The 57,573-nt window shown below is 43.9% G+C and carries 33 protein-coding genes (1 of these 33 running past the window's edge); 20 read left to right on the top strand and 13 right to left on the bottom strand.

Annotated elements, in window-relative coordinates:
* Positions 1-47 precede the first annotated feature (47 nt).
* Both CES82_RS05720 and CES82_RS05715 read right to left on the bottom strand, forming a co-directional pair.
* Positions 48-713, bottom strand: coding sequence for an SDR family NAD(P)-dependent oxidoreductase (locus CES82_RS05720; protein WP_180245672.1), 666 nt, complete (start codon positions 711-713; stop codon positions 48-50).
* A 228-nt stretch (positions 714-941) separates the two neighbouring features.
* Positions 942-2,363: an NAD-dependent succinate-semialdehyde dehydrogenase gene (locus tag CES82_RS05715; RefSeq protein ID WP_098824358.1), complete on the bottom strand. Its 1,422-nt coding sequence runs from the start codon at positions 2,361-2,363 to the stop codon at positions 942-944.
* Positions 2,364-2,715: 352 nt separating this feature from the next.
* Between CES82_RS05715 and CES82_RS05710 the strand changes: the two genes are divergently transcribed.
* From CES82_RS05710 to CES82_RS05690, 5 genes are all read left to right on the top strand, one after another.
* Positions 2,716-4,125 carry an MFS transporter gene (locus tag CES82_RS05710; protein WP_098824357.1) on the top strand — a complete coding sequence of 470 codons (1,410 nt, stop codon included), beginning with the start codon at positions 2,716-2,718 and terminating at the stop codon, positions 4,123-4,125.
* A 303-nt stretch (positions 4,126-4,428) separates the two neighbouring features.
* The gene (glyQ, locus tag CES82_RS05705; RefSeq protein WP_098824355.1) at positions 4,429-5,355 is read left to right on the top strand and encodes a glycine--tRNA ligase subunit alpha; all 927 of its coding nucleotides are present in this window, start codon (positions 4,429-4,431) and stop codon (positions 5,353-5,355) included.
* Positions 5,355-7,427 carry a glycine--tRNA ligase subunit beta gene (glyS, locus tag CES82_RS05700; RefSeq protein WP_098824354.1) on the top strand — a complete coding sequence of 691 codons (2,073 nt, stop codon included), beginning with the start codon at positions 5,355-5,357 and terminating at the stop codon, positions 7,425-7,427. Before glyQ ends, glyS begins: the two co-directional genes overlap by 1 nt.
* 226 nt (positions 7,428-7,653) lie before the next feature.
* Positions 7,654-8,682 carry a hypothetical protein gene (locus tag CES82_RS05695; RefSeq protein WP_098824352.1) on the top strand — a complete coding sequence of 343 codons (1,029 nt, stop codon included), beginning with the start codon at positions 7,654-7,656 and terminating at the stop codon, positions 8,680-8,682.
* 249 nt (positions 8,683-8,931) lie between these two features.
* Complete coding sequence (locus CES82_RS05690) at positions 8,932-9,807, top strand: DNA/RNA non-specific endonuclease (RefSeq protein ID WP_098824389.1); 876 nt, start codon at positions 8,932-8,934, stop codon at positions 9,805-9,807.
* A 106-nt stretch (positions 9,808-9,913) separates the two neighbouring features.
* Here CES82_RS05690 and CES82_RS05685 read toward each other — a convergent pair whose 3' ends face one another.
* Both CES82_RS05685 and CES82_RS05680 read right to left on the bottom strand, forming a co-directional pair.
* The gene (locus CES82_RS05685; RefSeq protein WP_180245671.1) at positions 9,914-10,546 is read right to left on the bottom strand and encodes an HAD family hydrolase; all 633 of its coding nucleotides are present in this window, start codon (positions 10,544-10,546) and stop codon (positions 9,914-9,916) included.
* Between the two features lie 169 nt (positions 10,547-10,715).
* Positions 10,716-11,699, bottom strand: coding sequence for an Abi family protein (locus CES82_RS05680; protein WP_098824349.1), 984 nt, complete (start codon positions 11,697-11,699; stop codon positions 10,716-10,718).
* Positions 11,700-12,484: 785 nt separating this feature from the next.
* Here CES82_RS05680 and CES82_RS05675 point away from each other — a divergent pair.
* From CES82_RS05675 to CES82_RS05665, 3 genes are all read left to right on the top strand, one after another.
* Positions 12,485-12,871 (top strand): transcriptional regulator, encoded by a 387-nt coding sequence (locus CES82_RS05675; protein WP_098824347.1) that lies wholly within the window; start codon positions 12,485-12,487, stop codon positions 12,869-12,871.
* Between the two features lie 281 nt (positions 12,872-13,152).
* Positions 13,153-13,602, top strand: a complete 450-nt coding sequence (locus CES82_RS05670) for a Panacea domain-containing protein (RefSeq protein WP_098824345.1) — start codon at positions 13,153-13,155, stop codon at positions 13,600-13,602.
* A gap of 8 nt (positions 13,603-13,610) precedes the next feature.
* Entirely contained in the window at positions 13,611-14,042 is a 432-nt protein-coding gene (locus CES82_RS05665) for an MAG6450 family protein (RefSeq protein WP_143466287.1), read from the top strand.
* Positions 14,043-14,158: 116 nt separating this feature from the next.
* On the opposite strand, the gene CES82_RS05660 is transcribed toward CES82_RS05665, so the two are convergent.
* Together CES82_RS05660 and CES82_RS05655 are read right to left on the bottom strand one after the other, a co-directional pair.
* Positions 14,159-14,407 carry a DUF1883 domain-containing protein gene (locus tag CES82_RS05660; protein WP_098824342.1) on the bottom strand — a complete coding sequence of 83 codons (249 nt, stop codon included), beginning with the start codon at positions 14,405-14,407 and terminating at the stop codon, positions 14,159-14,161.
* A 302-nt stretch (positions 14,408-14,709) separates the two neighbouring features.
* On the bottom strand, positions 14,710-15,186 hold the full coding sequence (locus tag CES82_RS05655; protein ID WP_098824340.1) for a hypothetical protein: 477 nt from the start codon (positions 15,184-15,186) through the stop codon (positions 14,710-14,712).
* Positions 15,187-15,299: 113 nt separating this feature from the next.
* Between CES82_RS05655 and CES82_RS05650 the strand changes: the two genes are divergently transcribed.
* Together CES82_RS05650 and CES82_RS05645 are read left to right on the top strand one after the other, a co-directional pair.
* Complete coding sequence (locus tag CES82_RS05650; protein WP_098824339.1) at positions 15,300-16,475, top strand: DUF2726 domain-containing protein; 1,176 nt, start codon at positions 15,300-15,302, stop codon at positions 16,473-16,475.
* A gap of 59 nt (positions 16,476-16,534) precedes the next feature.
* Complete coding sequence (locus CES82_RS05645) at positions 16,535-16,795, top strand: type II toxin-antitoxin system RelB/DinJ family antitoxin (protein WP_180245670.1); 261 nt, start codon at positions 16,535-16,537, stop codon at positions 16,793-16,795.
* Positions 16,796-17,342: 547 nt separating this feature from the next.
* Here CES82_RS05645 and CES82_RS05635 read toward each other — a convergent pair.
* Positions 17,343-17,732: a transcriptional regulator gene (locus CES82_RS05635; RefSeq protein ID WP_098824336.1), complete on the bottom strand. Its 390-nt coding sequence runs from the start codon at positions 17,730-17,732 to the stop codon at positions 17,343-17,345.
* A 47-nt stretch (positions 17,733-17,779) separates the two neighbouring features.
* The gene (locus CES82_RS05630; RefSeq protein WP_098824335.1) at positions 17,780-18,043 is read right to left on the bottom strand and encodes an AbrB/MazE/SpoVT family DNA-binding domain-containing protein; all 264 of its coding nucleotides are present in this window, start codon (positions 18,041-18,043) and stop codon (positions 17,780-17,782) included.
* A 236-nt stretch (positions 18,044-18,279) separates the two neighbouring features.
* On the opposite strand from CES82_RS05630, the gene CES82_RS05625 reads away from it, so the two are divergent.
* Positions 18,280-18,555 carry a type II toxin-antitoxin system RelB/DinJ family antitoxin gene (locus CES82_RS05625; protein ID WP_098824334.1) on the top strand — a complete coding sequence of 92 codons (276 nt, stop codon included), beginning with the start codon at positions 18,280-18,282 and terminating at the stop codon, positions 18,553-18,555.
* A 14-nt stretch (positions 18,556-18,569) separates the two neighbouring features.
* Here the strand turns inward: CES82_RS05625 and CES82_RS05620 are convergent, their stop codons facing one another.
* On the bottom strand, positions 18,570-18,935 hold the full coding sequence (locus CES82_RS05620; protein ID WP_098824333.1) for a DUF1828 domain-containing protein: 366 nt from the start codon (positions 18,933-18,935) through the stop codon (positions 18,570-18,572).
* 584 nt (positions 18,936-19,519) lie between these two features.
* On the opposite strand from CES82_RS05620, the gene CES82_RS12820 reads away from it, so the two are divergent.
* Complete coding sequence (locus CES82_RS12820; RefSeq protein WP_143466289.1) at positions 19,520-19,597, top strand: type I toxin-antitoxin system Fst family toxin; 78 nt, start codon at positions 19,520-19,522, stop codon at positions 19,595-19,597.
* Positions 19,598-20,422: 825 nt separating this feature from the next.
* Positions 20,423-21,184, top strand: a complete 762-nt coding sequence (locus CES82_RS05615) for a hypothetical protein (protein WP_098824332.1) — start codon at positions 20,423-20,425, stop codon at positions 21,182-21,184.
* Between the two features lie 504 nt (positions 21,185-21,688).
* On the opposite strand, the gene CES82_RS05610 is transcribed toward CES82_RS05615, so the two are convergent.
* On the bottom strand, positions 21,689-22,288 hold the full coding sequence (locus CES82_RS05610; protein WP_098824331.1) for a recombinase family protein: 600 nt from the start codon (positions 22,286-22,288) through the stop codon (positions 21,689-21,691).
* 114 nt (positions 22,289-22,402) lie between these two features.
* Here CES82_RS05610 and CES82_RS05605 point away from each other — a divergent pair, with 114 nt between their 5' ends.
* The 3 genes from CES82_RS05605 (at position 22,403) to CES82_RS05595 (ending at position 38,963) form a co-directional block, all read left to right on the top strand.
* Complete coding sequence (locus tag CES82_RS05605; protein ID WP_143466286.1) at positions 22,403-37,303, top strand: KxYKxGKxW signal peptide domain-containing protein; 14,901 nt, start codon at positions 22,403-22,405, stop codon at positions 37,301-37,303.
* 157 nt (positions 37,304-37,460) lie between these two features.
* Positions 37,461-38,426 (top strand): glycosyltransferase family A protein, encoded by a 966-nt coding sequence (locus CES82_RS05600; protein ID WP_098824329.1) that lies wholly within the window; start codon positions 37,461-37,463, stop codon positions 38,424-38,426.
* Between the two features lie 60 nt (positions 38,427-38,486).
* Positions 38,487-38,963, top strand: coding sequence for an AP2 domain-containing protein (locus CES82_RS05595; protein ID WP_098824328.1), 477 nt, complete (start codon positions 38,487-38,489; stop codon positions 38,961-38,963).
* 605 nt (positions 38,964-39,568) lie between these two features.
* Here CES82_RS05595 and CES82_RS05590 read toward each other — a convergent pair.
* The 3 genes from CES82_RS05590 to CES82_RS05580 all read right to left on the bottom strand — a co-directional run bounded on the left by CES82_RS05590 (position 39,569) and on the right by CES82_RS05580 (position 41,511).
* Entirely contained in the window at positions 39,569-39,760 is a 192-nt protein-coding gene (locus CES82_RS05590; protein WP_098824327.1) for a hypothetical protein, read from the bottom strand.
* Between the two features lie 221 nt (positions 39,761-39,981).
* Positions 39,982-41,082, bottom strand: a complete 1,101-nt coding sequence (locus CES82_RS05585; RefSeq protein ID WP_098824326.1) for an iron-containing alcohol dehydrogenase family protein — start codon at positions 41,080-41,082, stop codon at positions 39,982-39,984.
* 180 nt (positions 41,083-41,262) lie between these two features.
* Positions 41,263-41,511 (bottom strand): hypothetical protein, encoded by a 249-nt coding sequence (locus CES82_RS05580; RefSeq protein ID WP_098824325.1) that lies wholly within the window; start codon positions 41,509-41,511, stop codon positions 41,263-41,265.
* Positions 41,512-41,777: 266 nt separating this feature from the next.
* Between CES82_RS05580 and dnaG the strand changes: the two genes are divergently transcribed.
* The 4 genes from dnaG to CES82_RS05560 all read left to right on the top strand — a co-directional run.
* Positions 41,778-43,625, top strand: coding sequence for a DNA primase (gene dnaG, locus CES82_RS05575; RefSeq protein WP_225364847.1), 1,848 nt, complete (start codon positions 41,778-41,780; stop codon positions 43,623-43,625).
* A gap of 11 nt (positions 43,626-43,636) precedes the next feature.
* A complete protein-coding gene (gene rpoD / locus CES82_RS05570) occupies positions 43,637-44,776 on the top strand; it encodes an RNA polymerase sigma factor RpoD (protein ID WP_098824323.1) in 1,140 nt (379 codons plus the stop codon).
* 381 nt (positions 44,777-45,157) lie between these two features.
* Positions 45,158-53,206: a mucin-binding protein gene (locus CES82_RS05565; protein ID WP_098824322.1), complete on the top strand. Its 8,049-nt coding sequence runs from the start codon at positions 45,158-45,160 to the stop codon at positions 53,204-53,206.
* A 447-nt stretch (positions 53,207-53,653) separates the two neighbouring features.
* On the top strand, positions 53,654-57,573 hold the 5' portion of the coding sequence (locus CES82_RS05560; protein ID WP_098824321.1) for a mucin-binding protein. Its footprint extends 2,581 nt past the window's final position; the window shows 3,920 of its 6,501 coding nt (coding positions 1-3,920); its start codon is at positions 53,654-53,656; the stop codon falls past the right edge of the window.

Genomic DNA, 57,573 nt, shown 5'->3' with positions numbered 1-57,573 from the left:
GGCGGGAATGCCCGTTTTTTATTTAATAGTGTACAAAAAATCTGTTGTCAGTAATAGATATAATCTATTACCAACAACAGATATTGTAGAACCTTAATCGGCGTCTTCTCTAGAGCAAGCTGTTTCATCATTTCAGGAACAATTCCTGTATCTACCCAACCGGGATGTACTGAATTAACGCGAATCGGTAATTTTAGTTCAGCCGCTTCAATAGCGGCGGTTTTGGTTAATTCCCGAACACCAGCTTTGGCAGCAGAATACGCTGCTGCTCGAGCTAAACCAACGTTTCCAATAACAGAAGAGATATTAATAATTGAGCCGCCTTCTTCAGTCATATGTTGAAAACCATATTTAACGCCAATCATGACGCCAGTTAAGTTGACAGCCATTACTTTATTCCAATCGGCCACTGACAAATCTTTAATGTAGGATGGGGTGTCGCCAATGCCGGCATTATTGACAAGGACGTTTACCTTACCAAACTGCTTTTCAACTGTTTGGAAAGCAGTTTCCCAACTCGCTTCATCAGTGACATTTAACTTAACAAAGATAGCATCATCGCCTAATTCATTAGCCCTTTGTTCACCAGCTTCTTCTGCCATATCAGCCAAAGCAACTTTGGCACCTTCGTGAACAAAGAATTTTGCATCCTCAAACCCAAGTGTTCCAGCACCACCAGTAATAATTGCAACTTTACCTTCTAAACGTGCCATTATTATTCCTCCTCCAAATGCCATACTTCAAATTCCTTGGACAGGATACAACACAGGATTGCAGATTACCACGATTTAGACTTGATAATATCAAGCTTCTTATTGGTATTATTTATGATTTAAAGGCGTGGGTAAATTATTCTGTCAACCAAAAACAAAACGTCTGTAACTGGTCAAAGACCGAGTTGCAGACGTTTTGTTTGCCAGAAAATATTCAATTAGGAATCATTATTCAGGATCAGTTGCGACTAAACCACCCGCAACGTTATCCAAGTTTGGTTTGTCAGTCTTAACGATCAGTTGTTCGTTGACAAAGGCCATTTCACCAATGTGGCTCATTTCACGGCCGTAACCGGAAAGTTTAACACCACCGAATGGTAATTCTGGTAAGGTCACCATGAAGTTATTCACGAAGACCATCCCAGTTTCGATTTGAGCGGCAACTTCAGCACCGTGGTCAGCGTCGCCAGCAAAGACGATACCACCCAAGCCATAAGGGTTGTCGTTAGCTAGTTCAATGGCTTCTTCTTCAGAATGAACTTTATAAACAGCGGCAACTGGGCCGAACATTTCTTCTGAGTAAGCAGGGTTGTCCTTGTCGATATCGGTTAAAATGGTTGGCATGAAGAATTGACCTGGCAGATCGATTGGTTCGTTACCATAAACGACCTTAGCACCTGCAGCAATCGCATCATCAACTTGTTTTTGCAGTTTATCCTTAGCTTTTTCGCGGTTCATCGGTGCCAGAGAGGTTTTAGGATCCAGTGGGTCGCCGGGAACGACTTTGCTGAATTTCTCTTTCAAACCTTCAACAAATTGATCATAAACCTTATCCATCACGATGAAGCGTTTAGATGAGGTACATACTTGACCCGTGTTATAGAGGCGAGCACGCCATGCAATATCAATCACATCGTCCATGTTAGCGTCATCTAACACAATAAATGGATCCATGCCACCCAGTTCCATGGTGTTCTTCTTCAGGTTCTTACCAGCAGCTTCCGCAACAGCGGTACCGCCACGTTCTGAACCGGTCAGTGCAACGCCTTGAACCCGAGGATCTTCAATGGCTTCAGTGACTTTATCATATGATAGGAACAGGTTGGTTAATGAGCCTTCTGGCGCGCCAGCCTCTGCCACAACGTCCGCAAACATTTGGGCGCTGGTTGGGGTGTTGGCAGCGTGCTTTAAAATCATTGGGTTACCAACGATAAAGTTAGGTGCGAAGACCCGCATGATTTGGTAGTATGGGAAGTTCCAAGGTTCTACCATCATGACGATGCCGGTAGCTGAGTGGTGAATCTCGGCCGTTCCAGTAGCGATGGTATCAATCGTTTCGGGCTTCAAAATTTCCTCGCCATGATCAGCGAACCAGTCGGCAATAATGGCAACCAGTTCAACTTCGCCTTCTGATTCACGAAGCAACTTCCCCATATCGATGGTGCAGGCGCGTGCCAGTTCAGCGGAGTGTTCACGTAACTTGGCAGCCACGTTGTGTAAGATTTTAGCCCGTTCGGCTACCGGTTGTTTACGGTTTTTCTTATAAAGCGCATGGCCAGTTGCTAAGGCCGCCTGTAATTCTGCTTCAGTGGTATAAGCGTATTCCTTAACAGCTTCATTGTTGTACGGATTGATCGTTGCATAAGCCATTAGATGATTCCTCCTTCTAACTTATAAAAAACGAGGTTAAAAATAAATTGGTTAACCTTCTATAACCTTTCTGATACAGTATGAGGATACCCTTTTTTGTATTCGCTTACAACCCCTTTGCTTGTGATATTTAATTCAAAATCCTTTTAAGACAATTAAAAAACGAATCGTTTAGTTCACAATATTAAGTGTAAAAATCAAGGGGATAATGAAAACAATTAAATTGCTGACGATTAAATTGCAAATTGGTATAGTTTAATATAAACGATCAATTAACCTGAGCTTTAGCGCACCCTAAATCCCTAATTCCAGTTATAATCAGGCCATTAAGAGTAGATTGGGGGTTGTTAAGATGAACGAAACTCAGCCGCGGCGCTGGTGGATTTTGCTTTCCATCGGAATTTTTGCTTTCATGAGTAACTTGGATTCCAGTATCGTCAACGTTGCCATGCCCGTCATGGCCAAACAGTTAGTTATTCCCATGAATAAGATTGAATGGGTGGTGTCCATTTATTTAATCGTGGTTAGTGCGTTATTGCTATTTTTTGGTAAATTAGGTGATATGTATGGCAAAATTAAAATTTTTCGTATCGGAACGGCTATTTTCATCATCGGTTCCTTCATCTCCGGTCTGCAATGGACCTTTGAATGGTTATTGCTGGGTCGGGTGATTCAGGGGATTGGTTCGGCAATGACGCTGTCCAACACTTATGGTATTACCACCGCTACGTTTAGTTTAAAAGAGCGGGGGAAAGCCATGGGACTGATCGGTACTTTTGTCTCATTTGGAGCCGTGGCCGGTCCTGGTGTTGGTGGACTGGTGCTGTCTCATTTTAGCTGGGGGTATATTTTCTGGATCAACGTGCCATTGGGTATTTTTGCCATTATTCTTGGTCAAATTGTCCTGCCAAAATCAACGCCAGAATCAGCGGATAAACAAATCGACTGGTCTGGTTTTGCGTCCTTTGCGTTATTGATCGTGAGCCTTTTCCTAGCCATTTTCTGGGGTCAAGAGGTGGGCTACTTCACCGCCGTGCCACTAGCGGGTTACGTGATTGCGATACTATCCTTGATGTGGTTCATCCGCGCGGAACATCATAGTTCAGTGCCACTAATGCCACTGAGTATTTTTAAAATCAAACCCTTTTCTTACGGCATCGGTGCAGCCATTTTAATCTTTTTCTCTAATTTTTTCACCGTTGTGCTGATGCCGTTTTATCTGGAAGACGCACGGCGGTTAAGTGCTGGTCAGGCGGGGTTGCTGATGATTATTTTTCCAGTTGTCAGCATGATTGCCGGTCCAATCGGCGGTGTGCTAGCGGATCGTTTTAACCCAGCTAAGATTGTGACGCTGGGGCTGAGTACCGTTGCCTTATCACAGTTGGGATACTGGTTTTTGGACCTGCACAGTTCGCTGTGGGTTTACGGTATGATTACCGTGGTGATGGCAATTGGCACGGGGCTGTTTCAATCACCCAACAGCGATATTGTGATGTCGGTGGTCAGCAAGGATCAGTTAGGCAGTGCCGGCAGTATCAACGCATTGGCACGAAACGTCGGCATGGTTTCTGGCACGGCGCTTTCCACTACGGTATTGTTTAGTGTCATGAGTTTCATTGCCCACACCAAAGTCACCACTTACCTGCCAAGTCAGCCTGAATTGTTCATTTCTGGGATGCACGTGGCCTTTACGGTTTCCTTTGTCTTGATCGTGTTAGCCATTCTGCTGTCATTGAGGCAAGGTGAACTCGATCTGAAGTAATTGTCGCTGGAGATTGACTTTTATTTTCCAGACGCTTAAAATAATGGAGAATTGAATAGTGATCGGCAATGAAAAAAGAGGGTTGATTCGACGGTTAAACAGCGACTTCGGGTAAGTGTGAGCCGGAGTGATCGTGAATCGATTGGCACTTTTAGAGCTGGCGCAAACGAAGCTGCTGGGGTGATCCCAGAAGTAGGGTGGAACCGCGAAAATCAATTTTCGTCCCTACGTAGGTCTACAAGACTACGTTGGGACGTTTTTTTGTGCCTTGTCATCGTCATCACACAATAGGAGGAATTAGTTTTGACCAAGAAATTGTCAATGCAACAAATCATCTTGACCTTGCAGCAATATTGGTCCGCACAAGGCTGCATGTTAATGCAGGCTTACGATACGGAAAAGGGTGCCGGTACCATGAGTCCCTACACCTTCTTGCGCGCAATCGGTCCAGAACCTTGGAACGCGGCCTACGTTGAACCATCACGGCGGCCAGCGGATGGTCGGTACGCTGAAAACCCTAACCGGTTATATCAACACCACCAGTTCCAAGTGGTCATGAAGCCCTCACCAGAAAATATTCAGGACCTTTATTTAAACAGTTTAAAAGAATTGGGTATCGATCCCTTGGAACACGATATTCGCTTCGTTGAAGATAACTGGGAAAACCCTTCAATGGGCTGTGCCGGTGTTGGTTGGGAAGTTTGGCTTGATGGGATGGAAGTCTCACAATTCACCTACTTCCAAATTGTTGGTGGCCTGGAAGTGGACCCTGTCACTTCAGAAATTACTTACGGTCTCGAACGACTTGCTTCATACATCCAAGACGTTGACAGTGTCTTTGACTTGGAATGGGGCGACGGTGTGATGTACGGTGATATTTTCCGTGAACCAGAAATCGAACACTCCACTTATAGTTTTGAAAAGAGCAACCAAGAAATGCTGTTGCAGATGTTTGACGACTACGAAGCAGAAGCCAAGAAGCAGATTGCCAACGGTCTCGTGCACCCAGCTTACGACTACATCTTGAAGTGTTCTCACACCTTTAATCTGTTAGACGCTCGTGGTGCTGTTTCCGTTACTGAACGGGCCGGCTACCTGTCTCGGATTCGTCGGATGGCACACAGTGTTGCTAGAGCCTTCGTTGATAAACGGAAGGAATTTGGCTTCCCGTTGATCAAGGACGAAGAAAAACGGCAAGCATTATTGGCAGACGGGGAGGATAAGAAGTAATGGCACATACATTTTTACTTGAAATTGGTTTGGAAGAGATGCCCGCTCACGTTGTGACGCCAAGCATCCAGCAGTTAGTCCAAAAAACCAAGAAGTACCTCAAAGAACAACGCATCAGTTTTGATGATATCAAGCCGTTTTCAACACCACGTCGCTTAGCCATCCAAATCAGTGGTTTAGCTGACAAACAGCCGGATATTGACCAGGAAGTTAAGGGCCCAGCTAAGAAAATCGCTCTGGATAAGGACGGTAACTGGTCTAAAGCGGCCCAAGGCTTTACTCGTGGGCAAGGTGTTACGGTTGACGATATTACCTTTAAAGAGTTAAAGGGTACCGAATACGTTTACGTTGAAAAACACATTGCTGGCCAATCAGTTGAATCAGTATTGGCTGGTTTAAAAGATGTTGTCACCGGCATGACCTTCCCAACCATGATGAAGTGGGGCAGTTACCACTTTGAATATATTCGCCCAATCAAGTGGCTGGTCGCTTTGTTAGATGACAAGGTGATTCCATTCCAAATCTTGGATATCACTACGGACCGGAAGACGCGCGGTCACCGGTTCTTAGGCAAGACCATTACGTTGGCTAATGCCACCGATTACGAAGATGCGCTGAAGAACGAATTTGTGATTGCTGATGCTAAAAAGCGCAAGGCAGAAATTCAGCAACAGATTGAAAAGATTGCGGCTGACAATAACTGGGTGATCAAGTTGAACCCAGATCTTTTGGAAGAAGTTAACAATCTAGTTGAATGGCCAACCGCCTTTACCGGTGGCTTTGACGAGAAGTACCTTGCTATTCCAGACGAAGTACTGATCACTTCGATGCGTGACCACCAACGGTTCTTCTACGTGCTGGACCAAAACGGCAAGCTGTTGCCACACTTTGTTTCTGTGCGTAATGGTAATGCTGACCACATTCAAAACGTGGTTGCTGGTAACGAACGGGTGCTGGCTGCTCGTTTGTCTGATGCGATGTTCTTCTATGAAGAAGATCAGAAACAGACCGTTGAAGACTACGTTGAACGCCTGAAGTCGGTTAGTTTCCACGACAAGATCAGTACCATGTACGACAAGATGCAGCGGGTCGCTGTCATTGCTGAAAATCTGGGCAAGAAGCTTGGTCTAGATGATACTCAGATTAAGGATCTTGTTCGTGCCGCTCACATCTACAAGTTTGACTTAGTGACTGGCATGGTCGGTGAATTCGCTGAATTGCAAGGGGTCATGGGTGAGAAGTATGCCTTGTTAAACGGTGAGAACCCAGTAGTCGCTCAAGCTATTCGTGAACACTACATGCCGATTTCAGCTGATGGTGATCTGCCAGAATCAACTGTCGGTGCCGTATTGGCCATTGCTGACAAGATCGACAGTATTTTGACCTTCTTCGCGGCTGGTATGATTCCAAGCGGTTCCAATGACCCATACGCTTTGCGTCGTCAAGCCACTGGGATCGTGCGGATCATCCGTACCAACAAGTGGCACTTTAACCAGCAGATGGTGGAAGATGCCATTGCTGCTGAAACTAGTGCTAACGTGGCACCTGATTTGGATCAAAAGGCTCAAGTTAAAGCCGTTGGCGACTTCTTGCGTGACCGGATCAAAGTCACCTTATTGGGTGAAAAAGTTAAGCACGATATCGTGGATGCCGTCATTGGCGGACCAAATACTGATCTGCTGGACAACTTTACCAGTGCGCAAGTTTTGAGCGATCACCAAAACGATGATGACTTCAAGGGCACGATTGAAGCCTTGACTCGGGTGCTGCGGATTGCTCAGAAGGCTGATAAGAGCAAGGTAACTGCCGTTGATACCAGCTTATTTGATAACGATAGTGAACCAAAACTTCACGATGCCGTGGATCAAGTTGCTAAGCAGGCGTCAGAGTTGGATATTGCCGCTTACTACGATGCTTTGGCTGCTTTGAAGTCAGTGATTAACGATTACTTCGAAGCTACCATGGTGATGGCAGATGACGAACAGGTCAAGGACAACCGTCTCAGCCAGTTAAGCCAGCTGTCTGATCTGATCTTACATCTCGGTGATCTTAATCAGTTGATTGTTAAGTAAATAATTGGTCTAACGCACTTCTGGCCCAGTCTGGCTGTGTTACTCGACAACCGGGTTAAAAGTGATATAATTAAGGTACGCTATTAATGAAACTGAAATCAAATACCAGCTTGAGCGGCGGAGGCTCAAGCTGGTTTTTTGTTGGAAAAATACCGCTATTGATTTCACGACTATGTTAAAATCAACTTGTTAGGGTATAGTGATTAATCAATTAGGGGGAAAACGGATGTTAAATAGATGGGTAAAAGGGTTACTCGCAGTGGGTTTGGTTGCTGGCGGAATTGGTGCCAGCTCAGTCACGGCACAAGCTAAAAGTTATGCGAAAGTGGTTAAAACGTCGCGCACGCTGGTTCAATCAAGTACCTACGTGAATTTTACCGGTAAAAACGCGCTGTACAACAAAGTGGGTACGCTAAAAGGTGCCAAAGTTGTTAAAACGACTAAACAATTAAAAAAATATGCATCATCAAAACGTGGTATGGATACGTTCATGTGGCTGGAAACCGCCACCACGAACCGTAAAAGTGAATATCTTAAAGTGGCTTCACTGGATAACAAGGTGAAAGGCTGGATCTATTCGGGCAAAACCACGGATTATAAGGATCAGGTCGTTCGGTATAAGGACGCCGCCAAGACCCAACCGGCTGGGGGCGTGACCATGTTTGAAACGCTAAAGAAAAGTCCGGTTACCACGGCCGAAGCTTCTGGGTTTTACCGCTTAGCCAATCCGGGTACCGCAACGGATGGGACGGCCAAAGTGTATTCATTGCCACTGGATGTTAGCCCAGTGGTTTCACCAGCAATCGTCAATATGCCTAATAAAGCTTCTTCAGCCGACTATGCCAACGATGTGTTTGTGATCACGGGCGCTGTCACCCGAACTCGGCAGGGTGACCGTTGGCTGCAAGTGTCAGATTTATCCAACAGCCACATCGCAGGGTACATCAAAGACGGCTCGCTGAAAAGAATTGCACCAGTTACTGCTAAGCACGGGGTAACGGTTAATTACGTTGACCAAGATACCAATAAAACGGTGGGTTCAGTAATCGTGCCATTTGGTGCAGCAGTGGGTAAAACCACCATGAGTTTTGGTTATGAATTCGATAACTATGCCGATTCTTATCAATATATGCAGATGCCTGCTGGCTACGTTGGGGCTTATTCGGAAAATGATTTCTTCGGTACCCAACCGGGAACGTTTAACGTTAAGAAGGGTGCTGTGGTGACTTATTATGTACAGCCAAAAGTGAATTAGGGTCGATTAAAATAACACAAAAGACGTTCAGAGTGTGCATACGCTGAACGCCTTTTTATTTGAGTTGAAATTAAAACGCTTACACTAATAAACTGTTATCATTTAAACAGATTTATGATTGACCCCAATATATCATGACTTGTATAATTAACCAGTTACTAATTTAATAATAACGGCTGATTACTAGTCTGTTTGGGAGAAGAGAATATGTCGAAGATGTTCAAAACGGTACTGTCGCTGATCGTTGCCATGACGATTTTTGCGGTACCAGCGGGTATTACTGGGGAACCAGACAATGCCAATGCAGCAACCATGGTTTACGTCACGAGAACGGGTAAGCACTACTTTTACCATCGCCATAATCGTGGGTTAAATCGAGCGCGAAAAGTGTTCAAGGTCAGTTTACAAACCGCCAAGCACAGGGGCTTGACGTTAGCTGCAACGGATCAGGCAACCGCACATCACAAGCGAGTAACGCATCATCGCCACGTGAAGCGTCGTAAAGTTGTCAAACGAGTGCCTGTGAAGCATATCAAGCAGGCCAAAGCCAGCGCTTCGGGGTTGCAAAAACTCAAGTATCACGGGCAGCAAATTGTGATCATTAATCACAATCAACCAAAGTTAAACCGATTGAGTATTAAGAAGGGTGCCTGGCAGCATTACGGGAACCTGGATCGGTTGAATCGGGTGACCACGGCGGATGCCATGTTAAACAAACGGCTGATGCCGCACGCTGAGCGTCAACCGCTATACGTTAATCCTACCGGTTGGCACAATAAACGTGGTCATGGGGGTTGGATTTACAACCGGAGTCATTTAATCGGCTACCAGCTGACCGGTCAAAATAACAATCTGAAGAATCTCATGACGGGAACGCGATCACTGAACGCACCCGGTATGGAAAAGTATGAAAACCAAGTGGCGAGTTATTTACGGAGCAGCCGCTCACATTACGTGCGCTATGAAGTTAAACCAGTCTTTGCTGGCAATAACTTATTAGCAAACGGGGTGGAAATGCAGGCTGAATCAATCGGCAGCCACGCGATTCGGTTCAACGTCTATATCTTTAACGTTCAACCAGGCTTCCATTTGAATTATCGAACGGGTACTAGCAAAGCAGCCTGAGCTTTAAATTAAATCATTAGAAAACGCCCAATACTCTGCGAAAGAAGCGGAGTATTGGGCGTTTTTATGATTGATAAATGGTTTGCGTTTAACCGTAATAGGCTGTTTAATTCAGTAATTTTGCTTGCAAATCCGCCACTGTTTCATAAATATCCGCGTTAACAGCTTTCAGCGGTGCTAACTGCGTGCTAGTCGACCAAGCGGCTGAGAAGCAGTGGATGCCAGCGGCTTGGGCAGCTTTGATATCACTGGTAGCATCACCGACGTATGCTAATTCGTTTGGAGCAAGGTGCTGAGTGGTTAAAAGATGCTTGAGGTTATCCGTCTTGACGTTGCGGTCCGGCGAGCCCACCAAAACGGGCTTAAAGTAGCCGGTCAAACCCAGCATTTCCAATGAGATATCACATGCCTGCTGACCCTTGCCAGTGAGCAGAGAGATTTGGATACCGTGATTGGTTAATTCTTTGAGTAGATCTACAATGCCAGGAAACGGCTGCCGTAAGCCTTCGTGGGCTTGCTGATAAGCCTCGTAAAAGTAATCCGAAGCGGTATCTAATGGCACATCCGGTAATAAGCTGCGAAGCATGCCTTGTTCGTTGGTGCCAAAGGTGTCGAAAATTTGCTGGTCGTCAATCTGTTCGCCAGTAAAATGCTGCACCGTGCTGTGAAACGACTTCAAAATTACCGGAAAAGTGTCAGCTAAAGTGCCATCCAAATCAAAACTGATCATGTGATACATATGATTCACCCAACTTTCTAAGTGCATTAATATTAGTTTTAGTATTGCACGCTGGTTGGTTGGGTTCAAGGTGTGACTGTATGAGAAATAAACAATTCATTTTGATGGTCTTACGAAAATTGCAATCTGTATCATATCTAAAAGGAGACTTATGTCACAGCCCCTTGCCTTAATTTAAAAAGTCTCGATAATTTTCAGGGAAATTCATATCATGAAGGATTGCAGAAAATTCTACCGATGCAAACTTTTCAGAGTAATTTTGTAAAAGTTTTGAAATTCTTCGGGTTAATTTTGAATAGTCGCTTTTATTTAATACCAACTTTAAAGAAATCATCAACTCAAAAACACCTTTTTGACTATTAACATTGAAGTTATTAATGTCTAAATCCTTCTTTATCGATTTAAAACTAGGTCCTTTGCTCAACAGCTTTGAGTAAGTAATTTCTCCATGAGCAACAGCATTTCTAAAGTGATTTACAAGATGATTTATTGCTTCCATAGAGTTGACGCTTATTTTAATGGGTTTCCTGTATGACCTTTTATACTTATCAGAGAAATCTTGTGCAATGATTATTTTTAAATTTTCAGTAGAATTATGATAGAAATAGTTTAAATCTCCGAAAGTTAAGAAGTTAACCAAAACCCATAATGGCACGTGCCCATGCTTATTTACATAATGTTTAATGGCGTTATCACTTTGAGTTCTACTAGATTTTTGTTTAATGACATGTGATAAGGAACTAATTGTACCAACTACAGAAGAAATATCATTAGCATCGCGAGAATAATTATCCATAGCTAAATAAGAATGTTCTTCAGGATGCAACTCAGAAAAACGATAAGATATTTCCGCTCCAAGATTTGATTCATACTCAAGTAAAGCGTCGTATAATATTGAACGTAATTCTTTGTCAAAATCATAAAGACTGTGAATTTCATCAAAAGTAGACCCGTAAACGTATTTTTCAGGCTTGATAACTTTTCCCTTTGAGTTTCTTTGTAGGAACAGCCATTTGTATCCGTTAATAATAGAATAATAGCCAAATTGTTCCAAACTTCTTTTTGCGCTTGGAGATACTTCTAAACCACGTTTCCTTAAAATCTTAAGTTGTTGGTTGAGGGTCTTAAATGGCTTACTATTTTTCTGCTTCATAAATATACACCTCCAAAACAAAAGCTCCAGTTCTGTACACGTACAGAATCTGGAGCTTTGTTAGTCCGGCACCTACTCCTCGGGCCCTCCGAACTTGATCTACGCTTTAATTATATTAAATTATGTAGAAAAGTCAATCGATAATAAGCATTGTATAAATTTGTACAATTTATACAATATGTGTCTTTTACGACTATTTTGACAATCTTAATGAACAGCATTAATCGAATACGTTTAAAACTACGTGGGGGTCATGTACCGACTTGGTAAAGAGATCCGTGGGTAGCAATCGTAGAAAGAGAGTTGGGGATGATGCTTGTCCTTACTTTCGCAACGTCAAGGTACTGTCCGGATTCATTAAATTGGGTTTCCGGTGGGAGCTTCTTGTGTGCAGGTCACTGCCTTCTGTAGCCTGATTAGGCAATATAAAAGTGAAGAACAGCCCGAACTTGGGTTTTGAGGAATTAATCCGTCGATTCACACAATCTATTTTCGATGTAAGCGCTTTTCACGAAATAGAGTCGTAATATGAGACTTCTAATTTACCAAAACGCTCTTTTGGTAAATTAGAATACATAAATACTGTTGAAAAATCATATTTGCAGGTTTTAAGAGAATAGGGATCCTAAGTATCGAAGATATTCCGTGATCAAATTTGAAAGTGTGTATCTTCTAATAAGTTTTAATAGCAAATTGTTGCACCCCGTCATGCATAAAGGGTACATTCAGAGTACCGAAATAACACATTCTAAAATCCATCATGCCTAGTCAGGGAGGGATTCATCATGATAACAAAACGATTTTACAACGAAGAATTAGGGACAACAGGCCTTTACACAGAGGTCTGGCTGACTGAAACGGTCAGGGTTAAAGACGTAGATGACTTACTAGTCGAAAATCATTATTGGCGTGATTCCGATGATGAGCTGTGGAATGACTTTGATAATCCGATGGAAAATGTTAAACGAGCTTTTGATGCCTACCGAACACGTAAGTGTTACATGTCACCTAATGAAATCAGAAATCTGCGTGAGAGTATGGGCTTGTCAGATAGCAAATTTGCGGATGCACTAGGGATAGCATCGTCGATTGTAACTGAGATTGAAAAGAATCGTCGGGTGCAGGATGAACATCAGGAAGGTTTGTTTAGAAGTGTTGGAAATGATTGCTAGTACGAAAATGGAATAATGTTTGAATGATGACCGACACCAGAAAAAGCGCCTAGAATAACTGATATTCTAGGCGTCTATTATTCTGGATATGAAGATGCAGTAAAGGTTAAGTAATGACAAACCATGTTGCATTTCACGCCGTATATATTATTAGAGCAATTGATTACAGTTAACTTAAAGTGCTCGAGTTATTAGCAACACTTAAAGCTTGCTAAACCCAAATTCGTCATTTAATATGAATGTAGAGGAAGCAGCAACGACACAGAAGGGGGTGCCATGAGATGACTGATAGTTATTCAGTATATGATATTGCTGAATGGTTTCTTAAGAAGGAACCTATGAGTGATAAGAAAGTGCAAAAGCTGACCTACTATGCCGTGGCATGGGGTTGGGCATTACTACATCGTTCTATTATTGATGACGATCAATTTCAGGCATGGGTTCATGGACCGGTTTCACCTAAACTCTATGCAAAATACCGTGATTGTGGTTGGAATCCGATTCCGCAGCCTGATGATACGCCAGAGTTCGATCAGCAAACCACCGATCTGTTAGAATCTGTTTGGGCAACGTATGGTGACAAAGAAGCAAATGAACTTGAGGCGTTAACTCATACAGAGATCCCTTGGCGAAATGCTAGAAGAGGTTACGAGCCTAATCAAAATAGTAAAAAGGTTATTGATACTGATGATATGAGAAACTTCTACTTAAGTATTTATAACGGTGATTAGCTTTGAAGTTGACAGATAAGAATAAGGCCAAAACTAGATCAAATCGGACTTTAACCGATAAAACATCTACAGATGCAAGCAATGCAAAATCTTTAACCTCTGATAAACGTTCCAGTGTTTTGTTTAAAGTTGCGGTTACAGAGGTTCTTCAATCTCCTTATACTTTTGCGAAATTAAAGCCTCAAGATATTAAGGGTTTTAGTCAGTTTTTGAAGAAAACAGTCGGCAGAAATCTAACTATCTCAGAAGTTGAAAAAGAGTATTTGAGAACTGGCGGTCCCCATGGTGCGAAGAACGAGGAAATAATTAACGGTATTAAACAGAACGTTTATCATTTTAGTAATGGTGAACGTGATTTTAGAATTCATGGTTACTATAATACTGACGCGTATTTCTGTTTGTGCCGGATTGACCCGCACCATAAATTCGATTATAAATAAAAAGATTATCTCAAATGGCGTGTACTCCGAAGTTGAAAATAACTTTGGGATACACGCCATATTTGTCTTTGATAAAGTAAATTTGTTTTGCCAAAAATGATGAGACTGTAAAACAGCTAACCCCAAGTATACGAGTACTGTGAACCAGCTCCGTGATCATCAACGATTAAATACCAACGACCAGCTCCGGAAACGGTAATGCTCACCGGAGATCGAGTAGCAGAACCACCATAGTATTCAAAGCCGGCGCCTTGTTGATAATAGTTAAAATTTACCTGATCAACTAGATAAACATCAGCAGCTTGCTGAAGCTCAACCGTTACAGTTAGTTCTCCAGATGGATTGTCGTAGTAGGGAATATCCATAGATGACACCTTCTTTCTGCAATGATTATCTCACTATCAGAAATAGATGATATGATACATTGTGCACAAAATACATTTTACAAAATAACATGATGTCATTACGAAGTTCAAACATCCATCTGGGAGAAATAAGTTTAAAATGAGTTTCCCCGCTAAAAATAGTTTATCACTATTCAAGATATGGAAATATAAGCTCACTATTATGATAAAAGATGGCCAAATAAAAAGGAGGCATCGTGATGGCAAAGCATACACGAGTCTCTTATCCAGCTACAAATCAGCAGAATACAAGTCAAATTTCATTAATCTTTATCTTCTTTATCGATTAATGAGACTGGTTCGAAAATAGCATTCGAATCAGTCATTATAAAAGGTAGGTTGAGTTCCTTTTTCTCATCTTGAATATCATAAATGAATTTAGAAACTGGATCACCTTTTAAAGTGCCGACAAATTTATAAATTTCCATAAACAATATTTCAGGACTATCCAGATTTAGAGAAGCATTATATTTCTGGAAGAATGCTTGCGAGGGCTGTTGATTTATCACTTGGAAAAGTAAATGGGATTTGTTAATGTCATCTTCGTCATACCATTGAGCTTTATTAGCATCCCTTTTCAAGCGAAAATTTTTAATTCCATTAGGCATCTGCGATTCCTTATAGAATTTTCCAGTCATTAAGAAACCTTTATATGAAAAAAGAAGACTGTAATTTGTCTTACCAATTTCATTAATCAATTTAAGCAGATATTGAAATCCTTCCATTTGTGCATGATTCAAAGTAATCACCTTCTTTACTAAATTAGTATAGCAGGTGAAACTAACAAAACAGAAACAGTAAACTTATTAAAATCTTTTAGCTACGAAAAGATTAGGTGTTATATACTTGGTTTATGCCAAAAAAACTAACTCAAAAACAAGCTGAAATAAGAATAAATGAAAAACAAGACGGACAATATGAATTGCTTGGCCAATATCAAAACAAAGATACCCCAGTCTTAATTAGGTGTAAATATTGTGGTTTGGAATGGAAATGTGTACCGAACGTTCTTTTTCGTTCACGAGTTGGTATTAACTGTAAACATCATGTTAGTCTCACTCCTGAAATGGCACGTTACCGTGTCGAAACCGCAAGTGAACAGACAATTGAAATGGTTGGTGAATACTTAGGTGCAAAGACACTAACGCAAATGAAGTGCCAAATCTGTGGTTATGAATGGAACACAGAACCCTACGTGATATATGCAATGAATTCTGGTTGCCCAAATTGTTCAGGAAACCGTCATAGTAATACAGTTGAATTCAAAAAAAGAGTTTTTCAATTAGTGGGTAATGAATATACCGTTCTTGGTAACTATGAAAATGTTAATACAAAAATTTTGATTAAGCATAATTTTTGTGGTTATGAATCTTGGATGACTCCGAAGCACTTTTTAAAAGGACAGCGTTGTTTAAACCCTACTGAAATAATCGAAAGACGTATGAAAAATCAGACAATGACTCTTTATGAAGCCCAAGATAGGCTCAAAAATGATCGGCATGGGGAATACGAAATAATCAGTGGATTTACTAAAGCAAGCGGAATGGCTACTTTCAGGCATGAAAAATGTGGACGTTCGTTTACTGCCAAAGTAAGCCCAGTTTTAAACAATAAATCTGGTTGCCCATATTGCTATGCATCTCACGGCGAAGATGCGGTTAGACAGTATTTGTATGACGGTGGATTCAACTTTGAGGAACAGTATCGAATACCAGAATGTCGCAATAAAAGGGCTCTGCCATTTGATTTTGTGGTGTTTAAGAATAATCAAATTCAATTTTTAATTGAATACCAAGGGATTCAACATTACGAACCTAAATGGGGTAGAAAACAGTTAGAAATGACACAATTTAGGGATAAAATAAAGTTTGATTTCTGCCAGAAAAATGGCATTAAATTAATTAGAATCCCTTATAAACGATGGTATTCCTATAGCAAGCTATTGAAGCAAGTTTATTCATATTTGGATTATCATCTGACCTCAATTGATTCCCAAACAAGCTTATTGGGAGACACCGAGAAGGCATAACGCCCAATTGCCGTTAAATGTTGAGTAAAAAATATTAGATAATCCATGAGATGGCTGACATGTTCAAACCGAAAAATAAGAATGTGCAGTTAAACGTAAGAGTGAATCAGAAAACTAAAGAAGAAGCTCAGAAGATTTACGCTGCACTTGGTCTTAATCTGAGCACGGAAGTGAATATGTTCCTAGCGCAAACGGTTATTGACAAGTCATCTCTGATTCCGGACAATATTGATGAAGCCCGTAATGATGTACTGCATAACCATAATTTGACTCAATTTAATTCCGTTAAAGAATTGGAAGATTATATTAGTAAAGATTGAGCCAATCACTAAATCTCTGAAAGCTGATGTCTATTAATGAAAACTACGAAGGTATGGGTTACACCATACGACAAGTGGAACAGAATTAATGACAGATTTAATTCTGTTGCTTTTATTTTAATGATGATCACCATCTTTTTTCACCCGCTTTGGCTGTCGCTGATAACGGGTATTTCTTGGGGCATCAGCAGTGGAATATTCTTCATTCTGCTTTGGCTGAATGAGCGCAAGAAACATCAGCTTGCTAAGGCTGATGTACAGAGTAAGCGACATATTAGTAATTGAAATATTGAAGTATCATCGTAAAAATGAAGTCTTCTGACCTAGAAAGGTTGGAAGACTTTTTGTTTTCAGCACGAAAAAGGCCAGCCAATGCAAAATACATCAGCCAGCCTTCTCAATAACTAACGTTCAGCGGTACCTTAGTTAGCAAACGGTCGAACCGTCTTTTCCTTAGTTCATAAGTTACTAGTTGCAGGCAAAACAGTCAATTTTAATCATCCGAACAAAGTACCTCATTAACTTGTTCCTGAATACGACTTGGTATCTACTGTGCATTAACAGCAATATAATTGCGGATGTTTCGATCATCATGCATCAGCAACTTTAACAACCGATTATGTGCTGTGGTAGGAAACGCACCCGCCTCGTAAAGTGCCATCGTGTTGGAACTGACACCGATTAACTGTGCGAAATCCTGTTGGTTCAGAGTTAATCGATTCCGAAAATCTTTAATCTTTTTAGGGGATAGTAGACCAAATTCATCTTGATACATCTCACGGGTCTTTTCCGTTGCACGATCATCGAATTCAGAGTCGTCAACTAATGTGTTTGTCTCAGAGTCAAACCGCGCGGGGGCAGTAACGGAATATGAATGTCCTTTGATGACAAATATATTTGTATAATCTTTAATGTAAGTGTTGGATTGATTTTTCATAAGTCTTCACCATCCGTTCACTGGTTTACTTTGAGTACTCCCTTGTTCTACCATTTAAATTCATTCCCCCGAGGCTCACCCCAATCAACTTCACTATCCCGAACACCATCATCTACCCAGCCATCAAATAATTCGTGGATATTGGTCGGTTTCTTTTCCAATGGGGTGAGCACGATCGAACCATTTTCAATGGTCACTGAAAGCTTATCGTCATTCTTCAGCCCAAGTTGCTTAACCACGCCACTAGGAATCCGGACAGCTTTTGAGTCTCCCCACTGGGTGATCTTGGTTTGTTCCGTCGTCTGGTTCATGACAAACCATCCTTTCATATGTATTCATTAATCAAGCAAGCGCCCAAGCTAGTGTTGAAAAGGGACTGATCTTTCGGAAGTTTAATCGCCTTTAACCACCCACGTTAAACATCCATCCAAGGTTTCTATTTATTGGGGTTACAGCACTTTAGTTCCCGAAAATAGCAAGTTCAAACTCTCACCATAGTGACCACCAATAGGTAAAATGATAGTAAACACTACAAGGGGGTAACGTCATGTCACAAATCACGAAGAGCAAAGTTATTACCACCCGTGTCGCTGAAGATATCAGTGACCGTGCTAAAGCTAATCTAGCCAAAATGGGGTTAACAGTATCTGAGTACGTCCGGCTGTCCTTAATCAAAGCAGCTAATAATGACGTGAAATTAATCAATTTCCTGGATACCCCGGAAGCGCAGCACGCAAAGTACGAAGATCAACACCATATGGGCGAAACGATTGGTGATACGGATGACTTTGAAGAGTGGGTGAGAACGCTAAATGAAGATTAAAGGATTGCCCACTTTCAAGTGATAATCGACAAGTCATTGATTTGAATCATAGCTGAAATCAGACTTTGTATCATCCTTGGAAAGTCAGAAACATGACCAGTAGTTGAAAGCACATCATCGAGTAGATCAATTGAGAACTGGCGCGCTATTCGGTCGATAATCGTTCTATGAGTCGTTGAATTGATGTCAATGCCATACAGCAACAGATCTTCTAACGATGTACCATCGTCGGATAAGCGAATCCGATTATTGGATATTGGGGTTACATATATCCTCATGTTATCGCCAAGCATGTTAGTGAATGGGGTTGTGATCTCCTCGGAGGTATCAATTCGCTTGATCCTATATTGGTCTCGGAGCCATTGGGTAATAATCGTCAAGCAGCTTATCAGTATCCAAGACGTTCGCCTCTACGCTTCCTATAAAATTCACTTCACTTATTCAAGTATTATTCTAGCACATATGTTCCCCTTGAATACGCCAATCTCCAAATTGGGATAAAGATAGCTAATTGTTTAATCTGGTACATAATCATAAATATGTGTAAATTAACCGGTGTTTGACTGCAGGGTGAGGGTCATAATCTGTTTTCCCACGCTGAAATCACACCCAAAAACGACCCGATTCCTATTAAAGGAATCAGGTCGTTTTTATCATCACAGTTTTTTGCGAAATTAAAGCTTAGAAAGTTCCTGTAGTGAGTCCTGTACGACTGGTTGCCCAAATATCTCAGCCGCTGATGCGTCAATAATGCGTTGTTTTTCTTCTTCTGAAAGATGAGTAGGTTGGATATTCAAATCTGCGTGCTCAATACTAAATGTATGTTTGGATTAGCCACAATAATTACCCCCATTGTGTCAATTTCCCAACAAACCTTGTAACAGCCACCCAAGTTCTATAGACTACTAAGGTCGCCCGACTTTCAAAGTAATCCACATCTGATTACAAGAAGGGAGGCCTTGTTATAGTTACTGTCGCTGCTAGTGTGCTCTCCGGCATCCTTGTGGCACTATTCGCCAATTGGCTGAGTCGGAGACGCTAGTCAATTAACGGGCGACAAAATTCAGCCAAGCATCAAAAAAGAGAGCCGTCGCATGGCTCTCTTTTCTGTGTTGATCATGATTTACTTTATTCAAATTCATTGTACCAGAGATTTCAGTTAAGTAAAGCTCAATATCTTAAATACGCAACTCAATATTAGACAGTGCCTTGAATCCATCACACTTTTCGAGTTATGCCATTCCACCGCCAAAGCATCCAGCAAAACATTGTGTCAAATTCCCAACAAATCTTGTAACCACTATCCAAGTTCTATAACCTACAAAGGTCGCCCGACTTTCAAAGTAATGCACATCTGAATACGGAAAAGGGAGGCATTTGTCCTGACGATACTTGCCAGCGTTATTTTCGGTATTCTCGTAGCGATATTTGCTAACTGGTTGGACCGGAAACGTTAACGGAGACCGGGCGATGAAAACCAACCAAAGAACAAGAAAAGAGAGCCACACAGGGACTCTCTTTTTTGGTGCCATTAATGACAACGTTCTTAAATAAAGTTCAAAAAAATTTTTCTAGCTCAGCACCCCTAAAATGTAAACCGATACCCTTTAAAACTCAACTAACGGATCAACCCGGAGCACGTTCACGTACAACTAGGGAAAACTATGACATAGTTCATTGCTCAAAATGCTAATCACAACTAAGCTATAAATTACCGCCAAATATCCCATACCGCCCATCTAATCGACCAGCACCCAAATAGCCCAATCTGCCAGATACCGCTGATTCGTTTGGCTTTCCTTTTTGGTCTATTCCAGTTATGATGCTCTCGAAACAAAAAATACTTCCCCATAAGGAGAAAAATTCAGTGAGCTATTTTATGGATTTGGAACCAAATTGTCGTCAGCAAGTAGAACAACAAGGGTATCTCATACCCGACGAACTGGAACTTGACGAGGTGGTACCCGCCAATGAGGATACCGAGTTTCTACCAGACTGGGATCACGTTTTGGCCATTATCAACTGCGCAGACGCCCAAAGTCACTATAATAGCATCATCTTGTATGATGATCAGCGGCTGCTCAAAGTCCGGCCGACACCTAATCGGCTGCTGAAACGTCTACGGAAGCACTTTCCCATGGATTATTACAACGATATTCGTCACACAATGGCTAAGGCGCTGAAAATGAAAAGGGGGGTGCCGTACGTCTGCCGTGATTTTTGGCTCATGCCAGCGGGGCCAGTCGTCGCCACTAACCGGTCCTGGTTTCGCTGGCAATACAAACGCGATATCTGGGACTTTCCAGATAATTGCAGCCGCGTGATCGTTGACCATCACCTGGTTTTGCAGTGGCCGATGTCGAGACGTTCAGTCGAGTTCCGCCAAGAACTGTGCAAGGCGATTGCCGGCTTCATCAAGCAGCAGACAGCGTTAATCTGTCCTACGTTTGATATGGCGGACTTAGGTGAGCATCATTCGGAAGAAACGCTCAAAAAACTCATGATTAAGATTGAGAAATATAAACGGGGACTCATCTTAGGCAAGGTTGGCTTCATGGAGTGCACCGATGAAGTCGATGATGATCTTAACCATTACCGGTACGGGCAGTTACCCGAAACAGAATTCTAATCGATTATTCCTTATCGATTCGAAAAGTCAATGCTGATTGCTGTCTGGTACTCAACATATCCAAGCAGCCGGTTAAATGCAGTTTAACTGTATAAGTCGGAAACCCCAGAGTCTCTTCCAATTTTTTTAAAAAAATCGAAAAAAATGACAAACTTTTTTCAAGTGTATATTTATTAAGATTTGATTAAGGGCGGGTCATGAGCATAACTTTTTAGGGTACACCCTTAAACATACAAAAACTTCTTTGCAAATTGTTCAGTAAACTAGTATTTTTCTTAGCGCTTTCTTCCTCCTCCAAGCCGAGATTCTAGTTCGCTAAACTCACGCAAAATATATCATCCGATACATAAAAGTACAACCCCGTATTAGTAAAATCACATTTTTAACCGTGAATAATTATTAAATGTCGTGAATAATTTAATAATTTATCCTATCATTAAGCAAATTAAATGTTTGAAAAAGTTAATGTCATATACGACATTTATAAATATTTTATACTTTAAACTAAATTGAAAGCTCATTTTTGATCCGCTGAATTAGGGTCAAACTTCTGCCAGTGAGCTGCTGAATTTTCCGTACTGGTGTCCCTAATTTCAATAATCGTTTAATTTCAAAGTATTGCTTCCTTCTATCTAGATTAGAGACATTTGGCCCATAAAGAATGGGACGCCCTTGATAGACACCCCGTAGCTTGGCTAAAGCGATGCCTTGACGCTGCCGTTCCAGGATTTTTTTACGCTCTTCGGCCGCCAGGTATTTTTGCAGTTCGATGGTGATTGAACTCAGTAGGTTACGGGTGTTTTCATCATGAACTTCCTTGTAAGACGGCATATCCAGAAAGTCGATGTGCGCGCCTTTACTCCGGATTTCGATGATCACATTGGTCACGTCATTCACATTGCGGCCCAGCCGATCCAGACTGATAACTTTAACCACGTCCTCTGGTTCCAGTAGCGCTAGGAGCTGCTTTAAGATTGGCCGGGATAAGGTGGCACCCGAGGCCTTTTCCTCGAATATTTTATCTACACCTAACTCAGATAATGTCTGGATTTGTCGAGCAAGATTTTGATCTTTACTGCTGACACGTGCATAGCCATAAATCATAAAAATCCTCCTAATAAAAAATGAACTGAGACAAACTGCCTCAGTTCAAATTTTATACTTTTTGGGGTGTACCCTAAACGGTACACCGTAAAATTTACGAGGGGGGAAATTTCATTGGAAAAGTATAAGTTCAATCGGAACAAGCTCCAACGTGATACTGCCGAGCGAAAAGTACGTTATAAGCTCTATAAGGCGGGAACACGTTGGCTAGTTGCTGGAATGGCAACGCTGACATTTGGTATCTCGGCGTTTGCTTTACCGCAAGAAGTTAAAGCGGATACAACAGCAACCGATGGTAGTGACAGCAATGTCGCTACCATCGATCAATCAGTGACCGCGCCTAAGCAGGTCACGTTACACAATACAAGTACTGCGACCAGTACTCCAGCTACAACCCAGACTCAACAGGGGACAGCCGTAAAGAGTACTTCAGCTGACAGTACCGCTCAAGCAACAACGACTCAAGGTACTGCAACTCCTACTACTGATAGTAAGGCTGCAGCACAGACAGCGACTAAGGCAGCTACCGCAGATAGTTCAAAGACTGCTGCATCAACAGCGACAGATACTAAGACCGCTGCCCCAACCGCTGCTAAGGCTGCTGCAACGGATACTAAGGCCGCTGCTCCAACAACCGAGACGGATGCAGCACAGGCACCTACTACTGATAGTACCAAGACTGTTGACGCAAACGCACAGCAATCCGCAACGGATACTAAGACTGATGCTTCAGCCAAGAGTGCTGATGCTGATATTCAAAAGACAGATTTAGGCAGCGCTGATCTTGCACAAGTTGATGCCGCAAAGAAAGCCGCAGCTGCTGAATTTGCCAAGACTGGCAAAGCCCAGGTGATTACGGCTTCAGATCCAACCAATCCAGACGGAACGGATACTACTGCAACAGGCACTAATCCTGCTACTACGGATACTACTAGCACTATTCCCGCTACTATTTTCCCTGATGGAACATCTGTTGGGGATCAAATTGGGTTAACACCTAAAGAAGGAACTGCAACGTATGACGCAGCGTCCAATACGGTTGATGTGGAACTTGCAGACGGGTATTCACTTACTCAAGATCAGGTAAACAAACTTAAAGCCTATGCGGACTGGACCGACGATGACAGTTCAAATCCAGATACTCTTAAAAATGATAAAAATATTGTCGGTAATAACAGTACCGTTACTTTAAATTATGACACTAGTGCCGGCGGCAACATTAGTAGCATTATTACTGCGCAGTGGACAAACCCATTGATTTTTCAAAACTCCCTTTCGACTGCCGACGGTGGAATGCAGATGATGATATCAAGAGCTGCGCAAACCAACTCTTCTGATGGCTCATCTTTGACTATGTTTCCAAATGCGGAAGTATGGGTATACAATCAACGACATGTTGACGCAACGTGGGCAGTCGCAATGGTACCATCAACTGATATAGATTCTGGAACGGGCAGTGATTATAGTCAGCATATTCTGCTAAGCGGTAAAACCTCTGATTACGTGTCCAAGGATTCTGGAAGTGTAACATCTCAGCCAGGTTATTACCATATGACTGATTCTGAACGTGATAAGTTGTACAGTATTCTGTCCTATGCAAAGGCAAATAACCAAACCGTTTATTTCTCTGGTGTCGATCCAACAACACATGAAACGACTCAGTTCTGGATACCAGTAGACGCTGATAATAAACTCAACTCAATCGTGAATGTATCTATTGTAGATCAAGCCGGTCACTTATTGGCAAATAAGAAAGTGGATGCTTCCCTGACAGTTACACCTGACACCCCTGGCGGAGCAATCACAAAAGCAGTTACGCCTTTTACGATTGATAATAGTGATGCTAAGACTTGGCTATCGAATCTTGAAAGTGGGCAGTCCGTCACTTCCGACATACCTGGTTCAGACGGTAAACCGGTATCTACGACAAAGAACACAAAAGGGACTAAGTATACCTATACCGGGGTCTCTGTTGGTGCGCCAAGTGGTGCTAATGAATATGTCGTTGATACTCCACTAGATATTAATAGCCTTTATCCGAATAGTGATGTCGTTGCCGACTCAGATGGTAAAGTCACAGGTCATTTGGACTACGATGCTGCTTCCAAACTTCCTATGCTGGATGTAACTTACACGGTTAATGATCCAACATTGAATGCTGGTGAAGTCAGTTATGTTGATGTGACTAAAGCATTTGATGGTGGTAAGACATCAGGATTTGCCCCGAGTGATATTACAAAGGATTCAACGGGTAAAACTACGAATGTATTAACAACCGATCCAGTGCCAATTGGTACAAAAGTTGGCGATCCAATCTCCTATACAAATGAAGATACTGTTTTAAAGGATTATCCTAACTATGTTGTTGTTCAACAAGATCTGCCAAGTGGTAACTTTACACAGGATCAGCTTGATAATCACAATGTAGATGGGTATGTTTACCTGGTTAAGAAGACAGCATTTGATACTACTGATCCTAGCGATGCAAAGCACCAGTCAACACGGACATTTACGTTTACAGGTGACGGGTCTGATCTGCTTAATCAAACAAAGAATACGCTTACACAAACCCTTTACTGGGTAAAGCAAACAACAAATACGGTTGCGACAGATGGCAGTGGTAAGGTTACACCAAGCAACACGTGGTTAGCATTTGACAGCGCAGCTAACGCTAAGACCTATATGGATGATATGACTGATACCAACCCAGATAACGATGCTGATGCTGCGAAACTACTTGCCGATGGTTACGGTGATTCAGGTACATTTGCTATTCCAGAAAACCACCAGGCAACTGCTACTGACGCTGCTGGTCAAGGTGTTGTTTTAAGTGCTTCAAAAGCCACTGACACACCAGTTAATGCTAGTGTCGCTGCTAGTGCGGTTACTGTTGACGGCAGCGTTGACGTTAAGGACCTCGCAGGTAAAGCAAATCAAACAGTAACCATCACGTTGAGTGTGACTAAGTCAGCCGGTGCTGAAATTCATTATATCGATGTTTCCAACAGCAAGAAAACTTCAGACTTTGTGCCTAACGATGGTAATCAGGTTGCTACAGTACCGTTAGACGGCAAAACTGACGATCTAATTACAACTGATGGTGCCAAGCTATATGATTACGCTAAAGACGGTTATGTCGCGGTACAAAAAGCTGATTTTACTGGTAAAAAATATGACGCTACGACACCTGCAGAATTCTACACTTATCTGCGTAAGACTAACACCACGTATACTCCAGACAATCCTGGCGATACGGATCAAACCAGTCGCAACGCGCTGACTAAGGTAGTCACTGAATACGTCACATACGGCGATCCAGTTGGCGATGGTACTAAGGAAGAACTGAAGGATTACGATCTTTATCGTACCGTAACGGTTTCTTATACAGATGGTAAGCCAGAAGCAACGATTACTTACAGTCCATGGACGACGAACGTTAATGGTGCTGCAAAGGTTGGTACTGACGGTAACGTTTCTGATAGGACTGATACGATCAACGTCGCAAAGCTCACCACGAATGAACTGCAAAAGCAGCCCGGCTACACGGAATCATTTGCTAACACCGCAACTGGTGCTACGCTGACGGATGATCAGAAGGCAGCTAACGTTGATGTTCCGCTGAAGATTGCTAAAGATGCGGATAACTCGCCGATTGAGATTGATCGTGCGGTTACGTATGCACCAGAAAAAGAAACCGCTACCGTGCATTATGTTTACCAGCAAGTGGGTGGAACTGAAGTCCTACCATCTGTAACGATTTCTGGCGATGCCGGTGATAATTACACTAGTCAGCTCACCATTCCAGCTACAACACCTGGTAAGGCAGTTGATGGTACGACGAAGCTTGACGATGCCAATGGTACATTAGATACCAGCACGTTGTACTACTACGCAACTGCTGATCCTAATGGTGGTTTGTACGATACGATGCCTGATAAATCTGGTTCAGATACTCAGTACAGTACGGATGGTCAAGATATTTGGATCATCTACACTGCTAAACCAGGTCTGAATGCGGGCAACACAGTCGATGGTACACCAGTCACAGTTAAACGGACGATTCACTATGTGAAGGATGAAGTGCAATCAGATGGTACTACTAAGAGCGTTACGGTTGCTCCTGATGCTGTTCAAACTTTGACGTTGACACCAAAGGTTATTAAGGATGATCAAGACAATGTTCTGAAGACTGTATCATATGCTGTTACGGGTTCTTCCGAAGATGGCAAAGGGACTGCTGATACTGATGTTAAGAAGATCTTTACATCACTTGCATCACCTACAGTTGCTGGCTACACACCTGATAACGCAATGGTCGATGACCAAAACGTACCTTTGGATGTTGAAGGCAACCCTCAAGATTTGGAGACTACGGTAACGTATGCGCCAAGTGCCGGTGATATTCAATCATTGACGGTTCCTGGTACAGATGCTAATACCGGTGCCACGACCAACACGATTTACTTCTACAAGGGTCCTAAGGTTACTGATACTAACAAGGATGGAAAAGTTGATAACACAGACATTCCGGATGGCGATACGATTAGCAGTGTTGTCGTTACGAACGGTGTTGATGGCAGTGCCGGGAATATGACTGCTGAAACTGATCCAAATGATCCTAATAAGATTGATTTCTACTATGTTGGTAAAGATAATAGTAAAACTCCAGCTGGTAGTGTTGATATTCCAAAGAATGGTAATACGATTACCGCTGAACGCTCTGCAACTACCGATAAGCCAGGAGTTAGTGGTATTAAGGTTACTATTTTAGATAGCAATAACAAAGCTGTTGGTGATCCTATCTATGTATATGACGCATCAGCAACTCCAGTTCATTCTGTTACAGTTGACGATGCTGCCAAGGGTACGCACACCACTTACTTCTACACGGGTGATGTACCGACGACTCACAAGGACGGGACACCAGTCAATGATGATAAGCCACTTACTGATGCTGATATTCCAGACGGTGCAGAAATCGGGAAGATCACTGCAAACGATGGTTCTACACCGGATATTAAAGTTGATCCTAATGGTACTGACAATAAAGATGGTACCACAACGTATAAGGTTACGATTGATGGCACCAAAGATGGCGGTTCAATCACAGTTAAGAATGGCAAAGATGCTCCACAAATCTTTTCATTTAATGTGGATACACCAGCCACTACTGATACACCAGCAAGTCACACGACTTACTTCTATACTGGTACCAAGATTCCAGATCCTGCTCAAGGTACTCAGTTGACACAAGCTGATATTGAAAAGAACCAAGATACAGAAGTTGGTCACGTTACAGTTGATGATCCACTGGTAGGTACGCAAGATAATCATGATGGTACCTTTACGCTCACGGTTAACGGTCAACCTAGTGGTAGTGCGGTCAAAATGCCAGCAGGTAAGACACCAGTATTTGAAGCTGGTAAACATGTTGATAAGGATAATCCTGATAATAAGACCGGTAATGGTTATACACCAATCTTCATCTACGCTGATGGAAACAAGGATAATGGTGCTGCCGGCAATAAGACGGAAGTTGATATTCCAGATGCACCAGCTGGTAACATGCCAAAACTGGATCTGAAAGACGATGGTGGCGGTCAATTTGAACTTACAGTGAACGGAGCAGGTACTGGTACGAAGATCACCATGCCAACAAAATCACCAACCATTCACTCAGTTACTGTCGATGATACTAAGACTGGTACGCACACCACTTACTTCTACACGGGTGATGTACCAACAAAGCATGCAGATGGGTCAGATGTTACTGCTGATTCTCCAGCAACTTATGAGGATGTTCAAAATGCTAAGAACCCAATCATTGGGGATGTGGAGACTAAAGATGGTGCAGCAGGTCAAACACCAAAGGTTGAAACCATTACGAATCCTAATGATCCTACCAAGAAGGTTTACAGCTTCTATCTGACTGGACCTAATGGTGAGCATAATTCAATCGGTACGGTTGAAGAACCTACACCAGAAGCCATCCATTCATTTACAGTTACGACACCGGGAGATGCTACTAAGGGTACTCCAGCTCAACACACCACTTACTTCTACACTGGTGATGAACTTACACCTGCAAAGGGTGAAACTGCGCTGACTGCAACGGATATTCCAGCGGGAGCTAAAGTGGGTGAAGTCACTGTTTCTGATGGGGTTTCACCACAAATTGAAACTATTCAGGATCCTAATAATCCTAATGACCCTACCAAGAAAGTATACAGTTTCTACGTTACTGGGCCTAATGGCGATCATCAATCAGTTGGGACGATCCCGATTCCTAAGGATGGTATTACACCAACGATTACAACGGCTCCTAAGATGTCCAAGGATGGTAAGACAGTTATTGGTACGACCGTCAGTGTTGACACTCACACGGTTGACAAGGATGGTAAAGAAATCACCAAAGACTTCGTTGTCTTGAACGCACCAACTATTACGCAGACGGATATTAAAGATGATCCAAGTGATGCCAATAAGGTTACTGGCGAAAAGATTACCATTACCAGTTATGCTGAAGATGGTACACCAACGTCGAAAGACTTCACTATTAAGAATGGTACGGATGGTAGCAGCAACACCAACGGCGACCCTTCTATCAAAGAAGAGGGCGGCAATTTAATCCTTTATATTCCTGCTGGTAAAGATGCTGATGGCAACGATGTTCCTGAACACGACCTTGGTACAGTTCCAATGCCAGGTGCCGGTGACACGATTACCGCAGACCGGGTTAAGGAGACTGATGTTCAAGGTGTCGGTGGCGTTAAAATCACCGTTACCCACGCTACGGGCGACCCAACCATCACTTACCTGTACGATGGTGAAAATGGTAAGGATGGTAAAACGCCAAGTGTTAAGCCTGGAACAGAGGATGGTAAGCCAGTATTGACCTTCTTTATTCCAGCTGACGGCGACACACCTGAACAAGACTTAGGTAACATTCCTGCACCAAAGGACGGCGACACGATCACCACAAGTTCAGTTGATGGCGATGCTGATCATCCTAATGGTGGAACACTGATTACTATTAAACATGGTGACGGTTCTGCCGATACTACCCAAACGATTTGGAATGGTAAAGATGGTGCTACACCAACCGTTGATGCTGGTAAAGATAACGGTGATGGCACGACCACGTACCAGTTAACTGTTGATGGCAAACCAACTGGTTCATTTACCGTTAAGAATGGTAAAGATGGTACTAATGGACAGACACCTCGAGTGAAGTACGGTCAGGATATTAATGGCAACAAGACGTTAGTTTACTTTGTTCCAGGTCCAAAGGGCGATGGTACTGATGATAAGGTTATTAGCGAGATTCCAGCACCTAAGGATGGTGACACAATCACAGCAACACCAGTTGATGCCGATGCTGACCATCCAAACGGTGGTACATTATTGACCATCAAACATGGTGATGGTACTCCTGATACTACCCAAACGATTTGGAATGGTAAAGATGGTGCTACACCAGTCGTTGATCCAAAGGGTGTTGATAACGGCGACGGTACAACCACCTACAACATGACTGTTAATGGTCAACCAGCTGGTTCATTCACTGTTAAGAATGGTGTTGATGGCAAGAACGGCACGCCTCTTTCAGTTAAGTCTGGTACGGATAAGGACGGGAAACCAGCTTTGGTCTTCTACGTTCCAGGTCCAAAGGGCGATGGTACTGATGATACTGATGTCAGCACATTGCCAGTTCCAAATACTGGTGACACGATTACCAGCGAACGGGTAACGAAAACTGATGAGCCAGGTGTAAGCGGTGTTAAAGTTACGGTTACCCATGCGAATGGCGATCCGGATACCATTTCCTACATCTATGACGGTGCTACACCAACTGTTACATCTTCACAAGACGGTAAGAGTTACACAATCTCATTTGGTGGCAAAGACGTTGCAACTATCACTAATGGTAAAGATGGTGTTACTCCAGTCGTTACCGTAACGCCTAACAAAGATGGTGATAAGACTATTAGCAACACGCTGACCATCTCGACTCCAGGTTCAGATCAACCAGCTCAAACTGTTACGATTACTAATGGTGCCGATGGTAAGCCTGGTTCAGTTATCACCACTAAACCAATCATTGATCCTGATACTAAGAAACAAACTGGTGTCACTCTGGTCATCGATGGTAAAGATTCTGGTACTGTTATGAATGGTGATCGAGGACCACAAGGTGAAGCTGGTAAGACTCCAACAATCACACCAACGACTGATAAAGATGGTAACCCAACTGGATTCATCATTACTGGTGACGATGGCAAGCCGGTTACTGTTACAAACGGTAAAGACGGTGCTACGCCAAACTTTGTTAAGACTGACAACGGCTACGATATTATGCTGAATAATACCAAGGTCGGTGAAGTCAACAACGGTAAAGATGGTGCCACTCCGATGGTTACTACCAAGCCAGCATATGGCAAAGACAAAGACATCAACGGCGACCCAATAAGAATCGGAACCACACTGGTTATCAACGGTATGGATGAAGATACTATTTTGAACGGTACCGATGGTATTTCACCAGTCTTCACACCTGTTAAGGATGATAAGGGCAACGTTACTGGCTACAACATTACTCTCGGTGACAAGACTGTTGGAACTGTCACTAATGGTAAAGACGGATCCACACCTCAGTTCACCGAAGTTAAAGATGGTGACAAGGTTACCGGCTACACCATTACGATTGGTGACAAGACTGTTGGCACTGTCACCAATGGTAAAGATGGTTCAGTTGTAACCACTAAGCCATTAATGAGTGCTGATGGTAAGAGTCAAGTCGGCCTTACGCTTGTTATCGATGGCAAAGACTCTGGTACTATCCTGAATGGTGCCAAGGGTGATACAGGTGCCCAAGGTCCTCAGGGTGATTCACCAGTCATTACAGCAGATGTCGACGGTAGCGGTAAACCAACTGGTACTTACACCATTAAGATCGGTGATAAGACTGTCGGTCAGTTAAAGGATGGTTCAACACCTCAATTCAACCCAGTCAAGGACACTGACGGTAACGTCACTGGCTACGACATTCTGGTTGATAACAACAAGGTTGGTTCCATCACCAATGGTAAAGACGGTGCTACACCAGTCATTACCCAAACGCCGACAACGGATGCTGACGGCAAGGTTACTGGCACAACTATTACCATCACCACACCAGGTTCTAAGGACGTGCAAACCATCAACGTTACTAATGGTAAAGACGGCTCAACGCCTGTACTGACGCCTGAAAAGGACGATGCTGGTAACGTTACTGGCTACTCAATTACCATCAACGGTACGCCAGCCGGTGAACTCAAGAATGGTACAGATGGTTCTACTGTCACGACTAAGCCAGCTCTTGACGCTAACGGCAAGCAAATCGGTGTCACCCTTGTAATTGATGGTAAAGATGGCGATACCATCTTGAATGGTAAAGATGGTGCTTCACCAGTATTGACACCAGTAACTGATAAAGATGGCAACGTAACTAGCTACACCATCACAATTGATGGTAAGCCAGCTGGTTCGCTCAACAATCCTAAAGATGGTTCAACACCTATCTTTAATGAAACTAAAGACGATCAAGGAAATGTAACCGGATACGATATCGTTGTTGATGGTAAGACGGTCGGCAGCATCAAGAATGGTGTTGATGGCAAGACACCAGTCATTACCACTACACCTGAATTGGCTACTGACGGTAAGACGGTTATTGGTACTACGATCACCATCACTACGCCAGGTTCCGATGATAAACAAGTTGTTGAAGTAGCTAATGGTAAAGATGGTCAAACACCAACGGTTAAGGAAGTTACTAACCCAGATGGTACCAAGTCACTGGTATTCTATGTCAAGGGTCCTAAGGGCGATGGCACTGATGATATCCCTGTAGGTACGATTGACGCACCTAAGGATGGTACTAATGGTCAAACGCCATCGGTTGAACCTATCAAGGATTCAAACACTGATAAGACAATCGGCTACAACTTCTACTACACCAACGATAAGGGTGAAAAAGTCTCAGTTGGTAAAGTGGATGCACCTAAGGATGGAGAAACACCAACCGTTAAACCACACAATGGTACTGATGGTAAACAAGACGGTTACACCTTCACTCTCAACGGTGTTGACTACACTGTTTTGAATGGTGAAAAAGGTGATAAGGGTGATAAGGGTGATCCAGGTTCTTCACCAGTATTGACACCAGTTACTGATAAAGATGGCAATACTAGCTACAACATCACGCTTGACGGCAAGCCAGTTGGTACCATCACTAATGGTAAAAATGGTACAACACCTGAATTTACTGAAATCAAGGATAAAGAGGGTAAGGTCACTGGTTACACCATCACTGAAGATGGCAAGACTGTTGGCACTATCACAAATGGAACCAATGGTAAAGACGGTGTTACACCAGTGATTACCACTACACCTGAATTGGCTACTGACGGTAAGACGGTTATCGGTACTACGATCACCATCACCACACCAGGTTCTACTGATGCACCACAAAAGATCAACATCGAAAATGGTAAAGATGGTCAAACACCAACCGTTAAACCAGTTCTTGATAAAGATGGCAACGCTGTTTCATACCAGTTCTATGTTCCAGGTCCAAAGGGTGACGGCACTGACGATCAGATCGTTGGTACAGTTCCAGCACCTAAGAACGGTGTAGATGGTAAAGACGGTAAGGATGGTCAAACGCCACAAGTTAAACCAGTTAAGGATAACGATGGTAACGTCACATCATACGAATTCTTCATTCCAGGTCCAAAGGGCGACGGCACTGACGACAAGATCGTTGGTACGGTTCCAGCACCTAAGAATGGTAAAGATGGCGAAACCCCAACGGTTAAACCACACACTGGTGATGATGGAAAGACTGATGGCTTTACCTACACTCTGAACGGCGTTGATTACACTGTTTTGAATGGTAAAGATGGCGCAGCATTGACCATCAAGAGCCAGATTCCTGATAAAGATGGCAACACAGTCGTTACCTTCAGCGATGGTTCAACCATTACCGTTTACAAAGGTAAAGATGGTACTAATGGTACTAACGGGACTGATGGTAAGGATGCACCAACACCTCAAGTTAGAGCTGTCAAGGGTGAAGACGGAACGAATTCATACGAGTTCTATGTTGTTAACCCAGACGGTTCTACTAAGACGATTGGTACGGTTACTGCACCTAAGGATGGTATCAACGGGACTAATGGTAAGGACGGACAGACACCACAGGTTAAGGAAGTTACTAATCCTGATGGTACGAAGTCATTCGAGTTCTACATCACCAACCCTGATGGTTCAACCACTGATATGGGTAACGTTCCCGCACCTAAAGATGGTGAAACACCTAAGGTAACACCACATACTGATGCTGGTGGTAACGTTGATGGTTACACATTTACCATCGATGGTCACGATTACCTTGTTAAGAACGGTAAAGATTTGACCGTTAAAGGTTACACCACTGATAAGGATGGCAACACTGTTGTTACCTTCAGTGATGGCTCAACTGTCACTGTTGATAAAGGTGCTAAGGGTGATAAAGGCGACAAAGGTGATCAAGGCGAAGCAGGTGAGACTCCTCAAGTTAAAGCTGTTGTCGGCCAAGATGGCAAGACCTCATACGTCTTCTACACCACTGATCAAAACGGCAAAGAAACTGACCTTGGTACTGTTGACGCACCTAAAGATGGTAAAGACGCTCAAACTCCTTCAGTTAAGGAAGTCACTAATGAAGATGGCTCGAAGTCATACGAGTTCTACATCACTAACCCAGATGGCTCTGTCAAGACTGTTGGTACGACACCTGCACCTAAAGATGGCGAGACTCCAACGGTTAAACCGCACACTGGTACTGATGGCAAGGTTGACGGTTACACCTTCACCATTGGCGATCACGATTACACCGTGACGAATGGTCAAGACGGTAAAGACATTTCCGTTAAGAGCACGGACACTGATGCTAAGGGCAACATCGTCGTAACCTTCAGTGACGATTCAACGGTCACAATCCCTAAGGGTACTGATGGCAAGGACGCACCAACACCGGAAGTTAAGGCTGTTCCAAACGCGGACGGTACAACGTCATACGAGTTCTACATTACGAACCCAGACGGCTCTACCAAGACGATTGGCACGGTTGCTGCTCCTAAAGATGGTAAGGATGCTCAAACACCTTCAGTCAAGGAAGTCACGAATAATGATGGTTCGAAGTCTTACGAATTCTACATCACTAATCCAGATGGCTCTGTCAAGACTGTTGGTACGGTACCCGCACCTAAGGACGGCGAGACGCCAAAGGTTACTGAAACCAAGGATACTGATGGCAACGTTGACGGCTACATCTTCACCATTGACGGTAAAGATTACACCGTTAAGAATGGTAAAGATGGTAAAGACGGCAAGGATGGTCAGACGCCGCAGGTTAAGACTGTTACGAACCCAGACGGCTCAACTTCATACGAGTTCTACATCACTAACCCTGATGGTTCTACCAAGGATCTTGGTAATGTTCCTGCACCTAAGGATGGTCAAACACCACAGGTTAAGGAAATCACCAACTCTGATGGTTCGAAGTCATACGAGTTCTACATCACCAACCCAGATGGCTCTGAAAAGAACATGGGTACGGTCGATGGACCTAAAGACATTACCGTTACGAGCACAACTAAGGACCCAGATGGCAACACAGTTGTTGAATTCAGCGATGGCAACAAAGTTACGATCGATAAGGGTAAAGATGGCAAAGACGGTCAAACGCCTGAAGTCAAAGCAGTCGTTGGTCAAGATGGCGTCACTCACTACGAGTTCTACGTCACTAACCCAGATGGCTCAACTAAGACTGTCGGCAATGTCACTGCTCCTAAGGACGGTAAAGATGGCGAAACACCTTCTGTTCAACCAGTCAAGGATGCTGACGGCAACACAGTTAGCTACGAATTCTACTACACCAACGACAAGGGTCAAAAAGTCTTGCTTGGTACAGTAGATGCACCTAAGAACGGTACAGACGGCAAGGATGGCGAGACCCCAGCGGTTGCTCCTTACTACGATGCTAACGGCGTTGTTGATGGCTGGACCTTCACGTTAGATGGTCACAACTACATCGTGAAGAACGGTCAAGACGGCAAAGATGGTAAAGACGGTAAGGACATCTCCGTTGAGAGTTATGCTCCTGATGCAGATGGCAACACGGTTATCACCTTCAGTGACGGTTCAAAGGTTACCGTTGATAAAGGCAAAGATGGCAAGGACGGTCAAACGCCTCAAGTCAAAGCTGTCAAGAACGACGACGGAACGACTTCTTACGAATTCTACGTCACCGATGAAAGCGGCAAGGAGACCACTGTTGGTACTGTCAAGGCACCTAAGGATGGTGTCAATGGCAAGACGCCTAATGTTGAACCTGTCAAAGATGCTGACGGCAACACTGTCGCTTACAACTTCTACTACACTAACGATGCTGGTGAAAAGGTATCTGTTGGTACTGTGGATGCGCCTAAGGACGGTGCTACGCCAACTATCAAGCCACACTACGATGCTGACGGCAATGTCGATGGCTGGACACTCGTATTGAACGGGACCAACTACGTCATTAAAGATGGTAAGAATGGTGTTGACGGTAAGGACGGCAAAGATGGTCAGACTCCTCAGATTGATCCTTCAAAGACAATCGTTAATAAAGAAGCCGGCACGACCACTTACTACTTCACTTACCCAGACGGCAGCAACGCTGGTTCAATCGTTGTACCAAACGACGGTGGTACGACTAATGGCAGCGGTACTGGTAAAGAAACTGACAATGGCACTGGTACAAGCACCGGCACTGGTAATGGCAGCGGTGTCAACATCACCAACACCAACAACCAGAACAACGGCAGTGGTACAGGCGCTGGTACTGATAATGGTCAAGGTACGAACAGTTCAACGACTACGAATACTACGACTACTAACAGCACTACGACTGAAAAGACTGTCACCACTAACCTTGATGGTTCAACCACTGAAACTGATAAGACCACGACTACTGGTCCAAATGGTCAGAAAGTTGTCAAGATTGTGACTATCGAAACTACTCCTAACCCGGATGGTTCGACTACGACCAAGACCACGACGACTACTACGGCTTATCCAGCTCCTAGTGGCGACAACGGTGGTAAGACAACTGGTGACAACAACACTGGCTCAACTACTACTCCAACTGGTGGTGGTAACAGCAATGTCAACACTAATACCAATACCAACACCAATCCTGGTGGCAATGGCGGTACCGATACCAATACCAACACCAATCCAGGTGGCAATGGCGGTACCGATACCAACACAACCACTCCAGGTGGCAACGGCGGTACTAATACCAACACAACCACTCCAGGTGGTAACGGCGGTACTAATACCAACACGACCACTCCAGGTGGTAATGGTGGTACAAACACCAACACGACTACCCCAGGTGGTAACGGTGGTACAACTACCAACACAACCAATCCAGGTGGCAATGGTGGTACTACTACTCAAACCACGACTTCTACTATTACTGGTACAGCTGTTCCAGGCGGCAATACTGGTAATGGTAATGGCACAGGCACCTCTACTGGTACTGATGGTGACACTGGTACTTCAACTGGTGTTGATGGTGGCACTGGTGTAACCACGACTCCAGGTGGTGACAACGGTCTGGTTACCGAAGCTGGTGGTGCAACTGCTACTGATACTGAAGGCGGCATGGTTCCAACAAGCGAAGCTGGTAACGGCGGTGCTTCAACGATCCACGAAGCTGTCGCAGGTGGAACTGCTGTTGATGCTACCAATGGTAATGGTGTTACAACTGGTAACGGTAAGGCTGCGGCTCAAGGTACTTTGCCACAGACCAATGAAACATCGACTTCAGCACTTGTAATGCTGGGTGTCGGCATGACTATTATGGAAGCTACCTTAGCTTACGGCATCACTCGTCGTAAGCGTCATGATAGCGACGATAATGATCATGAGTCCCTCTACTAGTCATTTCCAATTTAACCCCCATGACTACTAGCTCGGATTCATAGTGAGAGAGGCTGCATGTCGCAATGTCCCCCGCGATGATGCGGCCTTTCTTATAGGGAAGACGACGATGACGCCGTCTTCTCATACATAGTAAAAATACAAGGAGGAGAAGACTATGGCAAAACGAATCAGTATTATTATTGCGGTCAACGATGCACGGGAAGATGATTTAGCGATTCCGCTATCATCGATCAACAATCAAATGGGGATTGATTTCCGTGACGTTGAGGTGATTTTGGTAGATAACGGCCAGTATCGGTTACGAGATGTTGATCAGTTTAGATTATTCAAAAATATCGATATCCGCTATGAAAATCCTGATAACGTTTTGTCGTGGGAAGAAGCTTTTGAACAAGGCGTGGCGGCTGCCACCGGTGACTTCGTGATGTTCATGGGGCCGGATGGGTTGCTGAACCAGACCAGCGTGATCCAGACGTTTAGTACCATGGCCGACCAGAATCCTGCCGCGGACGTGCTGACTGGGCTTGTGCTGGAACAGGACATGACCCGGACACGAACCACCGAATACAAAGTGGGCCGCGACTTCATGACGGCGCGGGGACGCTGGTTCAAGCGTAGTTTCCTAAACCAGTATCGCGTGCACTGGCAAGTTTCCGGGAAGTACTCGGATGAATTTTACAGCCGACTAGTTAACAGTCTGTCGCGATCGGACATTGAAGTTAACGAGATTGCCTACGCGCAGTTTATGAGCCGTGATATCCGGTCCGAAGTGATGGCACCGATGCCGTCGACGGTTTCCGTTGAGCAGATCACCATGCTGAGTCAGTATTTCGAAACCTTGCGGATGATCGACCCGAAGATCTACAGCGACGAATTCGCCAAAGCTTGCGTGCGGTACTATACTCTAATCAAGCAAGTACCTGATATTGAGCGTTCTCGGGTGGATCAGGCTTTCTGGTTACTGGTACAGCACAACGCTGATATTTGGTCAAACGTTCAGGCGCTGGTGGATCACCTCAAGCTGACGGACCAGAATCCGGACGCTCCTTGGGTTAAAGAACAAGTGCCGTTTGACCAATATATTCAGTCGCTAAGCAAGGTTGCGGCAACGCGCAACTGAGAGTATGTAGGTATCAGATTTTGAGGATGTAAATCTAATCATGAGGGGACATGATGAAGTATGAGCAGACTAATTGACATCACGAATCAAAGGTTTGGTCGCTTATTGGTACTTGGTAGAGCTAAAAGTAAGACAAATAATGGTAACGCCCGCTGGAAGTGCCTTTGCGATTGTGGCAATTACGTGGAAGCAGACGGCTACGCACTGCGACATGGAATCACGCGCAGCTGCGGGTGTTTACGCCGGGAAATATCCAGTAAAGCAGCCAAGTGCAATCCTTCGTTCATCGCGAATCAGGGAAATTCGTTAAAGAACGAAGACGGCATCGGCTACTCCAGCTTATATAAGGGGAAGCGTAACCGCACCGGCGTCATCGGTGTTTCTTATGACAAACAATCGCACTGTTTCGTTGCCCGGCTGATGTTCCATGGCAGATATGTATTGAATCATGCAACTTACGACTTCAATGAAGCAGTGAAGTTGCGAAAAGAAGCTGAAGCGCGGTACTTTAAGCATTCAGTGAAGGAAAAGCAATAGGTGTGATCTTATAGGAATGAGAGAGTCTCAGCGGTGGTGGCTGCTAAGGCTCTTTTTTAGTGCCATCATTAACGCTTGGTGGTATGACCATTGAACGTTCTGAGTTGGTGGGTGATTATCAAATATAATATAATAGGAAGCTTTTAGTTAGAAGTGAAGTACGTTACCGGTGAATTGAATAGTGCTAGTTCTAGTATTGTCGTGAATGATTCGGGTTAGTCGGAGATGCTTGCTATGGATGGGAAAGATGATATAATAGAGTTGTAAAAGCTAAACAACGGAACACCAAGAGCCTTAGCAGTGGTGGCTGCTAAGGCTCTTTTTTTGCGCTAAACAACGGAACCACCTCCCAACCGCTGCGGTGTGGGTTAGGCAACATTTAAAGTTGTATCATGCGAAGTCCCGTTTACCCACAGTTTAAAAGGATTTTGCCAAAGTGGGACGTAGTTAAGGAATGTCCTAAATCGTGGTAATTAATTTAACGGATTTAAATCACCAAACTACAAAAATACCACGCCTCATGATATAATCAAGGCGTGGTAGAAGTAGAACAGTGACTTCACCTAAAGTTACAACAACAATTTAGAAGATCTAAAAAGTCGCCGTTAACTGGCCAAAGTTACTTTGGGCGGCTTTTTAGTGTCTTCAGAAATTTCCGGGTGGCTTTCACCAATCGGGTTGCCCGTTTGACTAGCAGTGTTGCGCAGGTACAAACCCACACAGCTTTCAAGAAAAACAGACCAATCTCTATCAACAGACAAACTTCCAATCCGTTTGGTCCTCGTCATGATTATCATGGCATCACCTCATGATTTTTCGTCTGTCACCGTCCTATATTCTACATTGTAAGAGTGTAAGCATATAGTAACTTAAATTAAACAAATTTACGGCTAAATGATGTAATTAAAGGGGCTAATTTAAAAATAGTCATTTAAGCTGACATAAGTAAAGCAGCACGACAGTTTCCCAACTTAGAAAATTATCGTGCTGCTTTATTTAGAACTCATATTTTAAACATTTATTCTTCAACAAAAGCTGTGATATCTTCGACTGTCAAGATGGCATCCTTAACAACCTCAGCTGTGACCGGTTCCTTAGTTGGAACGAAGTGCATTTGCGTGCTTGGATCCGCCGCGGCAGTGGCGATCTTTTCGATGTCGCTGTCGGAGATGCCACCAAGGTTCAAGTCTTCCAAGTTAGTTGGCAGACCAAGCTCATGGTAGAAAGGAAGCAAGTCTCTGATGTTGTCAGTTTTACCTTCAATAGCCAGTAGAACTAAGATCCCGTAGGCAACTTTAGCGCCGTGTAGATGTGGGGCAGTTGCTGGGAAAATAGTCAAGGCATCGTGAATGGCGTGGGCGCCAGAGGCACGGCCGTAGTCGTCGCCCCAGCCACCAACAGTTCCGGCCATCACGATGATGGTTTCAGCAATCTGACGCCAGCGTGGAGTTAAGCGGCCGGCCTTCATGTCCGCCACGGCACCGATGGAGTTTTTCAGGAGAACATCCTTGCAGTTGTTAGCCATTTGACGAGAAATGGTTAGCGCTACGGTGTACTGATCTTCTGGTAATTGCTGGAAAATCAACTCGGATTCGTAGAACTTAGCCAAGGTATCACCAATACCAGCCACGAAGTACTCGATTGGTGAGTTCAAAATAACCTTGGGGTTCAGTAGCATCAAATTAGCGGTTTCCAAGTAAATATTATGGTTAATGTGTTCGCCGTTTTCCTTGTAATGCACGGAAATGGCTGACCATGGCGAACAGTTGCTTGCTAGCGTTGGAATCAAAACTAGGTAACGGTGAGTACCGGTTGTGACACTCTTAGACGTATCCAAGACTTTCCCACCGCCAAGGCCAATCACCATGTCGACGTTGTTGTCGTCAGCAATCTGACTCACTCGGTCAATTTCTTCAAATGAACATTCACCGCCAAATGGCACGTCAACGACCTTAACGTCGTCGGGCCATGCTGGCAAATACGGTTGAGCTGCAGCTAATGATTTCTCGCCGTGAAGAAATAAGACTGTTCTCACCTTTAACTTGGCCATGAACCCTGGTAATTCGTCATAAGCCTTATTGTCTGATATGTAGCGTTGTGGTCCACTTTGTGAAATCATTATTCTCAGTCCTTTGGTTAGTCCGTCAGTTAGACAGACTTTAGTATGTAGTTTAGCTTCATCTCACTGGGTGACAGCTAATAGTGAATCATTATCGACTTGAGAAAATGAAATGTCAAGGTGTTTTTTAATTATTCTCTAATCTTGATTTGTAAAAGTTCAGCTGAGAACCAAAATAACTCACGACACTTGGGCTTGAATAAAATACTTATTGATCACGAACTGATGGCGCTGATTATAGTGACCATAAACGGCAACCTTAGCGCCTGCACGAGCACGATACAGGAAATCTAGGGCGTGTTGCACCACAAGACAGTGTAATGTTTGCCCGTCAACTGTTATGATGGGAATGTACAACATCGTGGGAACCTGCTTGATCACTTTGTGTTCAGCACCCAGTACGCCTGTTAAATTGATGAATTTGGTCAATCTCAACACCACCTTTTTAAAGTTATCATCATTATACAAACATACGTTCGTGTAATCAAGCAAAAGGTTATTTTTTGATTGACTACATATGAAGGTGTTTTAGTTGCACATATAGCCTTTACTTGATATGATATAACTACGTACGCGGTAGATTGCAAAAAAAGAAAAATTAATAATGAATATGAATCTGTTTTGACAATGTATCCGCATGTTACTTTCGATGTTTTGATAGGTGATTTGGTTGTTAAATGAAGGGGGTTGCGCCGTTGGCGAGAATACCCGAACAGGTAATTGAACAAGTCCGCGATGCAACTGATATCGTGGATTTTATTAGTCAATATGTCCAATTGCAAAAGCAAGGGAAGAATTTCTTTGGGCTGTGTCCGTTTCATGAAGAACGGACACCTTCTTTTTCGGTCACTGAAGACAAGCAAATTTTTCACTGTTTCAGTTGCGGTCGGGGCGGTAACGTCTTTAAGTTTCTGATGGAGCTGGAAAATCTCAGCTTCCAAGAAGCAGTGGTGAAAGTTGCTGAATTTTCGCACGTTTCACTTGACGAGCAGATCGTCAACGCAGCAACCGGTGCCGGTCAGCACGGTGATCCGCAGTCACCGACTAATCAGCTGATCAAGCTGCACCAAGATGCAACAAAACTTTATTCGCATATTTTGATGAACACGGAAATGGGCCAGCCAGCGTTGGATTACTTGCATCAGCGCGGGTTGACTGATCAGACGATTTCGGATTACGGTCTGGGTTATGCCCCCAGCAAACAACTACTGAAGCCGTTCTTTGAAACCCGCAAGATCGATTATCAGACTTTGCGGCATTCCGGTTTGTTCATTGAAAATCAGGATGGTGAACTACGTGATCGGTTTGTGGACCGCATCATGTATCCCATCCGCAACCAGTCAGGCCAGGAGATTGCCTTTTCTGGCCGGATGTTGAAACAAATGCCAGATCAACCCAAGTATTTAAACAGTCCAGAAACCGAATTGTTTAATAAACGGAAGGTACTGTTTAATTTCGATCTGGCGCGGGGAGCCGTGCGCAAGCAGGGTAACCTGATCTTGTTTGAAGGGTTCATGGACGTCATGTCCGCCCATCAATCGGGTGTAGATAATGGTGTGGCCTCCATGGGAACTAGTCTAACGGAAGAGCAGATTTACGCCATTCAGCGGATCACCAAGCAAGTCTACGTTTGCTATGACGGTGATACGCCAGGTCAAAAGGCAACGCAACGGGCGCTATCCATTTTACGTGATAATTCCAGTTTAACGTTAGGCGTCATTCAGATGCCTGAGGGAATGGATCCCGATGAATACCGGCAAAAGTACGGTGAGGCGAAGCTAGCCAGCGCGTTGGAATCCGCTCGCGAAACACCAGTGGCCTTTGAGATGCGGTATTTGAAGACCCAGTACGATGTCGATACGGATACTGGCAGGCTTCAATACTTGAATGATATCTTGGCTATCCTCGCAACAGTGAAGTCGCCAGTTGAGCAAGACGTCTATCTGACCCAGCTGGCCGATAGTTTTCAGCTGGATAAGAGTAGCCTGCGCCAGCAATTAGCCATGGTGAAACCAGCCAAGCAGGCGCCTGAACGGCCAGCACGACCAGCAGTTAATACCGGTCAAAGCCAGCCACAGACGCAACAACAGCAAGTGGTTAAGCGAACGCCGGTGGAAAAAGCTGAACGGGCGTTGCTGTACCGGATGCTCCACGACCACGATGTGTGGCTGCGGGTGACCGGAATACCGCAATTTAATTTTGTTGACGATGATTATCAGCTGGTCTACACCCTGGCACAAGGGTACTTTGAGTCCCACCAGAGTTACGCGCCAGCACAGTTTGTTGATTTTATCCACGATGATCATTTACAAAACCTGGTGATCGATATTGAATCAATGCAGTTAAATGAATCAACTAGCGAGGGCGAGATCGATGATTATATTCAGTTGATCATGAATGTCGCGCCGCTAACCCAAAAAATTGGCGAAACAGAACAGGCATTACAAGAAGCACGGCGGTTGGGCGATAACGACCGCGTTCGTCAACTTGTGATCGAGTATATTAAGCTACAACAACAAAAGCAGTCTCAAAAACAAGCTTAGGGGGCTTTCTAATGGCAAAAGAAACAAAGAAAAGCAGCAAGACGACAAGCAAGGCGTTTGATCAAAAAGGTTACGATAAAGCCGTTAAGGACCTGGTAAAAGACTTCAAGAAAAAGGGTCAAGTCACCTATGATGAACTTTCAGATCGAATTGCCTCACCATTTGGCTTAAGTGCCAAAAAGATGGACGGTTTACTGGAAAAGGTCGAAGATGCTGGTATCAGTGTCGTTGACGAAAACGGTGATCCAGATTCACGTGCCGTTAAAGCTGCCAAGAAAGTCAGTGCTAGTGAATTAAAGGATACTTCTGCACCATCTGGCGTGAAGATCAACGATCCAGTGCGGATGTACTTGAAGGAAATCGGTCGTGTTAAACTGTTAACTGCCGACGAAGAAGTTGCCTTAGCGTTACGGATCGAACAGGGCGACGAAGAAGCCAAACAAGAATTAGCCGAAGCTAACCTGCGTTTGGTGGTTTCCATCGCTAAGCGTTATGTCGGTCGTGGCATGCAGTTCTTGGATCTGATCCAAGAAGGTAACATGGGTCTCATGAAGGCCGTTGAGAAGTTTGATTACCGTAAAGGGTTTAAGTTCTCAACTTACGCCACTTGGTGGATTCGTCAGGCCATCACACGTGCCATCGCTGACCAAGCCCGGACGATTCGGATCCCAGTTCACATGGTTGAAACCATCAACAAGTTGATCCGGATCCAACGTCAATTACTGCAAGACTTAGGTCGTGAACCTACGCCTGAAGAAATTGGTGCTGAAATGGATATGCCAACGGAAAAGGTTCGTGAGATCTTGAAGATCGCGCAAGAACCCGTTTCTCTGGAAACCCCAATCGGTGAAGAGGACGACTCTCACCTGGGTGACTTTATTGAAGATGACGATGCTACCAGTCCAGCTGACCATGCTGCTTACGAACTGTTGAAAGAACAGCTCGAAAGTGTCTTGGATACCCTGACTGACCGGGAAGAAAACGTGCTGCGTCTTCGTTTCGGTTTGGATGATGGTCGGACCCGTACTTTGGAAGAAGTCGGTAAAGTCTTCGGTGTTACCCGTGAACGGATTCGTCAAATCGAAGCCAAAGCCTTACGCAAGCTTCGTCACCCATCACGTTCAAAGCAACTGAAGGATTTCTTGGAGTAAGATGAGTAAAACGATAAGAATTTAAACATTGTTCGTATTAGGCGAAAGTGCCTTGAATCTCAGTCAGTGATGACTTGGATCAAGGCGCTTTCGCTTTTTTTGATTAATAACGGCTACTTGATTTTTCAAGGAAATGACTCTCTCATTTTTTTGCAATAATTTAAAAAAATAGAGAGATTAAATCGGTTAATGTCCTTTACTTATAGCTTTTATGCCAGTACAATGATGGAGAAGAGGGGGAGTATTATGGCAAATAACATTAAATTTAACGAGTTGATATTTCACTAGGGCTTTTTGAAGTCTCGACATTGTTTTCGATATTAAAATAGACAGATTGATTGCATGATTTGGAGTAGGCCACAAACCTAGGGGGGTATCAATATGGTAGGCAAAAATAATCATATTCGGACGGTCAAGTCGAATTTAAAGGAACATTATAAAGCATATAAGGCTGGTAGACGCTGGGTTTATGCGAGTCTTGCCAGTTTAGCTCTTGGAGCAGGTTTACTGTTAGGAAGCACGACCGCTTTCGCTGATGAAGTAGCAACGACAACGCTGGATCCGGCTGCATCAGTGACTAAGGATGCTGGCAGTGCGGCAACGACGCAAACAGCAAGTACAGTACCGTTGAAAGCAAGTACAACGGTTGCTGATACTAGCAATACGACAGCTGTCGACAGTTCAAATAAACAAGCAGCTGATAATGCAAATGAAAGCGCTAATGCTGATGTGAAGCCCAGCGCTAATGTAAAATCTAGTGATACAACTACCGCGAGCGTTGGGAAGAGTGCGGATACTGCTGCACAAAACACACCTGCAATGACAAGTGATGCAACGGCTGCTAAGCAAGCAAGTACACCAACTGCGGCTGCAACGCCAGCGGCCAGTTCGTCAGAAAAGCAACCGTCAGCAAGTTCCAAGACATTGGTTAATCCAACTAAGGAACAGCTGAATGCGGCTAAGAAGAGCGCGGAACAAGTTTATGACGCGACTCATCAGGCGCAGGAGATTGATGCGGTGGCGGGAGATCCGGGACAGACTGCCGATGCAACGTGGACGCTGTCAACAGATAAAATTGGTTATGGCTCTGGCATAACTAAGCCTTTCACAGCGACCATTAAGATTTCTGGTAAGGCTGGGGATAAGTACGTGATTAATCTTCCGGCAGATACCCATGTGTTTCAATATGATCCTGGAAGTGAACAACCTTTACCAGCGGCAGCAGGTACAACGACACGGACCCAGAATGACGATGGAACTTATACAGTTACAGATACGTTCAACACTACTGCGTCTGTAACTCAAGTTTTTACTTTTAACGTTATAAATAACGCTAAGGCCACGTTTGGTCCTATGGAAGATGTTGGTAAAACGGTTACTAAGGAGATTACATGGTCAGAAAATGACGTTGCACAAACACCAGTTACATTTACCCAAACGATTACACCAACTGTCAATTTGTCGTCAGTGGTTCAGACTTACCCGTCAGCAAAAAATGTAGCCGAAATTTTACCAAATCAGAACTATGTATTTTCACTTAAGGTTAACGAAACCAATGGTGTTCTAGATAACGGTGGTGCTTCTGATTTGGTAAATAGAGGGGACAACATTGGTGGAACCACTGTAACCATTCCAGTTCCTACTGGTTTCAAGTTGGATGCGGATGACACTAAAGCCATGAATGCGTTTAGCGATGCACAAACAATTACTCAGCCGAATGGACCAGGAACGGATCTTGTAGTGACCGCTCCTGCAGGTTCTGGGGGAGAGAATTATTTAAACGATGGATTAGGATATAAATTTATCGGTTCTTTTGTAATGACGCAACCAGCGGCTGATACAGTCTTTACTGCAAGCTCGCCAGTTAGTTTTAATCAAGTGCTTTCTGATGGTGGTACCTTAGCTGCTACAGGGACTCCTTGGAGTGTAAAGATTCTTGGCGTTAATTCTGGCGGTTCTGGAATTGGAAATGGCGTTGCTATAACGAAAGCCGACGGGTCATTAAGTAATCTTTTATTAGATGATGATCCGACTGATGATCCTTCTTACCTCAGTTCGTACACCTTTTCAGTTGATTCAGCCGGAGACACGACTGGCGCCAAAATTCAGATTAATATTGCCAATGGTCTTGATGCTACAAGTATTCAAACGCCTAGTGCAGGAATCACGCCGAAACTCTATCTTCCTGGCACGACAAGTTATGATTACACATTAACCTTGGCTGATGGGTCAACTCAGACTGGAACGGTTAATGCCGGAGGAAAAATCACATCCACTTCAGCCATTCGAACTGCCGTTTTCACACCGAATTACTTGACACCTGGTGCAAATGATACAAGAGCTGGAGGCCTAAATCCTAATAATCCTGTACCAACGACTGGTACGTTTGAAAGATTCATTGTGGGTGGTAATTTGTCAGCTACTTATGACGATGGGTCTCCAGTCAAGGCAGGTGACAAATTAGTTTCAAGCTCTGGTTTGATATTTGCTGATCAGACAGTCCCTGACACAACCACTGTTTCTTCAATCACCCAAACAGTGGTCGATGCAGTGGCTTATGGAATGGGGTACATGGACGAATCAAATAAAGCACCAGGTGCTCAAAATGCTGGTGACTTACGAACTGGAGGTGGCAGTTACGGTCAAAGTTCTCAAAAAATTTATGAACCCACTTATTATTTTGTGGTACCTACAGCTACCTCAGTTTCGAATGTGACGGCATTACCTGAAGCTAAAATTAGTACTTTCAAAGCTGATGATGGTAAGACTGTAGTTAAAGTGGATTATTCAGGAACTGGTGTAACGATTAGCACTAATGAATTTACTGGTGTAAATGGCAAGGTATTTTTGTCAAATAATCCAGATGCACTTCCAGGTAGTTATCCGTATTTAATGTATATTGTGTCGCCATCTACTAAACTTATGAATACGACGAAGGTTGTTGACACATCCTATACAGACGGTAACCCCAATGCATTCTTGTTGCAAAGCGGTTCTGGTAACTGGAGTATCGTCACTGCCAGTGCTTTTTATAACACTACTTTAGCTAAAGGAAATGCTGATACCGATGCTGTAGCAGCAGGTACAAGTGATGATCAAGGCGATCCAACCCTAACCTTTTATGATAATATTGTTAATACTTCTTTGGATGCGGGTGATGTAGCAAGTAGTGCCAGTGTAGCCATTAATTTACCTACTATTGGTGATTCCAAAGAATCTCAATACACGTTTAATCTGACTGGTCCTGTTACCGTGCCAGCTAACTATACTACTGTCAGCGGTAATGGTGCCCCAATTACATCCACGGTTTTGTATTCTACTCAGCCACAAGCTGTAAATACGAATGCTACAGCACCTGATACTACAGGCTATGTCACTGCTGATCAGGTAACTGATTGGTCTACTATTCGTTCGGTTGTCGTTTCAATTAATGGTATCCAGCCTAATACTTCAACTGGTCGGATTGCGTTGACTGGGACGACCAAGGATTTTAATGAACAAGCTGGTAAAACCGGTACTTTGCAAACTATTTTCTACGGCAATGGTGCTAAAGCCAGTGTAAATCCAAAAGGCGACGCTTCAATCGCGATTACTGGGACGTCAACCATTAAGGCGCGGTATCATTACACCGATAATACCGGTGCTGACCAGTATATTGATCTTGATGATTTGAACAAGACCCTTAACGATAATAAAGATACTTTTAACGGGAATGATTACCCGACTAGCCTTGCTGGATTTTCGGCTAATGATCAGGCGTTAATTCCAGCCGGCTATAAATTGGTTACGGATGTATCAGGCAAAGCTACACCAACGATTATTGATGGTACAGGTGATGGAAAAGCTGTATTCGGTCAAGTCGCTCAGTATTACTATGACGGTGACTTTGTTCAGTATGAATTGGTGGGTGAAACCAGTGCGCAGGTCAAGTTAGTTGATGATAATAACCGTGGCGCAGTTGTTGGCACCCCAAAGAATATCTCAGGTGCGCCAGGTACTACAGCCAATTGGACGATGCCAACTATCCCAGCTGGATATCAGTTGGTCGCTGGTCAAGCAACCAGCGGAACCTATACCTTTGCGGCTGATAATAATGTACCGGTACTGATTCATGTGACCCATATTCTTGATCACTCAACCAAGACAACAACGCGGACCATTACGTATGCTGTTGATGATCCAAACTACACCAATCAAGTGCCAGAAACACAGACGCAGAAGATTATTTGGAAGATCACCAGTGATGAAGCCACTGGGACGAGCTTTGCTACTCCAACAGGGGTTTACAGCGAGCAAAACGCTCCAACAATCAAAGGCTATACACCAGATAAAACTCAGATTGATCAAGAGGTTTTCAACGGTATGGCTACTAGTGGTATTCCAGATGATGAGCCTGTCACGGTAACTTATCACGCCGACAAACAGCAAGCAACTGTTGAATTTGTCGATGATGGCAACAATGGTGCAGTGGTTGGCACGCCAACGACGATTAATGGGACAACTTCCGGTAGCGCAAACTGGACGGCTGATAACATTCCGTCTAAGTATATTTTGGCGAAAGGTCAAGCAGCTAGTGGGACTTATCAGTTTACCAACGGCACTGATCAAGTTGTTAAGATTCACTTGACGCATGTGATGGATTACAGCACCGCAACGACTACCCGGACAATCATGTATGTGGTTGATGATCCGAACTATACAGGACAAGTGCCAGAAACGCAGATTCAGAAGCTAAATTGGAATGTGGTTAAGGATACAGTTACTGGCGCCACGGTGGCAACACCGGTGGGTATTTACAGCGCACAGACTGCGCCGACCATTGATGGCTATACTGCTGATCCAACAACGATTTCAAAGGAAGTCTTCGATGGTACAACAACGTTACCACAGAATGAAAAAGTGGAAGTTCATTACACGGCAAATGATCAACAGGTCACTGTCGAATATGTAGATGACGATAACGCTGGTGCTGTAGTAGGCACGCCAACAACGCTGACTGGAAAGACTTCTGGCACAGCTAACTGGAACACCGATAATCTGCCGACTGGTTACCAGTTAGCTCAAGGTCAAGCTGCTTCAGGCACGTATCAATTTAATAACACCGATAATCGAACAGTTAAGATTCACTTGAATCATGTCGTTGATTACAGTACGCAAAAGACCAACCGGACGATTACCTACACGGTTGATGATTCGAACTACACTGGTCAAGTGCCAGAAACGCAGACACAGACCATTACTTGGAAGATTACCACTGATGAAGCTACTGGCACCAGTTTTGCGACACCAACGGGAATTTATAGTGAGCAAACTGTGCCAGCAATCGATGGTTATACACCGAACCAAGATAAGGTCGAACAAGTGACCTATAACGGTATGGACGCTAGTGGTATTCCAGGTGATGACACTGTCAAGATTATCTATCATGCAAATGCACAAAAAGTGATCGTCGAATATGTAGATGATAGTAACAACGGCGCAGTAGTTGGTACGCCAGAAACGGTCAGCGGTCAGACGTCTGGTACAGTCGATTGGAACACCGACAATCTGCCAGCAGGCTACAAACTCGCCAAAGGTCAAGCAGCCAGTGGCACGTATCAATTTAACAATGATAAAAATCAAACGGTTCAGATTCATTTGAGTCACATCATTGATAACACGACGGCAACGACGACCCGTACGATTAACTACGTGGTAAATGACGCCAGCTATCCTGGTCAGGCACCTGAAACTCAGACGCAAACCATTACTTGGGATGTGGCAACTGATGAGGTTACTCACGCTAGTGTAGCTGTTCCACAAGGCGGCTATGCTGCTCAAACCATTCCAACAATCAGTGGTTATACCGCAACAATTGACAACGTTGCAGATACTGCGACTGCGGTTGCCGCAAAGAACTACGGTGGTGTCGCAACTAGCCAGATGCCGAAGAATGAAACAGTTACCGTCACCTATACACCAAATGCTCAAACGGTCACGGTTGAATATGTGGATGACGCTAAGGGTGGTGCAGTCGTTGGCAATCCGACGACTATCAACGGTAAAACTTTTGGCACAGCTACTTGGAACACAGATAATATGCCAGTTGGCTACAAACTTGCCAAAGGTCAGGCAGCCAGTGGCACGTATCAATTTACCTATGGGACTAATCAGACCATCAAGATACATTTGAGTCACATCATTGATAACACCACTGCCACAACTACCCGGACGATCATCTATGTGGTGGATGACGCTAACTATACCGGTCAAGTACCCGAGACGCAGACGCAAACCATTACGTGGAATATTGCCACGGATGAAGTAACTGGCGCAAGCGAAGCTGTACCACAAAGCGGCTACGCAAAGCAAGATGTACCGACGATCAACGGCTATACCGCTGACCCAACGGCAGTTCAAACGCTGAATTATGGGGCAGTGCTGAAAGATAATTTACCAGCACCTGAAAAGATTACCGTCACCTACACACCAAATAAAGCAAGCGCTACGGTTGAATACGTGGATGACGCTAAGGGTGGTGCGATTGTTGGTACACCAACAATCATTTCCGGTAAGACTTCCGGTACGGCAACTTGGGATACGACTAACTTGCCAGCCGGTTACAAGCTTGCCAAAGGTCAAGCTGCTAGCGGGACGTATCAGTTTACGAATAACAGTGACCAGACGATTAAAATTCATTTGAATCACGTTATTGATAACACCACTGCCACAACTACCCGGACAATCACGTATGTGGTTGACGACCCTAATTACACGGATCAGGTTCCGGCAGCCAAGACGCAAACCATTACCTGGAACGTAACGACGGATGAAGTTAATGGCGCTAGTGTTGCCGTTCCACAGAGCGGTTATAGCAGTCAGAACGCACCAGAAATTCCTGGCTATACGCCAGATTCAGCGACAGTTCAGGCACAGAATTATGGTGCTGCAATTAAAGGTAAGTTACCGGATTCAGAAGCAGTTACGGTGACCTATACACCAAATGTGCAATCAGCTCAAGTTGAATACGTCGATGATGCCAATGGTGGTGCAGTCGTTGGCAACCCAACAACAATCACTGGTAAAACTTCTGGCACAGCTACTTGGAACACAGATAATATTCCAACTGGCTACAAACTCGCTAAGGGTCAAGCAACCAGTGGCACGTATCAGTTTACCAATGATGGTAATCAAGCGGTTCAGATTCATTTGAGCCACATCATTGATAACACCACTGCCACAACTACCCGGACGATTACGTACGTGGTTAACGATCCTAATTACACCGGTCAGGTTCCGGCAGCCAAGACGCAGGCGATTACTTGGAACGTGACGACGGATGAAGTCAACGGGCATATGGTTGCCATTCCGCAAAGTGGTTATGCGGAAGAAACAGCCCCAACGCTCGATGGCTATACCGCCGATCCACTGAGTGTTGCTCAAGAGTCCTATGCGGGTGTAACTTCCTTGCCAGACAACGAAACAGCAACGGTCACTTATACGCCAAATAATCAAACTGTCACCCTGGAATATGTGGACGACGATAATGATGGCGCAGTTGTTGGCACACCAACGACGCTTTCAGGTAAAACTTCTGGGAAAGTTGATTGGAATACTGACAATAAGCCAACCGGTTACAGTTTGACTGCTGGTCAAGCTGGCAGCGGTACGTATCAGTTTACAGCCGGCAGTGACCAATTGATTCAGGTTCATTTGAACCACGTGATTGAATACACCACGACTAGGACGACTAGGACGGTTCACTTTGTGGTTGATGATCCTAACTATACGGGTCAAACGCCGGCGCCAATGGTTCAGACAGTGATCTGGAACGTGGCCACTGATAAAGCAACGGGTGTCAGTGTCGCAACACCGCAAACCGGTTACTATGAAGAGACAGTGCCTAGTATGTCAGGTTACACTGCCAGTCAAACCAAAGTTGGTCAACAAGCGCTTGGCAGTGTGGCTGCGAGTGATGTGCCAATGTACAACGAAGATGTCGTCGTCACCTATACGCCTGATGTACAGACGACACCATCAGATGGCGAGGGTGTCCCTGGTGAACCAACTGAGCCAACAGGACCAACGACACCAGAAGAACCAACTGGAACGGGATCGATTACTGGAGAAATTGTTCCAGAAACGCCTGCTCCTGGTGAAGCAATCTCGACGACTCCTGAAAAGGGCGAAAAGGGTTCAGCAACGTCAGGAAATGCTGGCACATCAGGAACTACTGATGGAAATACTGGTTACGCTGGAACGACACAGGACGTTAACGGTGCTGCAGCAACTGTTTCAAGCAGTCAATCCAAGACTTCTGCTGCTAGCCAAGGCAAGTTACCACAAACCAATGAGCAAAGTCATTCCGAAGTTGGTTTAGGTTTGCTTGGTCTGCTGACTAGTATGCTAGGTTTAGTTGGTTTGAAACGTCGTAAACGTGACGATGGGTAGTTATCATCAAAAACGAGTTCCACTCAATTTAAAGTGATGAAAGAGTATAGAGGCACCTAATTCGTTATGAATTAGGTGCCTCTATTTTCTTGAAAATGAATGGTTATACAAGCAAAGTGGGGACGTTTTTATTTTAGGAAAAATTATAAAATAGGATTTTTGTTCTATCTGGAGCCTAAAAATTCACTATAACGATTAAAATATTTTCTAAGCAGAATCTAAGAATAATCTGATAAATGCCCTTTACTCATTAAATAATGACTATTATAATGATTGGAAACAGAAGGAGGACAGATTTGAAAAAATGTGTGAGCGCAGGCATTAGACAAGTTTAAATGACTATTAGTTTAAAAATTATTACAACTAATTTAGACTTGGAGATATTTAGAAAATTTTAATATAGTCAATTATTTTTTAGATCGTGATGAACATCCGGGGGGATCTATAATGGTTAGTAAAAATAACAATATTAGAACGATTAAGGCCAATTTAACGGAACATTACAAAGCGTATAAGTCAGGTGGCCACTGGATTTACGCGAGTTTAGCTGGACTGGCAGTTGGCGTTGGTTTATTACTTGGAACCAGTACAACTGTGTTCGCGGATACAACGGTTACACCTGCACAGAAATCTGATGAGGTTACAAAAGTTGCAACGGATTCAAATATAAGCGTTAAAAATACAAATACACTACCGCTAAAAGCGGACCAAAATACTGCTAGCAATCAAGAAAATAATGCAAGTAAAAAAACGACAGTTAATTCCAATAATGTTTCTAACACTAATGCTGAGACGTCTGCCGTCAGTGCTGAAAATGCAAGTAATCCTGCTGAGAGTAAGCCCACAACCAGTAATCATTCAGCTGATGTGTCAAACACGACAGAAAACACCAACAAGAGTGAGCAATCCAGTACAAGTAAAACTTTGGTCGACCCAACGACAGCGCAATTAAATGCCGCTAAAGCCAGTGCTGAGCAAGTCTACAAAGCGACGAATCAGGCTCAAGAGTTAGATGCTGTTGCCCCCGAGAATGCTGTTACTGGCTTAACAATTTCGGCCAACGCAATTGGCCACGGGACAAATGTCAAAAGTCCGTTGACGCTGACCTTAAAGGCAAATGCAAAGGCCGGTGACGTGTATACGATCAATATCCCAGCGGGCACTCAGGTCTATTCATTCGGTGCAGCTGATCCACTGGTCAGTGCTGCGGGAACAACAGCCGTAGTTAAAAATGATGATAATTCTCATACGGTGACAGACACGTTTACTGCGGATTCGACCACAACTCAGGAAATTAAGCTCAATTTAGGCAGTAATTACACCCAGCAAGATGGTGGTATGCCTGATGTAGGTAAGACAATTACAAAGACGATTACTTGGTCGATCAATAAGGTGGCCCAAACACCAATCACCTTTACGCAAACGATTCAGCCTACTAGTAACTTATCCACTGTTTCTTTGCTGTATCCAGATTCAAAGACGGTTACACAACTTTTGCCACAGACAAATTATGTTTTTGAAGTCAGCGTGAATGAGGCAAATGGTGTTCAAGACGACCAATATCCGTCCGCTCGTGTTAACAGCGCGGACAATTACGGTGGTTCAAAAGTTACAATACCAGTTCCAACAGGTTTTGTTTTGGACACTGATGCGACAAGTAAAATTAATGCTTTTAAGGATGCTACGACCATTACACAACCTGGTGGTAAAGGAACCAACGTCATTATTGACGTGCCTGCAAAATCAGGAAATCAGGGTGCTGACTCTGCTCAGCCATACAAACTGGTTGGTGCATTTGATGTTGCACAAAAAGAAACTGACCAAACTCTTACTGCGCCAGGTGACGTGACGTTTTCTCAGGTGATGAATTCAGATGGTGCTACGCTGACGGATTCTGCTGATCCATGGAGTGTGACAATCCTGGCTGGAAACGCTGGTGGAACGCTGATTGGAACTAGTGCAGCTGTCACTTCTGGTAGCGGAAACTCTTCCTCAGCGCCAACCAAATTAGTCTTGGACAACGAGACGACGGATGATCCGACCTACCTTAACAGCTTCGGGTTCGCATTCAATTCGGCAGGCGAAGCTAACAATGCCAAAATAACAATAAAGGTTCCGGATGGTTTTAATGTAACGAGTATCCAGACGCCTGCCCAAGATGTCAATCCATATAGCTATATGCCTGATACGAGTAGCTATACTTATACGCTGACGTTAGCAAATGGCGGTACCGAAACAGGAACAGTGACCGCGGGAGATTCAGTTGAAGCAACTGATTCTGCCATCCGAACGGCTGTGTTTGTTCCTAATAAGTTGGCATCGGGTTCCTATGCAAATCATTTGGGTACCACTGATAGTTTTATTGTGAATGGTCACTTATCGAATACCTATGATAACGGCGATTCTGTTAAAATCGGCGATCAGTTGACGTCGTCTATTGATCTCAGCTTTGATGCTAATGGGAAGTCTTATCAAAATCCGACGTCCATTACCCAAACGGTTGTGGAGGCTGAAGCGGCAGTTGGTGGTTATGTGGTGACCAGGGGGAATGCTGGTGCACCAGGTAATCCTGATGCTGGAACGCTTCAGACTTTGATTGGATCTAACGGACATGAAGCAACAACATCGTTAGTTTACGAGCCAACCTTCTACTTTGTGATTCCCAAAGTCACTACCGTTGCTTCTATTAACAGCTTAAACTGGTATACCGATGATCCCGCTTCTGATCCAGCTTATCGTGATCCGACTGGGGCTTTACTCACTAAAGTAACTGGGGCAAAGGTCTCTGAATTCACTGCTGACAATGGGCAAACGGTCGTTAAAATTGACTATTCAGGAACTGGCGTAACGGTTGACACGAATAAGACTACCGGTTACTGGGCAGCTGTTACCATTGCAAATGATCCTGACGCTTTGCCAGGTGATTATCCATATCATACCTACATTGTTTCTCCGACTACTAAGATATCAAATAGCACACCAGCGAGTGATCTTTCATTTGTTGAAAATAATTCCAACGCTTTCGAGTTGTACGGGGCAAATGGAACGTGGAATATTTCCACTGCTAGTTCGTTCTTTAATACCTCGTTGGCCCAAGGAAATTCTGACGTTGCGGCTGTAACGAGTGGGACTAGCGATGATCAAGGTTCATCGGACATGACGTTCTATGATTCTATTGTTTATACTTCTAAGGAAGATACCGACAAGGAACATAATGCGACAGTTGCCATTAACCTGCCAACGATTGGTGATTCAAAGGGGTCTCAGTATACTTTTGATTTGACAGGCCCCATTGATGTTCCAACAAATTACACAACTTCAAAAGATGATGGTACTGCTATTAATCCAGTTGTTCTTTATTCAACTGCGGCTCAGAACTTGACTAATAAAAATGCAACAGCTCCTGATACCACTGGCTATGTGACTGCTGATCAAGTTACTGACTGGTCATCAATTCGGTCAATTATTGTCCAAATTAAGGGGATTCAGCCCAACTCATCGACTGGTCGAATTGCACTTAAAGGTAAAGTGGCAGACCAAATGGTTGACGGCAAGACCGTTACGTTTAATCTGATGGCGGGTGATACCGGTTATTTGCAAACAGCCTTCTATGGTGATGGTGTCAAGGTGAATGTCAGTTCTAGTGATGCATCAGTTAAAATCGTGGGAACCTCCACAATCAAGGCACGGTATCACTATGTTGACGCTAATGGTGATGACCAATATATTGATCTTGCTGATTTGAGTCAAACGCTTAATGACAATGTGGATACCTTCAAAAGTGATTATCCAACTCAGCTTTCAGATTTTTCTGCTACTGATCAGAGCTTGATCCCGGCTGGATATGAATTAGTCGCTGACGATTCAGGGAAGGTTACACCAACGATTGTTGATGGTACTGGTGATGATCCAAATTCAAACCCAGTTCAGTTTGGGCAAGTTGCGAAGTATTATTTTGATGGCAACGCTGTTCAATATGAACTGGTTGGCGATGCAAATCTAAACGTGACCTATGTGGATACCGATAATCATAATGCGGTAGTCGGTGATCCAGTAACGCTCAACGGTACAACTGATGAAACCGGTAATTATACCGTTAAAGTACCCGATAATTATATTTTAGCTGCTGGACAAGACGGAACGGTACCATACACTTTTAAGGCGGGCACGGACACGTCTGACAACCTGACAATCAAGTTGGCACACAAACACGCGACTGACTTACCGAAGGGCTTCACTGGCACCACTCACCGGACGATCACTTATACCGGTGCGCCTACGAACCCGAGCTCAGTCAGTCAGCCACTAACATGGACGACGGACACGGATGAAGTTACCGGTGTCACGACATACACGCCAAACGGCAA

This window comes from Secundilactobacillus silagincola, from assembly GCF_002583405.1.
GTDB lineage: Bacteria > Bacillota > Bacilli > Lactobacillales > Lactobacillaceae > Secundilactobacillus > Secundilactobacillus silagincola.
Note: the sequence above shows the minus strand (reverse complement) of the source record. Positions and strands in the feature narration are given on the sequence as shown.

What these genes read in the sequence shown, in the direction of transcription:
- CES82_RS05720 (WP_180245672.1), bottom strand. Translation starts at nt 713, where the DNA reads ATGGCACGTTTAGAAGGTAAAGTTGCAATTATTACTGGTGGTGCTGGA.
- CES82_RS05715 (WP_098824358.1), bottom strand. Translation starts at nt 2,363, where the DNA reads ATGGCTTATGCAACGATCAATCCGTACAACAATGAAGCTGTTAAGGAA.
- CES82_RS05710 (WP_098824357.1), top strand. Translation starts at nt 2,716, where the DNA reads ATGAACGAAACTCAGCCGCGGCGCTGGTGGATTTTGCTTTCCATCGGA.
- glyS (WP_098824354.1), top strand. Translation starts at nt 5,355, where the DNA reads ATGGCACATACATTTTTACTTGAAATTGGTTTGGAAGAGATGCCCGCT.
- CES82_RS05695 (WP_098824352.1), top strand. Translation starts at nt 7,654, where the DNA reads ATGTTAAATAGATGGGTAAAAGGGTTACTCGCAGTGGGTTTGGTTGCT.
- CES82_RS05690 (WP_098824389.1), top strand. Translation starts at nt 8,932, where the DNA reads ATGACGATTTTTGCGGTACCAGCGGGTATTACTGGGGAACCAGACAAT.
- CES82_RS05685 (WP_180245671.1), bottom strand. Translation starts at nt 10,546, where the DNA reads ATGTATCACATGATCAGTTTTGATTTGGATGGCACTTTAGCTGACACT.
- CES82_RS05680 (WP_098824349.1), bottom strand. Translation starts at nt 11,699, where the DNA reads ATGAAGCAGAAAAATAGTAAGCCATTTAAGACCCTCAACCAACAACTT.
- CES82_RS05675 (WP_098824347.1), top strand. Translation starts at nt 12,485, where the DNA reads ATGATAACAAAACGATTTTACAACGAAGAATTAGGGACAACAGGCCTT.
- CES82_RS05670 (WP_098824345.1), top strand. Translation starts at nt 13,153, where the DNA reads ATGACTGATAGTTATTCAGTATATGATATTGCTGAATGGTTTCTTAAG.
- CES82_RS05660 (WP_098824342.1), bottom strand. Translation starts at nt 14,407, where the DNA reads ATGGATATTCCCTACTACGACAATCCATCTGGAGAACTAACTGTAACG.
- CES82_RS05650 (WP_098824339.1), top strand. Translation starts at nt 15,300, where the DNA reads ATGCCAAAAAAACTAACTCAAAAACAAGCTGAAATAAGAATAAATGAA.
- CES82_RS05645 (WP_180245670.1), top strand. Translation starts at nt 16,535, where the DNA reads ATGTTCAAACCGAAAAATAAGAATGTGCAGTTAAACGTAAGAGTGAAT.
- CES82_RS05635 (WP_098824336.1), bottom strand. Translation starts at nt 17,732, where the DNA reads ATGAAAAATCAATCCAACACTTACATTAAAGATTATACAAATATATTT.
- CES82_RS05630 (WP_098824335.1), bottom strand. Translation starts at nt 18,043, where the DNA reads ATGAACCAGACGACGGAACAAACCAAGATCACCCAGTGGGGAGACTCA.
- CES82_RS05625 (WP_098824334.1), top strand. Translation starts at nt 18,280, where the DNA reads ATGTCACAAATCACGAAGAGCAAAGTTATTACCACCCGTGTCGCTGAA.
- CES82_RS05610 (WP_098824331.1), bottom strand. Translation starts at nt 22,288, where the DNA reads ATGATTTATGGCTATGCACGTGTCAGCAGTAAAGATCAAAATCTTGCT.
- CES82_RS05600 (WP_098824329.1), top strand. Translation starts at nt 37,461, where the DNA reads ATGGCAAAACGAATCAGTATTATTATTGCGGTCAACGATGCACGGGAA.
- CES82_RS05595 (WP_098824328.1), top strand. Translation starts at nt 38,487, where the DNA reads ATGAGCAGACTAATTGACATCACGAATCAAAGGTTTGGTCGCTTATTG.
- CES82_RS05590 (WP_098824327.1), bottom strand. Translation starts at nt 39,760, where the DNA reads ATGATAATCATGACGAGGACCAAACGGATTGGAAGTTTGTCTGTTGAT.
- CES82_RS05585 (WP_098824326.1), bottom strand. Translation starts at nt 41,082, where the DNA reads ATGATTTCACAAAGTGGACCACAACGCTACATATCAGACAATAAGGCT.
- rpoD (WP_098824323.1), top strand. Translation starts at nt 43,637, where the DNA reads ATGGCAAAAGAAACAAAGAAAAGCAGCAAGACGACAAGCAAGGCGTTT.
- CES82_RS05565 (WP_098824322.1), top strand. Translation starts at nt 45,158, where the DNA reads ATGGTAGGCAAAAATAATCATATTCGGACGGTCAAGTCGAATTTAAAG.